General features: G+C 59.2%; 41 protein-coding genes (1 of these 41 only partly in view). 13 read left to right on the forward strand and 28 right to left on the reverse strand.

Going from position 1 to position 57,671, the window contains the following annotated elements; genetic code table 11:
• Positions 1 to 1,053, forward strand: partial view of a 4-aminobutyrate transaminase gene (puuE, locus tag ACOYA6_RS18075; protein WP_422655156.1) — the 3' portion only. Its footprint begins 213 nt before the window's first position; only the last 1,053 of its 1,266 coding nucleotides appear in the window; the start codon falls outside the window, past its left edge; its stop codon occupies positions 1,051 to 1,053.
• Positions 1,054 to 1,112: 59 nt separating this feature from the next.
• On the opposite strand, the gene ACOYA6_RS18080 is transcribed toward puuE, so the two are convergent.
• The 12 genes from ACOYA6_RS18080 to ACOYA6_RS18135 form a co-directional block, all read right to left on the reverse strand.
• Positions 1,113 to 1,565 carry a hypothetical protein gene (locus ACOYA6_RS18080; RefSeq protein ID WP_139563656.1) on the reverse strand — a complete coding sequence of 151 codons (453 nt, stop codon included), beginning with the start codon at positions 1,563 to 1,565 and terminating at the stop codon, positions 1,113 to 1,115.
• A gap of 336 nt (positions 1,566 to 1,901) precedes the next feature.
• Entirely contained in the window at positions 1,902 to 2,891 is a 990-nt protein-coding gene (locus tag ACOYA6_RS18085; protein WP_223074588.1) for a family 8 glycosyl hydrolase, read from the reverse strand.
• Between the two features lie 9 nt (positions 2,892 to 2,900).
• Complete coding sequence (bcsD, locus tag ACOYA6_RS18090; protein ID WP_039031732.1) at positions 2,901 to 3,368, reverse strand: cellulose biosynthesis protein BcsD; 468 nt, start codon at positions 3,366 to 3,368, stop codon at positions 2,901 to 2,903.
• Positions 3,368 to 7,240 (reverse strand): cellulose biosynthesis protein BcsC, encoded by a 3,873-nt coding sequence (locus tag ACOYA6_RS18095; protein ID WP_422655157.1) that lies wholly within the window; start codon positions 7,238 to 7,240, stop codon positions 3,368 to 3,370. The genes bcsD and ACOYA6_RS18095 overlap by 1 nt, the downstream gene beginning before the upstream one ends.
• 13 nt (positions 7,241 to 7,253) lie before the next feature.
• Positions 7,254 to 9,719, reverse strand: a complete 2,466-nt coding sequence (gene bcsB / locus ACOYA6_RS18100; RefSeq protein WP_422655158.1) for a cellulose biosynthesis cyclic di-GMP-binding regulatory protein BcsB — start codon at positions 9,717 to 9,719, stop codon at positions 7,254 to 7,256.
• Positions 9,716 to 11,836 (reverse strand): UDP-forming cellulose synthase catalytic subunit, encoded by a 2,121-nt coding sequence (gene bcsA / locus ACOYA6_RS18105; RefSeq protein ID WP_052246239.1) that lies wholly within the window; start codon positions 11,834 to 11,836, stop codon positions 9,716 to 9,718. Before bcsA ends, bcsB begins: the two co-directional genes overlap by 4 nt.
• 21 nt (positions 11,837 to 11,857) lie before the next feature.
• The gene (gene bcsQ / locus ACOYA6_RS18110; RefSeq protein ID WP_039031729.1) at positions 11,858 to 12,664 is read right to left on the reverse strand and encodes a cellulose biosynthesis protein BcsQ; all 807 of its coding nucleotides are present in this window, start codon (positions 12,662 to 12,664) and stop codon (positions 11,858 to 11,860) included.
• Positions 12,655 to 13,254, reverse strand: coding sequence for a cellulose biosynthesis protein BcsO (bcsO, locus tag ACOYA6_RS18115; protein ID WP_422655159.1), 600 nt, complete (start codon positions 13,252 to 13,254; stop codon positions 12,655 to 12,657). The genes bcsQ and bcsO overlap by 10 nt, the downstream gene beginning before the upstream one ends.
• Positions 13,255 to 13,715: 461 nt before the next feature.
• Positions 13,716 to 14,378: a DUF799 domain-containing protein gene (locus ACOYA6_RS18120; protein ID WP_422655160.1), complete on the reverse strand. Its 663-nt coding sequence runs from the start codon at positions 14,376 to 14,378 to the stop codon at positions 13,716 to 13,718.
• Positions 14,379 to 14,389: 11 nt separating this feature from the next.
• Positions 14,390 to 14,734, reverse strand: a complete 345-nt coding sequence (locus ACOYA6_RS18125) for a DUF4810 domain-containing protein (protein WP_139563661.1) — start codon at positions 14,732 to 14,734, stop codon at positions 14,390 to 14,392.
• Between the two features lie 12 nt (positions 14,735 to 14,746).
• Positions 14,747 to 15,424, reverse strand: a complete 678-nt coding sequence (locus ACOYA6_RS18130) for a CsgG/HfaB family protein (protein ID WP_422655161.1) — start codon at positions 15,422 to 15,424, stop codon at positions 14,747 to 14,749.
• 1,040 nt (positions 15,425 to 16,464) lie between these two features.
• The gene (locus ACOYA6_RS18135) at positions 16,465 to 16,848 is read right to left on the reverse strand and encodes a hypothetical protein (RefSeq protein ID WP_422655162.1); all 384 of its coding nucleotides are present in this window, start codon (positions 16,846 to 16,848) and stop codon (positions 16,465 to 16,467) included.
• 248 nt (positions 16,849 to 17,096) lie between these two features.
• Here ACOYA6_RS18135 and ACOYA6_RS18140 point away from each other — a divergent pair, with 248 nt between their 5' ends.
• A complete protein-coding gene (locus tag ACOYA6_RS18140) occupies positions 17,097 to 17,234 on the forward strand; it encodes a SymE family type I addiction module toxin (protein WP_422655163.1) in 138 nt (45 codons plus the stop codon).
• A gap of 44 nt (positions 17,235 to 17,278) precedes the next feature.
• Here ACOYA6_RS18140 and ACOYA6_RS18145 read toward each other — a convergent pair whose 3' ends face one another.
• Genes ACOYA6_RS18145 through ACOYA6_RS18155 form a run of 3 tightly spaced genes read right to left on the reverse strand, consistent with a single transcriptional unit; the run spans position 17,279 to position 28,128 of the window.
• Positions 17,279 to 17,515: a hypothetical protein gene (locus ACOYA6_RS18145; protein WP_422655164.1), complete on the reverse strand. Its 237-nt coding sequence runs from the start codon at positions 17,513 to 17,515 to the stop codon at positions 17,279 to 17,281.
• Positions 17,516 to 17,520: 5 nt separating this feature from the next.
• On the reverse strand, positions 17,521 to 26,448 hold the full coding sequence (locus ACOYA6_RS18150; protein WP_422655208.1) for a hemagglutinin repeat-containing protein: 8,928 nt from the start codon (positions 26,446 to 26,448) through the stop codon (positions 17,521 to 17,523).
• A gap of 12 nt (positions 26,449 to 26,460) precedes the next feature.
• On the reverse strand, positions 26,461 to 28,128 hold the full coding sequence (locus ACOYA6_RS18155; protein WP_422655165.1) for a ShlB/FhaC/HecB family hemolysin secretion/activation protein: 1,668 nt from the start codon (positions 28,126 to 28,128) through the stop codon (positions 26,461 to 26,463).
• A gap of 292 nt (positions 28,129 to 28,420) precedes the next feature.
• Here ACOYA6_RS18155 and ACOYA6_RS18160 point away from each other — a divergent pair, with 292 nt between their 5' ends.
• The gene (locus ACOYA6_RS18160; protein ID WP_422655166.1) at positions 28,421 to 29,590 is read left to right on the forward strand and encodes a coiled-coil domain-containing protein; all 1,170 of its coding nucleotides are present in this window, start codon (positions 28,421 to 28,423) and stop codon (positions 29,588 to 29,590) included.
• Here the strand turns inward: ACOYA6_RS18160 and ACOYA6_RS18165 are convergent, their stop codons facing one another.
• Complete coding sequence (locus ACOYA6_RS18165) at positions 29,591 to 30,355, reverse strand: siderophore-interacting protein (RefSeq protein WP_422655167.1); 765 nt, start codon at positions 30,353 to 30,355, stop codon at positions 29,591 to 29,593.
• Positions 30,356 to 30,591: 236 nt separating this feature from the next.
• Here ACOYA6_RS18165 and ACOYA6_RS18170 point away from each other — a divergent pair, with 236 nt between their 5' ends.
• The gene (locus ACOYA6_RS18170) at positions 30,592 to 31,137 is read left to right on the forward strand and encodes a PadR family transcriptional regulator (RefSeq protein WP_223074579.1); all 546 of its coding nucleotides are present in this window, start codon (positions 30,592 to 30,594) and stop codon (positions 31,135 to 31,137) included.
• Here ACOYA6_RS18170 and ACOYA6_RS18175 read toward each other — a convergent pair.
• Entirely contained in the window at positions 31,134 to 32,684 is a 1,551-nt protein-coding gene (locus tag ACOYA6_RS18175; RefSeq protein ID WP_422655168.1) for a methyl-accepting chemotaxis protein, read from the reverse strand. The genes ACOYA6_RS18170 and ACOYA6_RS18175 overlap by 4 nt on opposite strands.
• Positions 32,685 to 33,021: 337 nt before the next feature.
• Positions 33,022 to 34,542: a methyl-accepting chemotaxis protein gene (locus ACOYA6_RS18180; protein ID WP_039031718.1), complete on the reverse strand. Its 1,521-nt coding sequence runs from the start codon at positions 34,540 to 34,542 to the stop codon at positions 33,022 to 33,024.
• Between the two features lie 431 nt (positions 34,543 to 34,973).
• Between ACOYA6_RS18180 and ygjG the strand changes: the two genes are divergently transcribed.
• On the forward strand, positions 34,974 to 36,353 hold the full coding sequence (ygjG, locus tag ACOYA6_RS18185) for a putrescine aminotransferase (protein WP_223074578.1): 1,380 nt from the start codon (positions 34,974 to 34,976) through the stop codon (positions 36,351 to 36,353).
• Positions 36,354 to 36,500: 147 nt separating this feature from the next.
• On the opposite strand, the gene ACOYA6_RS18190 is transcribed toward ygjG, so the two are convergent.
• Positions 36,501 to 37,103 carry a helix-turn-helix domain-containing protein gene (locus ACOYA6_RS18190; protein WP_422655169.1) on the reverse strand — a complete coding sequence of 201 codons (603 nt, stop codon included), beginning with the start codon at positions 37,101 to 37,103 and terminating at the stop codon, positions 36,501 to 36,503.
• 42 nt (positions 37,104 to 37,145) lie between these two features.
• Between ACOYA6_RS18190 and ACOYA6_RS18195 the strand changes: the two genes are divergently transcribed.
• Positions 37,146 to 37,835, forward strand: coding sequence for a B3/B4 domain-containing protein (locus ACOYA6_RS18195; RefSeq protein ID WP_422655170.1), 690 nt, complete (start codon positions 37,146 to 37,148; stop codon positions 37,833 to 37,835).
• 145 nt (positions 37,836 to 37,980) lie between these two features.
• Here the strand turns inward: ACOYA6_RS18195 and lsrG are convergent, their stop codons facing one another.
• From lsrG to lsrA, 6 genes are read right to left on the reverse strand one after another with little or no spacing between them, the layout of a single operon-like run.
• The gene (lsrG, locus tag ACOYA6_RS18200) at positions 37,981 to 38,274 is read right to left on the reverse strand and encodes a (4S)-4-hydroxy-5-phosphonooxypentane-2,3-dione isomerase (protein ID WP_039031714.1); all 294 of its coding nucleotides are present in this window, start codon (positions 38,272 to 38,274) and stop codon (positions 37,981 to 37,983) included.
• Positions 38,271 to 39,158 carry a 3-hydroxy-5-phosphonooxypentane-2,4-dione thiolase gene (lsrF, locus tag ACOYA6_RS18205; protein ID WP_422655171.1) on the reverse strand — a complete coding sequence of 296 codons (888 nt, stop codon included), beginning with the start codon at positions 39,156 to 39,158 and terminating at the stop codon, positions 38,271 to 38,273. Before lsrF ends, lsrG begins: the two co-directional genes overlap by 4 nt.
• A gap of 11 nt (positions 39,159 to 39,169) precedes the next feature.
• Complete coding sequence (lsrB, locus tag ACOYA6_RS18210; protein WP_039031712.1) at positions 39,170 to 40,171, reverse strand: autoinducer 2 ABC transporter substrate-binding protein LsrB; 1,002 nt, start codon at positions 40,169 to 40,171, stop codon at positions 39,170 to 39,172.
• A gap of 1 nt (position 40,172) precedes the next feature.
• Complete coding sequence (lsrD, locus tag ACOYA6_RS18215) at positions 40,173 to 41,150, reverse strand: autoinducer 2 ABC transporter permease LsrD (RefSeq protein ID WP_039031711.1); 978 nt, start codon at positions 41,148 to 41,150, stop codon at positions 40,173 to 40,175.
• Positions 41,151 to 42,182 carry an autoinducer 2 ABC transporter permease LsrC gene (gene lsrC, locus ACOYA6_RS18220; RefSeq protein WP_039031710.1) on the reverse strand — a complete coding sequence of 344 codons (1,032 nt, stop codon included), beginning with the start codon at positions 42,180 to 42,182 and terminating at the stop codon, positions 41,151 to 41,153.
• The gene (gene lsrA, locus ACOYA6_RS18225; protein WP_138370277.1) at positions 42,179 to 43,666 is read right to left on the reverse strand and encodes an autoinducer 2 ABC transporter ATP-binding protein LsrA; all 1,488 of its coding nucleotides are present in this window, start codon (positions 43,664 to 43,666) and stop codon (positions 42,179 to 42,181) included. The genes lsrC and lsrA overlap by 4 nt, the downstream gene beginning before the upstream one ends.
• Before the next feature lie 214 nt (positions 43,667 to 43,880).
• Between lsrA and lsrR the strand changes: the two genes are divergently transcribed.
• From lsrR to ACOYA6_RS18240, 3 genes are all read left to right on the forward strand, one after another.
• The gene (gene lsrR / locus ACOYA6_RS18230) at positions 43,881 to 44,852 is read left to right on the forward strand and encodes a transcriptional regulator LsrR (RefSeq protein ID WP_039031708.1); all 972 of its coding nucleotides are present in this window, start codon (positions 43,881 to 43,883) and stop codon (positions 44,850 to 44,852) included.
• A 33-nt stretch (positions 44,853 to 44,885) separates the two neighbouring features.
• Positions 44,886 to 46,520, forward strand: coding sequence for an autoinducer-2 kinase (gene lsrK, locus ACOYA6_RS18235; RefSeq protein WP_223074572.1), 1,635 nt, complete (start codon positions 44,886 to 44,888; stop codon positions 46,518 to 46,520).
• A 370-nt stretch (positions 46,521 to 46,890) separates the two neighbouring features.
• A complete protein-coding gene (locus tag ACOYA6_RS18240; RefSeq protein ID WP_139563679.1) occupies positions 46,891 to 48,912 on the forward strand; it encodes an NADPH-dependent 2,4-dienoyl-CoA reductase in 2,022 nt (673 codons plus the stop codon).
• Between the two features lie 92 nt (positions 48,913 to 49,004).
• Here ACOYA6_RS18240 and rlmG read toward each other — a convergent pair whose 3' ends face one another.
• Entirely contained in the window at positions 49,005 to 50,141 is a 1,137-nt protein-coding gene (rlmG, locus tag ACOYA6_RS18245) for a 23S rRNA (guanine(1835)-N(2))-methyltransferase RlmG (RefSeq protein ID WP_422655172.1), read from the reverse strand.
• Between the two features lie 85 nt (positions 50,142 to 50,226).
• On the opposite strand from rlmG, the gene ACOYA6_RS18250 reads away from it, so the two are divergent.
• From ACOYA6_RS18250 to sstT, 4 genes are all read left to right on the forward strand, one after another.
• The gene (locus ACOYA6_RS18250; protein WP_138370282.1) at positions 50,227 to 50,730 is read left to right on the forward strand and encodes a YgjP-like metallopeptidase domain-containing protein; all 504 of its coding nucleotides are present in this window, start codon (positions 50,227 to 50,229) and stop codon (positions 50,728 to 50,730) included.
• 69 nt (positions 50,731 to 50,799) lie between these two features.
• Positions 50,800 to 51,798 carry a Gfo/Idh/MocA family protein gene (locus ACOYA6_RS18255; RefSeq protein WP_138370283.1) on the forward strand — a complete coding sequence of 333 codons (999 nt, stop codon included), beginning with the start codon at positions 50,800 to 50,802 and terminating at the stop codon, positions 51,796 to 51,798.
• Positions 51,799 to 52,071: 273 nt separating this feature from the next.
• The gene (locus tag ACOYA6_RS18260) at positions 52,072 to 53,040 is read left to right on the forward strand and encodes a TerC family protein (RefSeq protein ID WP_223074570.1); all 969 of its coding nucleotides are present in this window, start codon (positions 52,072 to 52,074) and stop codon (positions 53,038 to 53,040) included.
• Positions 53,041 to 53,324: 284 nt separating this feature from the next.
• Entirely contained in the window at positions 53,325 to 54,566 is a 1,242-nt protein-coding gene (gene sstT / locus ACOYA6_RS18265) for a serine/threonine transporter SstT (protein ID WP_422655173.1), read from the forward strand.
• Positions 54,567 to 54,704: 138 nt separating this feature from the next.
• Here sstT and ACOYA6_RS18270 read toward each other — a convergent pair whose 3' ends face one another.
• Together ACOYA6_RS18270 and uxaC are read right to left on the reverse strand one after the other, a co-directional pair.
• Positions 54,705 to 56,192 (reverse strand): UxaA family hydrolase, encoded by a 1,488-nt coding sequence (locus ACOYA6_RS18270; protein WP_039031701.1) that lies wholly within the window; start codon positions 56,190 to 56,192, stop codon positions 54,705 to 54,707.
• Between the two features lie 17 nt (positions 56,193 to 56,209).
• Positions 56,210 to 57,622: a glucuronate isomerase gene (gene uxaC, locus ACOYA6_RS18275; RefSeq protein WP_139563682.1), complete on the reverse strand. Its 1,413-nt coding sequence runs from the start codon at positions 57,620 to 57,622 to the stop codon at positions 56,210 to 56,212.
• Positions 57,623 to 57,671: the final 49 nt, after the last annotated feature.

A 57,671-nucleotide genomic window follows, 5' to 3' on the forward strand; every position in this document is an offset into this window, starting at 1 on the left:
TTCACCCACACGGCCTACCAGATCGTCCCTTACGAGAGCTACGTGACGCTGGCGGAGAAGCTGAACGAACTGGCCCCGGTACGCGGCCCGGCCAAAACGGCGTTCTTTACGACCGGCGCCGAAGCGGTTGAAAACGCGGTCAAAATCGCCCGCGCCCACACCGGTCGTCCCGGGGTTATCGCCTTCAGCGGCGGGTTCCATGGCCGTACCTACATGACCATGGCCCTGACCGGCAAAGTCGCCCCGTACAAAATCGGATTTGGTCCTTTCCCGGGCTCGGTCTATCACGTGCCTTACCCGTCAGCGCTGCATGGCATCACCACGCAGGATGCCGTCGCGGCCATCGAGCGTCTGTTTAAAGCGGATATCGAGGCGACGCAGGTAGCGGCTATTATTTTCGAACCGGTGCAGGGCGAAGGCGGGTTCAACGTCGCGCCACCTGAGCTGGTGGCGGCCATCCGCCGCATCTGCGATGAGCACGGTATCGTAATGATTGCCGATGAGGTGCAAAGCGGCTTTGCCCGCACCGGCAAGCTGTTCGCGATGGATCATTACGCTGACAAACCCGACCTGATGACCATGGCGAAAAGTCTGGCGGGCGGGATGCCGCTCTCCGGCGTGGTGGGTAACGCGCAGATCATGGATGCGCCAGCCCCGGGCGGACTGGGGGGAACCTACGCCGGTAATCCGCTGGCCGTGGCCGCCGCGCACGCGGTGCTGAAGATCATCGACAGTGAGGGGTTGTGCGCCCGTGCCCAGCAGCTGGGTGAACGCCTCGCCGCTACGCTCGAGGAGAGCAAAGCCTGGTGCCCTGGACTTGTGGCGGTACGCGGAGTGGGCTCGATGATCGCCGCGGAGTTCAACGATCCCGACAGCGGCCAGCCCTCTGCCGCACTGGCGCAAGCCATCCAGAAGAAAGCGCTGGAGCAGGGTCTGCTGCTGCTGACCTGCGGTCAATATGGCAACGTGATCCGCTTCCTCTATCCGCTGACCATCCCGGAGGCGCAGTTCAACCAGGCGCTGACGATTTTACAGCAGGTCACGCGCGGTTAAGCCATTGTGTGCCGACGTCATACGGACGTCGGCATTACCGCCAGCCTCCTTCCCTACGCTCAGTGCGTCCGGTACGGCTCTCTTACATAGTCCCGCAAGATATACACCATGTCGTGCAGCAGCCCGGTCAGGTCCTGCGCCACCTTATCCGGCAGCGTATTGCCCAGTAACGCCAGGTTCAGCGACTGGAGATACTCCACCATCAGGTAGGTTTCCTGCCAACAGAGCGGCATAGCGGAATCCACCACGTCATCGACGGTGAGCTGGGCGATAAGGTGCGAGGGCAAGTCTTCATCGCACAGGTGCGCCAGCCGGGTGAGCACGTGCGACAGCTGTCCGCATAACGCCAGACGCGGGGCAGTCTCTTTTGTTTCCAGCAGGACGGTCACCAGGGCGGCGCAACGATCCGTGACCTCAAACAGGTCAGCAGAGACGGGCAGCGGTGCGGTGAGCAGATGGTGGATAATGCTTTCGTCAGATTCAGGGTAAGACAGGGTTGGGATCGTAGCCATATGGCATCCTCCTTGTACGAAAAATGAGATCACTACCAGAGTTCCTACGCTCAGGGGGTGACGCTGACGGAGGTAGGAATGCCGACGTACAAGGGGATCGGCCAGCCTTTCGACTGCTCCGCCCGCGCCACCGTAATCATATCGGCATACGCGCTGGCAGCACACCGGATCGTAAATCCGGGTCACCTTATACTAAAGCGGGTTCCTACGCCCGGTTGCAGCTTCTACCGCAACGAGGAGGCTCTATGCCTTGTTTTGTCCCACAGAAAGAAAAAAGCGCCACCGCAAGTCATTCTTGCGAGGCGCTTTCCAGAATCCCACGATAAGAGGGGAAAATTATCTTGCCAGCGACACCAGCATCTTCAGACTCGCGGAGTAATAATCCTCCTGCGCCGTGATCTGCGGCTCGCCCGCCGGGAGTTGGCCCATCGCCAGGTCACGCACCGCCAGTAACCCGCCCGCCATCATATAGGGTGCCGGATCGCCTGTGGTGACGTTCACCCACGCAGGTGTCTGGGTCCGGGAGAATCGTCCCCAGTACGCGGTATACGGCGCCATCAGCGGGCTGGTTGGCTGATACCACTTCACGTACAGCGGCACGCGGATCGCGTCGTAGCTGAAGCGCGCAGGCCACTCTTTGGCCGGGGTGACGCGACCGTCGGCGGAGAGTGAAACCCAGTCCGCCGGGAGCTGGGTGTTGCCGAAGCGCATTTTCACCAGCAGCTTCTGCCCGTCGTTAATCAGGTCACGCCACACCGTCAGATGGCTGCGCTTCGCGAAATCTTCCCAGGCCGGGAAGATAAAGTACGACGGGTTCAGATTCACATGGCTGTTGAGGTTAAAGCCTTTCGCTCCAGGCAACATCACGCGATAGCCAGCAAAGCTGATGACGTTGCGGGCCACCAGCTCTTTGGTAATAGCGTCCGACGCATTCAGATAGCTGCTGTCGTTCCACTGGGTGCCCGCCTTTAACAGCGCCCAGGCGATAAAAGTATCGCCGTCGGTGGCGTTGTTTTTATCCATAACCGGATCGGCGGCCACCGGGTTAAAGCGCCAGTAGAACAGCCCCGTCTGCGGATTTTGCAGGTTCTTTTTGGTCCAGGTCCAGATTTTGTCAAAACCGGCGCGATCGTTGTTGCGCACCGCCATCATCATGGCGAAGCCCTGCCCCTCGGTGTGGCTCACGCTGTTGTTGCCGGTATCAATGATGCGACCGTCCGGCATCAAAAACCGCGCCTTGTAACTGTCCCATGCGCTTGTGGCAAAGACCTGCTGGCTGACTATCAGCCCCAGCGCCAGAACCACGATTTTAGCTCGCTGCCACATGGCCAATCCTTATTGATTATTTTGGTATCTGAAATGGATAACCGTAGCCGAGGGGGATGCCTCCCGCCACAGCGATACGTGTGATTTTCCGCCCTGCTCGCGCAGCCAGCGGGCGTAGAGCCCTTCCAGCACCGCGCTGAAGGCGTGGTTCCAGGCCATCTGCTTTGCCTCTTCCGGCGGCACCGGGAGCGCAGTGTGGCAGATGCGCAGCGCCGTGTCGCTGGCGTCGATATCAATATAGCCCCAGTTAAAGGCCGCGAGCCGGGCGTTGATCTGCCCTTCGAGCTCGCCCACCGTGTGCGCCAGCCCCAGCGGGAAGCGCTCGCCCAGCGAGTCGCCCATCTGCACGAGGAACGAGCGGCTCTGCGCCTCGCCGACGTTGGCCACCATACTCTCAATCATCACGTGGATCAGCGCAAACCAGCCCGACTGCGACTGTTGATGCTGGTAATACTGCAAAAGCTGTTGATCATTCATCACTTGTTCCCCAGAAGGTAGCGGAAGTAGATATTGGCGCTACTTTCGTTGTAATCACCGAAGGTGTCATACCCGATCTGCCCGCCGATGATCATATCTTTGTTCAGCTTGTAGTCCGTTGACGCGCGCAGGTTGTAGCCCAGACCGTTCTCGCTTTTGCCACTGTAAAACGCCTCTTTGGCAAAACCGCGTGAGACGTAATCTTCCAGCTGGCGCTGCATCGCGGAATCCGTCGGGAAGTACGGGCTCTCGTCCTGAGAGTAGGACTGATAACCAATCGACGCCCCTAACCCCAGCTTCCAGTTGTCGTATTTCTGGGTGTAATCCACCGGGAAGGAGACGCTGATGTAGTCCTGCGGGCTGAAGTAGCCCCCCTGCCCGTAGCTGAAGTAGCTCAGGTTTTTGTCGAAGTTCATGTAGTTCATGTTGATGCCAGCTTTCAGCTCGCGATCGGCGGCGTAGTAAGGGCGGAAATAGACCCCCGCTGAGCCGTTGACGCTGGTGTTGCTCGGCACGTTCTCCCCGACGTAGTCATACACGCCAACTCCGGCGTAGAAGCCCGCATCGGTATTGTCATAGCTCAACTGCGCGCTGCCGCCGTTTTTGGTGACCTGACCCCACTTCTTGCCGCTGTATTTGTCCTCAACGCCAACATAGGAGAGCAGGCTGTCCACCACCGCACGACGCTCGCCAGTAAGCACCAGCTTGAGGTAGTCCGTCAGCTGCGGCGACCACTGGATCCCACCGACAACGGTATTCAGATCCTGGCCCAGCGGCGTGGATCCGACATCAATTTTGTACTGATCTCCGGTGAGGGCCATCGCCACTTCCACACCCTGGGCGCTTTGCGACCCCTGGGACGGCACCTTGATCTTGTCGATATTCGGCAGCTCAGGCGGCGTGGTGGTGGAGGCGTTGTACAGCTCCTCGGCAACCCCACCCTGGATCAGCGCCCCGGTACCAAACCGGCGGCTGGATTCGTCGGACGAGGTGCCCGCATCGAGGCTGATCGGCGTGACGTTCACGTCCAGGCGGGAATCGCCGAATGGCACGGTGGACCACTGCAGCGGCGCCTTGATTTCGGTCAGCTTGCTGAGCCCCTCTTCACCGTCACGCGCGCGCAGGGCGGTTGAACCCCGGGCCCAGGTGGCGGTTTTATCCACCAGCATCTCCATCATGTTATCCACCTGGCGCAGCGTCCCGGCCTGAGCGGTTTCTACCGGCAGGTCGGTGCGCACGGTGCCCGGCGGCGCGGTCTGTGGATTACGCGCCAGCTGGGCCACCTGCCACGGCATCGCCTGGCCGTAGAGCGACGGGGAATCCGCCACCGCGCCGGTACTGGAGGTGCCGACAAACGGGTTGTCGGCTAAGGCCAGACCGCCCAGCATCGGGGCGGTTTCACCGCTGTTATCCTGCAGGCCGAGCAGCTTGCCGCGCGCGGTGCGCAGATAGCTCATCGCCTGCTGATGGTTGCCTTCGGCCTCGGAGACCCGGGCCAGCAGCAGCAGGCGTTCCGGCGTGCCGTCGTTGGTCAGCCCGGTGCTGAGCTGCTTCGCCTTATCGACGTTTTTGCTGGCAAGGGCCACGTCGATTGCCCCGGCGCGCGCATCCTGCTGCGGCGTATCGCGGGTCATCAGGTAGTCATAGACCACCCCCGCCTCTTTGTTCATCTTCCCGGACTGATAGACGCGCGCCATGGCAAACATCAGATCCGTGTTCTGCGGATCGTTCTGCATGGCGCGGATCAGCTTGTCGTAGGCCGCGGCGTAGTTGCCCTGGGTGCGCAGACGATCGGCCTCGTTGATCACGTAGCCGTTACGAATGCTCGCCAGCTGGGTTGGGGTACTGCGCGACTGCAGCTCCGGGTTGGCAAGCCAGGCCTGGGCTTCGCCGCCCAGTCCCGCCTGGTTGAGCACCGCCACCTGATCGGCATAATCCCCGGCGTTACCCTGCACGCCACGGCGCATGTTGTCGTGGACCACGCTCACCGCGGTGGTGACATCCCCGCTCTGGGCCAGCATCCGCGCCAGCTTGCCGGCATCCGCCGGGCTCTGCGGTGGACGCGCCGCCAGCGCTTTCAGGGTGTTGGCCGCCGCAGTGCGATCTCCCGACGCCAGATAGCGCTCGGCGACGTTCATCTGCAGGTTGTAGTTCACCCGCTGGGATAGCTCGCGCATATCGCTGTTCTGGCTGGAGGCCGGAATGCGCGACAGCAGCGTCTGCGACTGCTGCCAGGCGTTGTTTTCGCTGGCGAACAGCGCGGCGGCATAGAGTTCGCTGTTGCTGGCGTTCGGACGGAACGCCGGAGCCATGGCGTTGGCCGCCTCCGCGCTGCGTCCCTGCTTCTGCAGGAGACGGGCTAAATCCAGGCGCAGCCAGGGATCGGACGGATAGCGGGCCGTTCCCTGCTGCAACAGGGCGATGGCGCGCATCTGATCGCCGCTGGCCGCCGCCTGCTGAGCCTGACGACGCAGCGGATCGGTCGGATTGCCGCCGGAGACGCGCGGCTGGAGCCTCGCCTGCAGGCTGGCCGGCAGGGTCTGCAACATCGCCTGGGCTTCGGCGGTTTTATTCTGCTCGCGCAGGACGTAGTAGAGGTTTTCCCGGGCAGAGCCGTTGTTTGGCTGCTCGTTCAGCAGGCCGCGCAGGGTCTGTTCCGCCGAGGTGTAATCTTTGTTATGCCGCTGGACATCGGCGCGGAACAGCTTCGCCGCCGCCCCCTGCTCGCCGCTGCGCTGGGCCAGCGGTGCGCTCAGGGCCAGCGCCTGGCTGACGTTGCCCTGCTTGTAAGCCGCCTGCGCCTGCGCCAGCAGGCCGTAGAACTCGGCATCCTGCGCCTGCTGCTTGCGCTCCTCAGAGGCCGCGCCGCCGAGGCTTGCCGCACGGTTCAGGTACTGCGCCCCTGCGGCGTAGTCGCCCTTGCGCAGGGCAACGTAGCCCATCCCGGCCAGCGCGTCGGCATCTTCCGGGTTCGCTTTCAGCACCTGCTCAAACTGGCTGCGGGCGGTGTCGGTATTGCCGCTGTTCAGCGCCACATAGCCTTCGCCTTTTGCCGCTCCGCCGATGCTTTTACGGAAATAGTCCTGCACCGCGGTATCGGTGGGATGGCGTTGCAGATAGGTCTGGTAGTACGCTTCGTCGCCCGCCTGCGGCCCCAGCCACAGCAGGGCCTGACGCAAGGATTTATCCGCGTCCTGGCTGCCGCTCGCCAGATCCTGCAGGATGTTCATCCCTTCACGGCGGGTGTTCTCCTGATAGGTCAGCACTTTGCCCAGCGCAATTTTGACGTTGTTATCCTGCGGATACTGCACGCGCAGCTGACGCAGCTCGCTCACCGCCTGCGGATAGAGGGATTTGTCCCCGGCCATGGTCAGATAGTATTCCGGGGCCAGGCTCGGCGGCGGCTGGTTGCCGGTAAACAGGCTCTGCCAGGTTGCGAGCGCGGCAGGAATGTTGCCGCTGCGCGCCTGCTGACGGGCCAGCTCCAGCTGCCCGCGCGGCACCTGCTGCATCTGCTTTGCGTTATCCAGCGCCTGCAGATTTGCATCCTGCGGCGAGACCGCCGTTAAGCGCTCGCGCCACTGGGCCGCCCCCTTCACGTCACCGGCCTGCTGTGACCATAAGGCCATCAGGTACAGCGCCTGGGTGTTATTAGGGTCCACCATCAGCACTTTTTTCAGCGATTCCATCGCCAGGTTATCGTGAGACTTTTCGTGCCAGTAGTTCGCCTGGTCGAACAGGGCTTTCAGCGCCGGGTTATTGGCCGACTGCGCGGCATCCGCCGCCTGGGCACCCTGAATTCCCCCGAGCGCCAGCCCGCTGAACAGGCACAGCACAGGCAGATGTCTGGCGGTTTTGTTTTTATTTTCCATAGTGTTACCACCCTTACTCACGATCTGAATCCTGTGGGTTAAGACGTTTATGCGCGCGTTTTTTCAGTAACGAGTAGAGGCTCAGGCCAATAATCGTCGCAAACAGTAGGCCAAAGATTGCCAGCATGGCGGAGTGCTGCGTGGCATACCACACTACCATCATGTACCAGGGCATCTGGCCGCTCGGGAACTGCGGGCCGACGCGGAAGCTGCGCACGCCGTTTTCATCGGTGATGATCGCCGTGTCGCCCCTGATCCCGGCGTTAATGCGGGCGGAGTTCAGGTCGTTATGCAGACGTGAAAGCTGCTCGTCGTTGCTGCCAATCGCCATCACCACCAGCCGTTGCGGGTTCCACTGGGAGCGGAAGCTGACAAAGCCGCGCCAGGACTCGTTCGACGAGAAGTAGCGGTCGGCATCGACGGCGGTCGTGTTCCAGTTTCCTTCCAGCAGGTTCTGCACTCTGTCCAGCATCTTCGGCTCGCGCACGCCAAAGGTGTGCTCGTTGCTGATAAAGGGTGACTGGGCCAGCAGGGCGCGGTTGAAGGCGGTCTGATTCAGCGAAGAAACCGCCAGCACGTCGCTTTCACCGAGGCGCAGCAGGTTCGCTCCGCCAGACGGCAGACCGAACATCACGCGGTTGTTGTTCAGCGCGGTACCGGTGGCGTTACCGGAGCGGGCGGAGAGATCCAGCAGGGTGCTAATCTCGCTTTCGCTCGGGTTTTCCGGCAGAAGTAATACCGTCTGCGAGAAGTCCGCCAGGCGGGTAAACGGGAACGAAGCCCCCACGAAGTAAGAGAGATTCGGCAGCAGCGTGAAGTGGCGCGAATTGCTCAGATCGATGCTTGACTCTTCGTCGATACGGCTCTTGATGTTGTTATTGAGCAGTACGCTGCACGGCGCGTTCTCCTGGGTCTGGATGTTGAAATAGAGCTGCAGCTGGTTGTCGCCGTAAATCAGATACGGCTCCAGCGGCATAACAAAATTCTCCTGACGCGCATCGCCGCCGAGCTTGTGCCACAGCCCTTCCAGCAGCCCCTGTTTGTTGACCGGCAGGTTACGCAGGAAGGTGCCGTTGAAGGTCATCGACAGGTACGAGCGCTGCTCGTCGATCCAGCTTTCGGACGGGAAACGGTAGGCAATTTTCAGCGGAATGGTGTCGCCATCCCACATAAACAGATCCGGCGCGGCGCGGAACGCCAGGGTCAGCGGCTCGTGCCAGATGCCGGTCACCGTCAGGCTCTGATCTTTACGCATCAGCTCGCTCAGCAGCACCGGGCGGTCGGTGGCGATCCAGCGCGGCGCATCGTAAGGTTTGCTGACCGGGATGTTCTGGGCTTCCACCGGCAGGCTGGTGGTCTGGCCGTTGAACTGGCCGCGGGTCAGACGCCATGCCGCACTCCTGAGCTGTTGCTCGTTATTGCCTACTACCAGCAGCAGCTTGTAGATCGGATTGGCCGGGTTATCCACCACCTGCAGCATCGCTCCGTTCGAGGCGGGCAGGGTTAAGCCGCCAATCGACTCGCCCGGCTTGCCGAGCAGGATGCCGTTTTTCTCCGGCAGCTGGTCATGCAGGGCATCAAACGAAATCCCGCGATAGTCCGCTTCGATCCCCAGCCACGAGGCGATCAGCGCCGCCGCCCCCACCTGCTCCGGCAGGGTTTTGGCCGGGAAAGCGAAGGTCAGCGTGGTCGGCGTCATCTGCATTTCGTCGAGGAACGGACGCGGGAAATGGCTCAGATCCGCGCCAATGTTCAGCTGCTGCGCCTCCAGATCGAGCCGCGTGTTCGGCATGATGGTGACCTGGTAGCTGTCGGACAGATCCCGCTGGCACAGCAGCGCGTCGCCGTCGTTGATTTTGAAGCTGATGTTGTTGCGTGACACCACCATCGCCGCCGGAATGTCCAGCTGATAGTTGGACACGTTGCTGTCGGCTGAGCCCAGCGGCACCGTCCCCAGCGGCTGGCCGTTGAGCATCAGCTGCAGCGTGGTGTTGCGCGCCGCCATCGCCGGAGAGACCTTCAGGTTCAGCTCCAGCTGGGCGTTGGTGATCACCTGGTCCGCCGAGAGGGTAAAGTCGATCCCGCCCTGAAGCTGCCCACCGCTCAGCACCACGCCATTCGGCTGCCCCATCTGGGCGACGGTGATGCTGCTGGTAGTGCCGGGGGTGATCCCCATCGGCACCGGAGAAGCAGGCGCGGCATCGGGTGCCGGGGTCACAGGCACCGCATCCGGCATCGGGCTGGCAGGCTCTGCTGCCGCCTCAGCCGCAGACGGAGTCTGGAACGCGGGCAGCGTATCGGGAGCAGGCAGTGAAGCCGGCGCCGTGTCCGCAGCGGGCTGCGCCGCCTCCGTCACCGGGGGCGGGAGATCTGTCGGCAGCAGCGATTCCACGGTGGTCGGCTCTTCCGCCGTCACCGGCTGCGCCAGTACGCCAAACACAAAAAGCAACTGCAGGGCTTTGCGGGTCATCCCTTTCATACAGCGGTATCCTCGGTGGCGTTATTCCTGCGCCCTGCATCCTCATGGCGTTGACGACGCTTGTTACGACGGTCTTTCCAGGTCAGCCAGAACAGATCAAATACGCTGCGAATAATGATAAACAACGAGCGGAACGGGTTGTCCTGGCGTTTAGGCGGGTTGATCCACGCATCGGCGCGGGCCAGCACCACGCGCACCAGTTCGCGGCGGCGGTCCAGCGGGATCTCGTCAAACATCAGGCGAATGTACTGCTCATCGTGGGCAATCACATTCACCGGGATGCTGATCGCCCCCGACTGCAGCTGCAGCTCAATCTCTTCGATCTCGTCGGTAAGGTGGCGGTCATCCACCACCGCAATACGGCAGCCGCCCATGGATAAATCCAGGGTATGGCTGCGCGAGGAGATACCGCTGGCGTAGTGGATCACCACCGGCACGCTGGCATCAATACGGATGGTTTTACGCGTCTGGCGGGTTTCCCGCGCTACGGCGATGGCGGCCAGCAGGAAGATCAGGCTGTAGACGCCCCAGCCGACGTTAAGGGCGATAACCATCGGGTCGACGCTGAAGTAGTCATGGGCGACGGCGCGCACGATACCGGCGATCACCCCCGCCGCCAGCAGCACCGCGATAATCAGGTGCGGACGGACAATGCTGAAGTCGAAGTAGCCCACATCCAGCAGCGCGCCTTTATCGGTCACGTTGAACTTGCCGCGTTTCGGGAAGATCAGGGTGATTACCGTCGGCAGCACCAGGTGGAAGGCCAGCACCAGATCGTAAATCTCACCCCAGAAGCTGTAGCGGAAGCGCCCGTTGACCCGCGAGTTCACATAGATACAGAGGAACAGGTGCGGCAGCATATAGGCGAAAATCAGGCTCGCCGAGGAGTGGATAATGTTCAGGTTAAACAGCAGATAAGCCAGCGGCGCGGTAAGAAACGCCACGCGCGGCAGGGCAAACTGGAAAGACAGCATGGCGTTGAGATAGCACAGACGCTGCTGCCACTTCAGGCCCCGGCCCAGCAGCGGGTTATCGACGCGCAAAATCTGGGTCATGCCGCGCGCCCAGCGGGTACGCTGGATCACGTGCACCACCAGACGTTCCGTCGCCAGCCCTGCCGCCAGCGGAATATCCAGATAGGCCGACTTCCAGCCCAGGCGCTGCATCTTCAGCGCGGTGTGGGCATCTTCGGTGACGGTTTCTACCGCAAAGCCGCCAATCTCTTCCAGGGCGCTGCGGCGGATCACCGCGCAGGAGCCGCAGAAGAAGGTGGCGTTCCAGTTGTCGTTTCCGCGCTGGATCTGCCCGTAGAACAGCTGGCCTTCGTTAGGAATATCGCGGCCCGCAGAGAGGTTACGCTCGAACGGATCCGGCGAGTAGAAGTAGTGCGGCGTCTGCATCAGCGCCAGCTTCGGATCCTGCAGGAAGGCACCCACCGTCGCCTGCAGGAAGATACGCGTCGCCACGTGGTCGCAGTCAAAGACGCAGATCAGCTCGCCTTTGGTGAGCTTCATGGCGTGGTTGAGGTTGCCCGCTTTGGCGTGGGAGTTATCGTTACGCGTGATGTACCCTACCCCGACGTTGGCGGCAAACACCGCAAACTCGCTGCGCTTGCCGTCATCCAGCAGGTAGATCTTCAGTTTATCCGCCGGATAATCCAGGCACTGCGCCGCCAGCACGGTATCGCGCACCACGTCCAGGCTCTCGTTATACGACGGGATATAGATATCCACCGTCGGCCACTGGGCCATATCATCGGGCAGCGGGACAATCTTGCGCTGTAACGGAAAGAGGTTTTGCAGATAACTTAAAATAATGGTTATCCAGATATAGAGTTCGGCGAGAAATAACCCGATCCCCAGTATGGCCTCTATTTCGGAATTAAAATGCAGCGTCTGCGTGGCCCGAAACCAGATATATCGTGTGGACATTAACACCGCCACAATCATCATGATTACCGACACGCGGTGGTGTTTGCTAAAACCAAGCAGCATTAGCGCCCCGATGCTGATTAAGCCGAAGATATACTGCTTCTGGCTGTCCATCGGGGTAATAATAATAAGCACTGCAATAGGTGCTAAGACCAATAGCAGTAAATAAAACAGCGCCTTTTTCATAGGACGTCCTGGAAATTGTCGTCAGAAACTGGAGGTTCTCAGACTGGCGTGCACGGCGCCGTCACCGACCTGAATACCCAAAATAGCCGCGATACGCTTACTCACCAGCTCGATATCGAACGCCGCCGCCGAGGTGGCGCTGAAATCCAGTATCGACTGCTGTGAGGCATTGGCCTCAGGCACACTTTCATCCCGGTTGATCACACCAAGCAGGCGATCGCCGAGGCGTTGCTGTAAGAAGGCGGTGACGTCACGGCTGATATGGCGCCGGTTATCACTCTGGTTCACCAGGAAATAGTATCCGGCCTTGTTATCTGGCGGTGCGCCGCCGGTCAGCCGGTGGTTTTCAATGTGGGGCAGCAGCGACAGCGATGCGGTGTCGGCCAGCAGGGTCACGAGGTGCAAATCGGCCAGCGGGGAGATCGCCTTCAGCGCCGGGTTCGGCCCTGGCGGGAAGTCGGCCAGAATAACCAGCCCCGGGTAGCTCAGCAGAGAACTTAACCCGCGCGCGAGGAAATTGCTGTCGCTGGTGAGGTTGTGTTCAAAGATCAGGCGCTGCTCTTCCGTCACTTCGCCATAGGGCAGGACGAACATATTGTTGCCCGCCGTCAGCACCGACTGGCTCCAGTCTGCCGACTCATTGGCACGGGCAACGTAGCCGCGACCGTCGGACAACGGTACGCCAAAATGCAGACGCAGCGCGTTCTGTACATCGAAGTCAATGGCCAGAACTTTATTGCCGGAACGAGCCAGAGCATAAGCGAGGTTGGCCGTGACCGTGGTTTTCCCTACTCCGCCTTTTGGCGAGCAAATACACACTAACGGCATGAAGCGATTTTCTCCAGGAGCGGTTGTAACGGAAGATCTTTCACCGGATGGCTGGCGCGTTCGGACGTTTTGGTCGCGAACAACTGCTCAAAGCGCACCGGCTCCGCCGGTTTTGGCGCAGGGATGGCCTCAGCAATGGGCACCACGGGCGCAGGCGTTGCCCGCAGCTCAGCCTGCGGCACCAGGGTTGGCACCTCTTTCACCGGCGGTTGGCTTGCTGGCTCAGGCTTAAGCTGGTCAAAGAACGAAGGTGCAGCCGCGTTAAGCGGCGATTGCTCCCCTTTTTCTGCGCTAACGGCATTCATGCTTTGCATGATCGACGGCGCAGAACCCGCGGGCCCGGCCACAGGAGCTTTCGTCAGGCTGGCAAGGGCAACATCCAGTTCACCGGGTTTCACTGCCTGTGGAACAGGAACGGCGACGCTGCCGGCCTTCGCCAGCGCCGAATCATTATCCACACCTGCCAGCTGGTTGATGATCGCCCAGCCGCTGGCGGAAGCCTGCTTGTTTTGCGCAGACAAGTCCTTGAAATTGATGTCACCGGTGCGCGTTTTATCCTTGAAACGCTGCAAATCATCATAATTTTTCATGGCATTACTCGTGATTCACAAGTCAGTATTTTTTGTTTCCTGCATGACTTTGCCAGGGACAACAGTTTTATGGGAATACGAACATGTAAAGGGGATGAGTGATTAACAACCGTCATAAAGTACTTCCCTTTACGCGTGGTCATATTTGTTTAGTAAATGTTCTAATGCATATTACGTAGAGCTAATACTATGTACAAGCTTATCGACAGATCGCGTAATTTCTCCACTATCCGCCAGCAGAACCCATAACATAAAGATAAAATCTTGCTCTTCGTTATCCCTACAACAGATTAATCCAGCGAAAATATAACATGTGACGTTTAATATCGACAGGTAACTATAAACATGAGTTATGAAAAACAGGATATATCGGTGAGCGCTCCGGGTTAACCGGTGTTTGCGGGCAGGTTAAAAAGAGGGGCAATAAATTAATCCCGGCACAGGGCCCGGGATTGAAGAGGTTACTGAGCAGTCTGTCCGTATTTCGGCGAACGCGGGCCATATAACAAACCCCGCGGCCCTGGGCTAAACAGACGTGCGCTGGCGATGCGGGCAACGTCATAGGCTTTGTCCGTAGCCGAATGCGCAATCTGGGTAATCGCCGCGTTGATCACCATTCCCAGCAGGCCACCGTTGTTATTGGTCTGGCCTTCATTACTGGAAGCCGAGGCAGCGCCTGTCCACAGCTCTTTTCCGGTGCGCAAATCCACCAGACGCGCCGAGGCAATAACCCGCGTATCGCTGCTGATCACCTGGTAAGAGGTACCGTAGTCGGTGATGGTGATATACATCACCGCATCCGCGCCGAAGATATCGTGCAGCTTTTTCAGCGGGATCGCGCTGATGTCGTCAGGATGGGTCGCGCCGTTTTGTTTAAACGTCTCTTCCACCACTGCCACCGGGAACACATAGTAACCGGACTCGGCAAGCGGCTGGGTTACGTTGCTCAAAAAGCCGTGGTTCGCGTTGATGTCCGGCGACTTATTTACTGGCGGCAGCACCAGAATGCTGCGCGGTTTACTTTCTTTAAAAGCGGAATAATCGGCCGGGGGCGTCTTATTGGTTGTGCAACCCGTTACGACCAGCGTCAATGCCAGGGTCAGAAGAGCGGAGATTCCTTTCATTTTAGGTTCCGTTATTTTTTCGTGGTGAGGAAATCAATATAAGAAGCCGATTCCGGGTACTGTTTTTTCTCGGCGTTAAATTCGGCCATCGCCAGATCTCTGTTCCCGGTATTGCTGTAGAGCATCCCCAGTTGGGCATGCACGCCAGGCGGCACAGGTTTGCTGCTGGCCTGCGATGCCGTAATCAGTTTCTGCAGTGAGGCGATCTGCTCCTGCGGGCTGGTTTTACTGGTGTAGTAGTCATAAACAGTGTCCTGATAATCACCCCAGGTATAGATCTGCTGCGGTGATTTTGTTGCACACCCGGCCAGCAGCAGCATAGCTGCGCCGGAAAGCAGGCTTTTTATCTTTGCCATCATTAATTCCTTTTAATGTGTATTTGACGGGTCCCAGCTGCCGTTTTCAGTACCGGCAACCAGGTTATTTACCGCTTCGCGGATCGCGAGATCGAGAACTTTGCCGTTCAGCGTGGCGTCGTAGCTGGCCGTGCCGCCAAAGCCGAGCACTTCACGGTTAGACAGCGTGTATTCACCCGCTCCCTGGGATGAATAACCCACTTCGGAGGTGCTGACGTTAACCACGTTGAGAGCCACTTTCGCATACGCCACCTGCGACTTGCCGCGCCCCAGAATGCCAAACAGCGCCCTGTCGCCGGTCTCTTTGCGACCAAACTCCGTCACGTCGCCCGTGATGACGTACGACGCCCCTTTCAGCTGCTGACGCTTTCCGCTGATACCGGACTCGTTTTTGATCTCTTCCATATTTGCGCGATCCAGCACGTTGAAGCGGCCAGTTTGCTGCAAATGGGTGATCAAAATGGTTTTTGACTGATTACCCAGATGGTCGACGCCATCTGAAAAGATGCCATTCATGTAGCTGGAGCGGTTATCAAATTTCCCGACCGATATCGGGCTGCGCTGCCCCTGCCACGAGGTGTTATAAGTGGCAACTTTCGCCACTTCAACGGACCGGGAGGATTCCGTTGCGCAGCCTGTGAGTAATAACGCGCTTAGGCAGAGCGAAGTGGCAATAGATTTATTGACCATGATATTTAAATTTCCTTTTAGAAAAAATGGTGTTAGCACCATTCTCCTTATTGATATTATTCGAAGGTTTTTGGGATTTTTTAAGAGGTAATTAATTATAAATAAAACTTTGTTAAAACAGCATTAGCGATTCCATTATGACAGACAGCGATTCATTTTGTTCGTGTTTATATACTTTTCAGATTTTATCTTGCCTGCGTTTGATTAACGCAATAATCACCCTCCTGTCAGTAATCAAAAACCATCCAAATTACATATACAAATCTTACAAAAATGCACACCATGAATAATAAACATAAGATTTAAAAAAAATAAAAACAATCCTTATATACATTAGCGCGCTATGAAAAAAATTTACCCTATGTTAGGGTAATAATGTTAAGCTAATCGAAATGCCATATTTGATTTCTTTCAATAAACCTTGAGAATTAACCAATGAGCATCTGGCCTTTTTTAGAGGAAGAGTTAATACTTTACAGGGATACCTCTAACGCAATTAACGATTTGTTAGTTACCTATGAAGACGAATGTTTTAGCCTCATGCAACAAATCAAAGGTTCTTCATTTTTGGAAGCTCAAAGGCATTTTGACCGGCTTTATGAGATTAAGAATAAGCTATGTACCATTCAATATCAGTACGGGTTTAAGTTAAACGAAAAACTACAGAATTTGATACTTTATCTTAATTATGATGACATCGATTTTCGGCAGTTTATGTATATAAATATCTGCAATGGATTGTACTGGCCAGGTGTAAGCAAAATGGATACCTGACTTTCCCGGCTTTACAACGGTTATAAATCTTCAGGAGGCTATTTAAGCGCCCGACATTTTAGCTACCGCGCCTGTGTGTTTAATTATATTAGTGTTGTTAAAGAGCCTGTACCTGTATGACCAATTGCTATTCCCGCAGCCTGCGCCTGAACGACAACAGCCAGGCAGAAGCAACCGATACGTCGCTCATGGTCAGTCTGGGGCCAGGGAGACTGATGCTCCGGGCTGACGAGTAAAAAATCCCGACACAGTAGCCGGGATTATTGTTAATAATGGATTGATATTGAAGGACTAATAGATGCTAAAATATCTATAACATCGTCCGTAGTTGAGAACATATAATGAACGACTCCATCATGTATATTACCGTTTTGCTCATTAAACCATTCTAGATACTTAGATTTTTCAACGCGATAAAGTCCTGTAAGCATCATTCCTTTCTGCTCTTCCTGCATTTTCAATAGGTCACCTTCATCAGTCACTCGGAAGGAATAAATCCAATCGAACAGTACTTTAACTTTGCTGCCTTCAGCGTTATCCCCTGAAGACAAAATCAACTCAAGGGAACCTGAGGAATATCGCAAATCCTCTAGTTGACTATTATGAATAGAACCCTCAGCAAGCGGGATTTTAATCAATTTTTCAGACATATATGATTACTCATCATACCTAAATTTGATCCTATTCTTCCCTGATTGGATCTCCAATGTTGGACGCTCTTCGGCGCTACGCTCACGTACTATAACCGTTCACCCATCGGGTAGTTTACCGACCCTACCACTTGGTATGTCTTTAATTTTTGCTGGTGCCGACGGTGAAGCCGATGCAGCCGGTGCCCATCAGGCCGGACTTTTTGGTCTCTTTTTATCTCCAGTGCTGTTAAAGAGTCTGTACTTGCATGACCACCTGGTATTCCCACAGCCCCAGCCTGCGCCTGAACGGCAACTGCCTGGCAGAGGCGGGATTCTGCACCGACACGCCGGTCACGGCCAGCGTTACACAGGGAAGACTGGTGATCGAGCCGGCTAAGGGCTGACGCGTAAAAAGAAGATCCCGGCGCTAAGGCCGGGATCCTGACGACTATCCAATCAGTTCGTCTTTTGTTTGCATTAATATCTTTAAAAAATCGTCAACTGGGAATTTCATTTCTACAGTTTCGGGCAAGATTCGGCTATCTGAAAAAAATTCTATTTCGATAGAATCAACACCCTTATCTTTGTTCAACTGGCAAAGTATCTGTCCTCTATAGGATATTTCCGCAGTAAGTTCCTCGTAACGAGAATCACTAAAAAAGTCTACTTCAAATTCGTCACTCATTTACCCTACCTCCTTGGATCTAAAAAACCAGAAAACGAACCATCACCGTTGTAACGAATACCTTGACCACTTGGTAAACGATATTCAACCCCACCACGAGACAATTCCGTTTTAACTGTGCCCGGATGGCTCAAAACGTCGTTTACAAACTTACTTGCCGATTCATTTTTCTGAGCCACATTGCCTTTTAAAGGTTCAAAAGTTCCACCATCTCTGCCTGCATGCTTTTCCCAAGCCCTTGCAGCGGCAGACATACCTTGCCCATTTATCGGTTTATTTGCTGACGAAATTAGGTTGTCCTTCGCACTAGGGCTGACTTTGCCACCTTTAGCTATCCCACCGCCTGCGCCAAGAGGATCTCCATCCTCATCTATAATCCCCGGTTTCAGCCAGCCCGGACGGATATCAAGAATCGGAAACTTCTTGTCCTTATCATTTAGTGCATTATTCTCAACCGCATTCTTCCCGGCCCCCGCTCCCGCTGCCGCACCTGCCGTGCTGTCCCCTGCCAGACCACCCGCCATCCCCGCCGAAATCGTGGCCAGGGCACTGACCGTCTGCTTCTGCTCCTCGCTCAGCTTCGACAGGTCTTTCACGTCCGGATACAGCACACCCGCGATGGCCTTCGCGGCAAGCTCACCCGCTGCCGCGCCCGCAGCGCCTGCTGCGGCGCTGTTCCCCTGCAGGGCGGCAACTGCCCCGCCCAGAATGGCGTGGGCAATGGCTTTGCCCGCGACGTCATCCTCCCTGAGACCCGACCTGTGGCCGATGGCATACGCCAGCTCCGGGGCCGCTGCACCTGCCAGCGCCCCGGCCATATTCCCGCCCGCAAGACCCTGCAGCGCGGCCGTGGCCGCCTGGATACCCCGCTGGATAGTGCTGCCGGTGCCGTACTTCTCCATGGCCATTTTGTATTCGGACGTCTCACGCAGCGCCTTCTGATACTCCGCTTTTTGCTCTTTGCTGGCATCCGGCCCCGGCTCGTATTTGCCCTCTTTCGCCAGTTTGTCCCGGGCCGCATTCAGGCCGGTGATTTCCCCCTGGGTCCGGGCGATATCGGCCGCCTGCGCACCAATTTCAAGGATCAGCTGCGCTGCCTGCAGCCGCTTCTGCTCTTTCTCCTTGTCGAAAATCGGGCTGATGCTGCCGTTCGCATGCTCCGTGTCGCGGCTCAGGTCGGCCACGTCCTGCTGCTGGTTCGCCTGGTCGCGGACGGTGATAGTCCCCTCGCTGACCGCCGCCCGGGTGGTGCCTTCCGCATGGCCGCTGCTGCCCAGCCCGGCAATCAGGCCGTTCGCCATGTTCCCGGCAAACTGCTGCCCGATATTGCCCCCGGAGCTGATCCCCGCGCCCTGGTGTCCGGTCCTGAAGTCCGCCCGGTTGTGGATATCGCTGAAGCCCAGCGTGCCGGTGTCGAGGCGGTTTTTCTCCGCATCCGCCGTCGAGGCAATCACCCCGCCGTCAAGCTGGGTGTGGTTCCCCACCGTCACGTCAAAGCCGCCCTTCCCGGCGAAGATCCCGCTCTGCTCCTGCACCGAGTCGTAGTCGCTGGCGATTTTGTCCCGGCTGGCGCTGATGCTCCCCGAGAATCCGCCCGCCCCGAAGGTGTACCCCACCCCGCCGCTGACGCTGCCCTGCTTACTGTTGTAGTGGTCGCTGTCCTGCGTACTGGCAATGGTCAGGTCGCGCCCGATATCCGCCTTCACGGCTTCGCCGTTCACCTGCGCGCCGGCAAGCGTGGTATCGCGCCCGCTCTTAATCGTGAGCTGACGGCCCGCGTCCACCGTGGTCTCGTTCTGCCGGACCCCGTTGCCCTTCTCGTGCCCTTTGCTGCTGCTGGCGTTCGCCGAGATGCTGATGCCCGTCCCGCCGGAGCCCGCTCCCAGCCCGACGCCCAGGCTGCCGCCGCTGCTGCTGTTTTTACCCGTCGTCTGCTGCGTGTCCTGCGAGGCAAGCAGGTTCACGTCCCGCGCCGCATCAAGGGTCACGTCCTTACCGGCCTTAACCCTGCTGCCCGCCACGGTGATGTCGCTCCCGGTGGCCTTAATCGTGACGTTGCTGCCCGCGTTCAGGCTGCTGCCCGCCGATGTTTCGCTCCGCATGTGCGAGGAGGATTTTGACGACTGTGAGCCCAGCGAGGCGTTGATGCCCACTGTGTTGGTGTTGCCGCTGTCAGAGGCCCCCTTCGCCTGGTCCATCGCCACTGCCTGGTCGGACTGCACCAGGGACAACGCCGCCTTCGTCGCCTTCAGGGCCGCCAGCCGGTCGTCGCTCTCGTTTGCCGCATCCCGCGCCGTGGTGACCGCACTGTTCAGCGCGCTCCCCGCCGTACCGGACAGGGCCACCGTCAGGCCGCTGCTCTTCTGCTCGTACTTTTCATCCCGGGTGCGTCTGTCGTGGCCCGGCTCAATCACCACGCTGTCGCCCTGAACCGCAATATCCTTCCGGGCGATGATATCCGCCCCGGCGATATGCGCCTGCTTCCCTGCCGTGATGCTGACGTCCCCGCCCGTCGAGCCGACGGTGCTGAAGCTCCCGCTCTGGGTGGTGCCCTGCTCGCGCAGGTCGTGGGTGGATTTGCTGGTGCCGACGGTGAAGCCGATGCCGCCCGTTCCCATCAGGCCGGATTTTTTGGTCTCCTTGAAGCGCCAGGAGGTGTCGGTGTTGGTGGCCGCCACGATGTCGACGTTGTTCGCCGCCGACAATGCAACGTCGCCGTCGCCCGCCACCGCCGAGCCTAACACCCGCAAGTTGTTGCCCGCCTGCACCGTCACGTTATCGCCGCTCAGCAGGGAACCTTTCTCCCGCGTCGCGCTGTCTTCCTGAATGGTGTGGGTTTTCTTTTTACTCAGGAACCCGCTGCTGGTTTTGGTTTTCTCCCGGTAGCGATAGTCGCTCTCGGTGGCCGTGGTGAGACTGACATCGCGGCCCGCCGCCACGCCGATATCACCCTGCGCCGTCACCTCTGCCGCCTGCGCGTTCATGTCGCGCCCGGCGACGATCACCGTGTTGCCGCCGCTGGCGATCTCTGTTCCCTGCTGACGCACGGACTCATCGATAGCGGTTTTTTTCTTCGTTTTTCTGCTGGCGCTTTCGGTGCTGGCCTCTGCCAGCAGGTTCACATCGCGACCGGCCCGGATGCCCACATCCCCTTCGGCGGCGATCCCTGCGGCTCGCGCGTTGAGATCGTTGCCAGCGAGCAGAGTCAGATCGCCCCCTGCCGTCAGCGTGCTGCGCTGCTGCGTAACGGAAGCCGTCTCTGTCGTTGCGCTGTTGCGCTCATACCGGCTCTCGCTAATCTCATTCGCGGAGATATTAATATCGTTGCCCGCCGCCATGCCGAGGCCGCCACCCGCCGCCACGCTGGCGCCGGTGATATTGATATCCTGCCCGGCACGCATCGTCAGCCCGTCCGTTGCCGTAATGGAAGAGGTGACGCCCACATCCGTACCGCTTAAGCGCACGCGGCCCGCGTCCACATTCCACGTCTGTGCGCGGGTGATGTTGTTAATGCTGCCCGTCACACTCTCCAGCCCCAGGGTTTTACCGCTGATGGTGGAACTGATGTTGTTGATATCACCAAGCGCGCTCAGGTTCAGCCCGCCGCCTGCGCTGATAAGCCCGGCGTTGAGGTTGTTGATGCTGTTGCTGCTGTCGATGGACAGCCCCTTCTGCGCCAGCAGCGAGCTTCCGCTGTTGGTGACATTGCCGCCCGCCAGCTGCACGTTATTGCCGGAAATGACGCTGCCGCTCTGCACCCTGACGTCTTTAGGCGACAGGTACACCTTCGGGATCATCACGGTTTGGCCGTTAACGGTGGCGGATTCCCACCACAGAATACTGTGGTCGAGAGTGGCTATCTGGTCTGCCGTCAGCGCCACCCCGAACTTCAGCCCCAGCGAGGTTTGCGCTTCGGCGGCCTTATCCATCAGATAGCGCATCTGGTCGAGATCGGAGCCCAGACCGCTGATATAGCGTGTTCCGGTCTGGTTCAGCACGTAGTTACTGACGTACCGCGTATCAAAGGCGGCATCGCCAAGGAAGCGGTAATTTTTCTCCGGATCCAGCCCAAGGCGGTCGAGCATGTACGCGGAACCCAGGAACTGATTGCTGTCGGTATACTGGCTGCCCGTTTCACGCGGGGCGGCGCCTGGATTGACACCCAGCAGCTTCCACAGGTCGCCAAACAGGGAGGGATCGAGCTGCCCCAGCCCGTCGAGTTTCGGATTGACGGTGATGAGGTACGGGCTGTCAGGATCGGTAGAGGTGACAAAATAGCCGTTCTTACCGGAAGGCAGAGGATAATTGCCTTCAAGGCCGCCAGGTACGAGGTTTACGCCATCGGCAATTGCCTGACCCTCAACTGCGTTCTGCCAGTCCGGTGCGGTGATAGCCGTAGTGCTGACATCAGCCAGTGACTGCTGATTCGCGCCACCCGCGATGCTCTGTGTTGATGGGGTATTCAGGTCCGGCGCAACAAGGGTATTGCTGATGGTTCCCGCGTTTGACGTGGTGTTTGTGTTGCTGATGTCATTGTCGAACCTGGCGGTGACAATGCCGCCCGCCTGAATGACTGCGCGGTAAATGTCGCCGAGTTCAGTTTCAGTGGTTTTCCCGTCCAGCGTAAAACGAATTTTATCCGAAACAGGGTCGGGCAGAATGACTGTTCCAATATCAATATTACCTTCGACGTTGGAGGTAATGATGCTGTCAGGGTCTGCATAACCCACCTGTCCCCGGTAGACATATTTCCAGTATTCTGAGGTGGTTGAGTTCTGCCAGGACTGGCTGGAAAGTGTATTGCCCGTCAGGAAAATATCACCGGAGGCGAGGATCGCACTGGCATTATTCTCAAGACGACCGGCGTTAATGGACAGATCGTTGCCAGAGCGAATGCCAGCCACACCACCAGTAGCTGAAACGGCGGTCACCGTCTGGCTGAGGGCAAATTTTTGCTCGCTCTGATCGGCTCGCATACCCCAGGCGGTACTGCCTTTATTCACCGTACAGTGCGTGTTAGCGACCCCGGTACAGATTTCCGCGGGATACCTTGCGATATATTTCCCGTAGCTGCCGTCAGGCAGCTGAGAGAGGTCGATATCGATGGTCGCATTCCCCAACCCGGCAATAGATGAAGGATTTTGGGTGGTTGTGGTCGTGGCGGCCAGCCCATCGCGGGTATTCAGCAGATGCCCGGTTCTGAGCGTGATATCCCCCTTCGTGGTTTCGATATTGCCGGAGATATTGATGATTTCTGTATTCGCCGTCCCGGAGGCATCCTTCTGCATCACCAGGTCTTCGCCCGCCAGCATATCGCCCCGCAGGTTCGCAATACGATCCGCGAACAGCGACAGGTTATTTCCGGCATAGAGCAGCGCGGTATTGATCACCGACCCGGCGGCGGTGAGCGCCATATTTCCGGCGGTGCCGGTAAAGCCATCAAGCGTGATATCGCCCTGGCTGGAGAGGCTGACATCGCCGCCTGCCTGCAGCGAGCCGCTGCTGTTCATGGCAATCTCACTGCCGGAGAGCGAAGTCGTGCCGCCTCCTGCGGTAATCAGGCCATTATTGGTCACCTTGCCCGCGGCGTTCAGCGTGATGCCGTTGCCCTGCAGGGTGCTCTGGTTGCTGATGTCGCCCCGGCTGGTAATGGTCAGCTGGTCGTTGGCTGCCACCACGCCCTGCGCCGTCCAGCTGTTTACCAGCTTCAGCGTCAGGTTGCCGAGCGCCACAATCTGGCCCACGCCGCTGAGGGAGGCCGCTTCGGTAAGCAGATCGCCCCCGCTGAACAGGTTCCCGTTATCGTTGCTGATACTGTCACTGTTCAGCGTCAGGCTGCTGTTGCCGAGCAGCGTGCCGCTGTTGGTCAGCGTCTGCGCATTCACCACCAGCTGTGCCGCCTGCAGAGTACCGGCGTTAGTCAGGCTGTTGCCGGTATAGGTGGCGTGTTGCGTCGCCATCATCGTGCCGCTGTTAGCGAGCTTCGCCACATTCATCAGCAGGTTCGTCGCCTGCAGCCAGCCCGCGCCGTTGTAATCCGCCGTGGAGAGCGTCAGGTCGCCACCGGTGAGGATATTGCCGTTATTGCGGACCTGCGTGATGCTGGTGAGCGTGGAGTTTCCGTTCCCCTGAATCGTACCGTTATTGCTCACCACCGGGGCGGTCACGCTGAGGGCGTTCTGGCTGAGAAGGACGCCGTTGGTCTGGTTAGTCAACGTATCCAGCAGCGTAAGCGTCAGGCCGCTGTCGCCCTGTAAACGTCCGTCGTTGTTAAGCGTGCGGGCATCAAGCCGGGTGTTATCCCCCTGCATCTGGCCGCTGTTGCTGATGTCGCCCGCCCGGACGGTAAGGCCTGCCCCGCTCAGCATTTTCCCTGCCTGCATCAGGTCGCCTGTCAGGTGCAGATTAAGTCCGCTGACGCCGCTGATTTCCCCGCTGTTGCTGAGCGAGTCTCCGTCAATATTCAGGTTTTTCGCGCTCAACAGCCCCTGGTTGTCGAGGGCTTTTCCACTGATCCGGGCACTGTTCAGGGCGGTAATTTTGCTGCCGGTGACGGCGGCCATGTCGCCGCTTAACGTCAGCGCCAGATCCTGGGCACTCTGGATGGCACCGCTGTTGGTCAGATTTGTGCCTGCAAGGGAGAGATTCTGCCCCTGCAACCGGCCGCTGTTGGTGATGTCCCGGGCGTTCACCGTCAGGGCATGCTGGCTCAACAGATCTCCCCGGTTATTCAGGGCGCCGGTGGTCTCCAGCCCCAGTCCGTTCAGACCAATGACTGTTCCGGCATTTTCGATGCTGCCCTGCGTCAGGCTGAGGGTATTCCCCTGCAGCGTGGCGTTGTTGGTGAGCCGCACGCCCGTCAGCTGCATGTCGCCTGCGGCGAGCAAATTACCGTTGTTGGTCAGGTACGGTACGTGGAACCTCAGATTGCCCTGACTCATCAGGTCGCCGTTGTTCAGCAGCGAGCCGTTTAAGCGGGTATCAAACTGGCCTGCAGCAAGCGCGGAGCCATCATGCTGCCAGTCGCCAGCATTAACGCTGAGATCCTGCCCCTGAATGATGCCTGCGGTAGCGAGCTGTCCGGCGGTGATCGCCAGCGAGCCTGCGGTCAGCCAGCGTCCCGCCGCTCCCTGGGAAAGATTATCCCCGGAAAGGGTCAGCGCATCGACGCCCTGTAACAGCCCTTCGCCGCTGAGGGTGCTGCCCGCAACCGCCAGCGCACCGTCACTGGCGATCAGGCCGTGGTTAGTGATATTTGGGATAGCCAGGGTCAGATTCGCGGCGCTGTAAAGGGTGCCGTTGTGCTGGTTGTCCAGCGTCCCGGTATTCAGCAGCAGGGACGTGTCGCCCTGCAACAGCCCGGCGTTGATAAGCGTCTGCGACTGCGTATTAAGTACTGACGCGATGGCGACGCCGCTGTTTTCCAGCGTCGGCGCGCTCAGGGTCAGGGTATTCGCGCTGCTTTTGCCGCTGTGGGATAACGTCTCGCTGGCGTTAACGGTCAGGGCCTCTCTGGCGGCCTGCGTCCCCTTCAGATCTGCCTGTCTGGCGGTAATGCTCAGGTTACGGCCCTGAATTTGCGAGGCCCCGGTGGTGGCGATCTGCTGTCCGGACACGCTGAGATCGCCGGTGGCGTTCATCGCTCCGTTAAGCGTCTGGCTGGCGGCGCTGAGAGAGAGCGTATTCCCCGCCACCAGCTCGCCGTTATGCGTCAGGGTAGTGGCATTGAGCGACAGGTTTTGCCCGGCCGTCATGCGCCCGTTGAGGGTGGCGCTGTCGCGGGCAGTCACGCTGATATGCCGGGCGGCATCCGTTTCGCTGCGGGCGTCCTGGCTGAGGTGTTGCGCCGTGAGGGAGACATCCTGCCCGGCGGTCAGTTTTGCATTACCGTGCGACAGCGTACCCCTGGCGTCGAGCACGAGGTCACGGTCGCTGTTCAGCGAGCCATCCTGCAACGCCAGTTCGCTCTGGCTGTTCAGGGTAATGTTGCCCCCGGCTTTATGGTCGCCGGTCAGCGCCATACTTTCGCCCTTCGCGGTAATCCCGCCGCTGGCCAGGCTGTTATGCATCGTCAACCTGCCGCTGGCATCAAGGGTGATATCCCCTTCGCGGGCATTCAGGTTGCCGAGGTTAACGCCCACCCCTTTCTCGCTGGAGACCAGGCGAATACGGTTGGCGTACATCCCGCCCAGCGCCCCGGTATCCACCGCCACTTTTGGCGCAGGGCCTTCGCCCGGGATGGCGCTGATGCTGCCGTCGGCCGCAACCCGGTTCGCCCCTGCCACCACCGTCAGGGATTTGGCGTGCAGCTGGGCGTTGATGTCGGTGGCGCGGGAGATGATCGACACCGCATCGCTCTGGCTTGCGTCCAGGCCCTGGCCTTCAATCAGGATGCTGCCCTTGCTGACGTCCAGCGACTGCAGTTTGCCGCTGGCGTCGAGCACCGGTTTGCCGGTGGTCAGCGTCGCGTTAGGAGTGTTGATGAACCCGCAGCCGTTACAGGTGATGCCGTAGGGGTTGGCGACCATTACGTTAGCGGCTTTGCCCGCCACTTCGGTATAGCCCTGCAGCTGCGACCGGTTGGTGCCGGTGACTTCGTTGATAATGCCCGTCGCTTCCCTGCCCGCCGTCAGGTTGGGGTTGCCCTGAATCAGCCCGCCAAGCTGGGTCTGGTTCATCTTGCCGGTGGCATTGTTGAGGATCAGCCCCTCTTTGCCGACGTTGTAATCCTGATACTGGTTATGCGATATACCTGCGCCGTTCGGGGTGGCGATATTGACCACCGGCACGCCGTTAGCGGCCTTGTCCTGCTGAGTGTTGCCGGTTGGCGTCAGCGTTGCCGCCACGGCGGGCAGCATCGGCTGCGTGGCAAGCAGCACGCTCATTAAGGCGCTGAGTACGCGCCGGGGTAAACTCACCTGTTCCTTGTCCATCATCCCTGTCCCTTAAAACGCCACCGACACGCGGTAATAAATATTCAGACGATCCGGCCCCAGCCAGTCCGGATACGCAAGCGGTGTGCCCGCCGTTAACTGGCTCGAGAAGACGCGGTTCACGCTGTTCAACCCCACCGCCGCGCCCCACAGGGTGCCGGAGGCGTAGCGGTCGAAACCGTCTTTTTTCAGCCAGCCGCCGTCCAGCGCCGCCAGAGCGCCGATCTGCCCGAGCCACGGCAGGGTAAAGAGCGAATAGTTGATCTCATTTCGCCAGTAGCCGCCGTTATCGCCGGAAAGATACTGCTCCTTAAAGCCGCGAACCGAGGTCTCGCCGCCCAGGGTTAAGCGCTCGCTGCCGTAGAGCCGGTCGGGGGACCACTGAAAATAGGCGCTGGAGAGCCACCACAGCCGGTCGGCCAGCGGTTGCTGATAGCTGGCGTTCAGGCTCCATTTGCGAAACTCCGCTTTTGGCACATCGCCGTGCTTGTCGTTGTCATCCTCGGCCCCCAGCCACGGCACGCCCTGGGTGAAGGTCGGGTTAAAGGTCGCCACGCCGGTGGCGATTTTTTGCGTGTGGTTAATGCCCAGCGAAAAGCTCGAAAGCTTGCGGCTGCTGGTGGCGAGCAGGACATCGTCGAGGTAGTTATGGTTGATACGGTGGGTCAGGCCCACCGCGGCGCTGGTCTTAATATCGCCGTTACGGAACAGCACCCAGGAGCCGTTCAGCCGGTGAGTTTCGTTATCGCCGGTCGAGCGCCAGCGATAGCCATTGTTATCGATGGTGCTAAGGTAGTTGCTCCAGCTGTAGCTGTAATCGAGCAGGCCATAGCCGTAGGGCACGCTGACGCCTGCGGCAAAGTTCTGCGCATCCTTGCTGCTGGAAAAATCGCTGCTGCGCCCGCCGCTGATAAACCACTTATCGGCGATCCCCAGCAGGTTGTTGCCGGTGAGTGCGCCGCTGAGCTGGCCGGTGCCGGTGCTCTTTTGCCCGCTGTTATCGAAGCTTATCGAGCCGTTAAGCGGGAATTCCGGGTCGGCGGTGAGATTAACGATCGAGTATCCCTGGCGCTCGCCGGGCAGGATCTCTATCTGAACAGGGGTCTGACGCACCCGGTTCAGCTGCTCCATCCCCTGTTCGATATCGCGCAGGTTGAGGATCTTGCCCACCCGTCCCGGGAAGGTCATATCCAGCGTGCGTTCCGGCACGCCTTCCAGGCGGATCTGCTCGAGCTTGCCTTCCAGCACCGTGATATGCAGCGTGCCACGGCTCAGATCCTGCTCGGTCAGAAAGGCGCGGCTGGTGATGTACCCCCGGCTGATATACCAGTCGGAGACCGCGTGCGTCAGGGCGCTGAGGCCCGCCATATTCAGGCACTGGTTGCGCCAGGGCGCGGTAAGGCGGCGCTCGGCAACGTCCGGCATCGCAGTGGCACCGTCCAGCACGATCTGGTTGATAACAAAACAGGGGCCGCCAGCGGCAGGTTGTACGGGGGATGAAGAGGCCGCGGGCAGGACCGTGCTGCGTTCCAGCTCGTCGCGCTGGCGCTGGTTTTGATCCAGCAGCTGCTGTTGCTGCTGTTGAACGGCGCTGCGATCCGCTGGCGACAGCAACGCCGCGTAGGCACTGCCGAGTGGCCATAAAATGAGAGTGACAAAAAGCCCTGTTAATCTGGTCATCCTTACCTTCACTACATCCCTGCCTTGTGTCCGTTTTCAGACTGGCGTACAAAAAAGGAGCAAAATATGTCAAAAAGTAACCTGTGTAAATGCACGTAAAAGGTCGACAGGGTTTTTTTCAGACTTTTTTTGCTCTTTTAGGAATTTATTCAGGAAATGAATGCGAAATGCGCCCGCGCAAATTTAACGCACGTCGTCGTCGCGCCATTCATCAGACATGTGTATTATTCCCTGTTGTTTTCCTGACAACTATCCTTAACTCAAATACTTAAGCGCCAAAGCGAAAAGCATCATGAGCACACCGATCAAACGGCTGGAAATCATTAAAAACGCCATTGAGCTTGAAGATGACGACATCATCGAGAGCCAGCTGGCACGGTTAAAAAGCGAAGCCTTTGACGATGAGCTTCGGGCGATCGTCGTGGCGCTTGAGCAGAAAAACTACACCGCGGCGTTAACCGCTATCGCCAGCTGGTTACAGAGCCAGCGCGCCGTCGCCACGTGGCGCGACCCGCAGCTTGCCGCCAGCAAGCTGGAGCTGAAGGCGCTGGAGGAGCGCCTGCGCGATCTCATCGATCGCCGCAACGCCCGCGTCCAGCAGCTGGATGAATTTAACGACCTCTACCTCACCCGCCTCGGCCCGCTGATGAGCCAGATCCTCGCCCTGCGCAAAACGCTGGCAGAGCTCAATCTGCGCCGCCAGCAGGCGGAAACCCGCCGTCGGGAAGCGGACTATCGCCGCTGCCAGCAGTACGTTGCCCAGGCGGTGGAGGTGCTGACCACCCTGACCCAACACTGGCGCGATCTGCCCGCCGACTCGGTGCAGGCCGCCGCCGCGCGCAAGCATCTGCAGCAGCAAAGCAACCTGATTGCCAACCTGCTGGCCGAAGCCCAGGAGCTGGAAACCGGCTTAACCCGGGAAGAGGAGCCCGCCCGCCAGGCGCGGGACGAAGCCAACGACGAGTATGAAAAATACCGCGAGCAGCAGCACGAGGCGGAAATCCGCCTGCGCAAGGGCCGGGATCTCTCAGAAGAGGATCAGAACGAGTTAAAACGGCTCTGGCGTCAGGCGAGCAAGCTCTGTCATCCGGATCTGGTGGCGGATGAGCTGAAAGAAGAGGCGAACGCCATGATGGTGCAGCTGAACCAGGCGAAGCAGCGTGGCGACGTGAAGGCGATCCGCTCCCTGGTGGCCCGCCTGCATCAGGGGCTGGAGCCGCTGATGGCCAGCGACAGGCTGAACGATCTGACGCGTATCCGCAAAAAGATGGCCCAGGTGCGCGAACAGATCGACACCCTGGTGAGCGAACTGGCGGAGCTGGAAAAAGAGGAGTCCTGGCTGCTGGTCTCCTCGCTGAGCAATATGGAAACTTATTTTGCCCAGCAGGAGAAAGCCTTACGTGAGGTGCGCGCCTCGCTGGAACATCAGGTCAGCGAAGCGCAGCTCGACGACGTGGCCTGACTATTTGGCGTGCCAGTACGCGCTGGCACGCACCAGCTTCTGATCGATGGCGTCGGTTTCAAACAGGCGACTCAGGTTTTTCACCACCTTCCCTTCCCCGGTCAGCCAGATGAAGTAATCCTCCGCCGGCACGCTGAGGGCGGTCAGACGATCCGCCACCGCCTGCTCGTTATGCCCCACCACCCAGGTGATGTTGAACTCGCTCAGGTGCGCGAGATAGTCCTGACAGGCGGCATCCCCGACGGTGACCACGGCATGCACTTCCGGGCGCACCGGCAGGGCGCGCAGCGCCTCCAGACGGCGGCGCAGGGCGGGCATTCCCGACTCATCGCAGACGTAGAGCTGCCAGGCGTAATCTTCCGGCACCACCAGGGAACCGCGCGGGCCGCCGATGGAGAGTGTATCCCCCGGCTTTGCCTCTACCGCCCACTGGCTTGCCACTCCGCCGTCGTGGATAAAGAAGTCGAGCGCCAGCTCGTGACGGGCCGCGTCATACAGCGGGGTATAATCCCGCGCCTGCGGACGCACGCTGTCGCCCCAGTTAACGCCCTCGTCCGTCACCACCGGCGGCACAAAGGTCGTGCCCGGTTCCGGGAAAAAGACTTTGGAATGGTCGTCGAAGCCGCGGGAACTGAAGCCCTCCAGCGCCTCGCCGCCTAACACGATGCGCTGAAAACCGGCACTGACGCGCTCAACGCGAAGCACGTTCAGCTCGCGAAAACGCAGGTCGTTGCGGACACGTTGGGGGTAGCGGGTAGTGGTCATAATTTGCCTTCGTGATGTGAAAACGATATATCGAAAATGAAAGTTAAATGATAATGATTGCTAACAAAGCGGATTGCAAGAATTTTTTTGATATAGTCAGCGATCGCGAACGCAAATTTGAAAGAACAAATTAAAAATCATATAAATCAATATAATAAATTAAATATCAAACAGGGTGTTGCCAGTTTTAAAGTTTTAGATATAAATTAGATATATCAAAAATACGGAGAAAGACGATGCGACACTCACATGGCCACGACAATCGTGAGCACCACCACCGCGGACGCGGCGGCGAACACCATCACGGCGGCGGCCGCCGCCAGCGCTTCTTTGGTCACGGCGAATTACGTCTGGTGATCCTGGATATTCTGACCCGCAACGCCAGCCACGGCTACGAGCTGATTAAGGCGATTGAGACCCTGACCCAGGGCAACTACACCCCAAGCCCGGGCGTAATTTATCCGACGCTGGATTTCCTGCAGGATCAGCAGTTCATCACCCTCACCGAGGAGGAGAACGGGCGTAAAAAGATTGAGATTACCGTTGCCGGGCAGCAGTGGCTGGAGGAAAACATTGAACATCTGGAGCACATTCAGGAGCGCGTCAAAGCGCGCTGCGTGGGCTTCCAGCTGCGCAAAAACCCGCAGATGAAGCGGGCGCTGGATAACTTTAAAGCGGTACTGGATCTAAAGGTAAACCAGGAAGAGACCAGCGACGCGCAGATCAAACAGATTATCGGCGTAATTGACCGCGCGGCGCTGGAGATCTCCCAGCTCGATTAAGCGGTCGCCACGCGGAACACCTTCACCAGCTCTTTCAGGTTCATCGCCTGATCGTTAAGGGAGGATGCCGCCGCCACGGACTCTTCCACCAGCGCGGAGTTCTGCTGGGTGGTGGCATCAATCAGGCCAATGGCGCTGTTGATCTGCGAAATGCCTTCCGTCTGCTCATGGCTCGCCTGACGAATTTCGCGCAGGATGACGTCCATCTCCTGCACGTTCCCCACCATGCCATTGATCAGCCCGCTGGCTTTTTCCACCAGCGCCATCCCGTCCTGCGTCTGGCTGGTTGAGCTCTCAATCAGCTGGCGAATTTCGCTGGCCGAAGTAGCGCTTTTCTGCGCCAGCTGGCGAACCTCACCGGCCACCACCGCAAAGCCGCGACCGTGCTCACCCGCGCGGGCCGCTTCTACCGCCGCGTTCAGCGCCAGAATGTTGGTCTGGAAGGCAATGGAGTCGATCAGGTTGATGATGTCGGACATCCGGTTGGAGGTCTCGTTGATCAGGCGCATTTTGCTGGTGACCTGCAGCATCATCTCGCCGTTGTTTTTCACCACCCTGGCCGCATCGGCCGAGAGGGTCGTCGCTTCCCCGGTATGTGACGCGGTGTTTTTCACCGTCGCGGTGATCTGCTCCATCGACGCCGCCGTTTGTTCAACGGAGCTGGCCTGCTCTTCGGTTCGCGCAGCCAGATCCTGGTTGCCCGCCACAATCTGCGCCGCAGCGCTGGAGATACTCTCCGAGCCGGTCTGCACCTGCTGCACAATCTCCAGCAGACGAACTTTCATCTCCATCAGCGCCGTCAGCAGCTGGCCGGTTTCGTCTTTCCCGTGGGAGGCCATGCTGCGGGTCAGATCGCCCTCGGCAATGGCCTGGGCAAAATCCACCGCCTCGCCCAGCGGACGGGTAATCGAGCGCACGATAAACCACCCCATCAGGCTGCCCACCGCCACGCTGAACAGGGTGATGAGGATCAGCAGCAGGCGGTTGCTTTTGAAATCGCCGTCCACCTCCACGCCCGCGCGCTGCATCTCGGTGTCCTGGATCGCAATCAGCTCCTGCACCTTCGCCTTATAGGCCTGCTGCAGGCTGAGGGTGTTGGTCATCATCTCCTGAATCGCCCCGGCCCGATCGTTGCTCTGTACCGCCTGCAGGATGCGGTAGCGGGAGTCGAGATACTGCTGGCGGACCCCGCGGATATCGCTCAGCACCTGCTGGGATTTAGCATCCTGCAGGGCCGTGTTCAGCTCACCCAGGATCAGGGTGATACGCTCGCTGATCTCTTTCAGATGCTGCTCTGATTGCGCGGTGTACTTGCCCTGGTCGTCCAGCAGCATCAGCTGTTGAGTGCTAATAAATTCCTGGAAGTTTTCGATTAACTGGTTGGCTTTTACCGTGGTGGGATAATCGCTGGTGATGATGGATTGCATCCCGTTATTTGCCCGGTTAAGGCTCATCAGAGATAAACTCGCACTTATCCCCATCAGGACAATAAAGAATCCAAACGCCAGAAATAATTTCGTGCCGATTTTTACGTCATGTAAGAACATATTTACTCCATCGATGTGATTATTTCTCAGACGATCAGCGTTATCGGTAACTTCATCGCTAACTTTATGACTTTGATCGCTTTTTTATTTCATAACTACCTTAATAGATAGGCACTGGCTATTAATTCTGGCTCATCGATCGTTACGTAACCACCGGAACAGGCTTTTTTGACACAGCATTGGGGAAAACAGACTTAAGCAGAAAGAATAAACTGAGGCGATTTTTTTTAGTTATTTAATATTCAATTAACAACTAACGATAAAAAGAAATACAGCTCATAAATAAAAAGCCGTTTGCTCCTCGCAGAGCAAACGGCTTTTTTGGAACACGACTGACTCAGTGCAGGACGGTGACCGCATCTTCCAGACGTTTCGCCCGGTGCTTCACCATCGCCGACACCTGCGCGCTGGTTTCGACCAGCGCCGCGTTTTTCTGGGTAATCGAATCCAGTTCAGCGACCGCCCGGGTCAGCTCCGACAGGCCGGATGCCTGCTCGGAGGTGGACTGGCTGATCTCGGCGATCAGTCGGGTGACGTTCTGCACTTTCTCGACGATGTCGTCCATGGTGCGTCCAGCGGCATGAACCTGCTCGGAGCCCGACAGCACTTTGCTGGCGCTGGCGTCGATCAGCTTGCGGATATCGTTGGCGGCATTGGCGCTGCGGCTGGCCAGATGACGTACTTCTCCGGCCACCACCGCGAAGCCTTTGCCCTGCTCCCCTGCCCTGGCCGCTTCTACCGCCGCATTCAGCGCCAGAATATTGGTCTGGAAGGCGATGTCGTTAATCAGCTTGGTGATGGAGCCGATACGCTGGGTGCTGTCGGCAATCTCATCCATGGTTTTGACCACCGTCTGCATCGCGTGTCCGCCTTCGGTGGCGGCGTCGCTGGCGGCGATAGAGAGTTTATCGGCATCGACGGCGGTTCGGGTGTTGCTCTGCACGGTCATCGCCAGCTGGTTCATGGTCTCGACGGTCTGTTTCACGTTGGAGACGGTCTGGTGCGTGCGATCGTTGAGGTCGTCGTTGCCCCGCGCCAGCTGGTCGCTGCCGTCGCGCACGTTAACCACCTGGCTTGAGACGTCGTTGATCAGCCAGCGGCACATCAGGCCGAGCTGCCCGACCGCCCGCAGGGTCAGCCCCAGCTCGTCGCTGCGGTTAAGGTGCTCCACGCTGTTGCGCTCGCCCGTCGCCACCTTCAGCGCCTGGCGCGCCACGTTTTCAACCGGACGCACGATCTGCTGTTCAAACAGCAGGGTTCCCAGCAGCATCACCAGCGCGCTGGCGCCCAGTGCCGCCCAGCCCGCCCCGGTGGCGAACAGGGTCGCAGCCAGCACGGCAAACAGCGCCGTCATCACGCTACGCACCCGCCAGCGCAGCGGCATCGCCGGGAGTTTACCGGCCCAGCCTCTGGCAACCACCAGCCCCTTATGCACCCGCTTTTTGCTGCGCCCTTCGTTCAGGGCTTTATACAGCGGCTCCACGGCGGCAATCTCCTCCGGCGTGGCCTTCACGCGAATGGACATATACCCGGTGGTCTGGCCGTTGCGCACCATCGGCACCGCGTTGGCGCGCACCCAGTAGTGATCGCCATTTTTACGGCGGTTTTTGACGATGCCGCTCCAGGGCTCACCCTGTTGCAGGGTGGACCACATGTCGGCAAAGGCCGCTTTTGGCATGTCCGGGTGGCGAACGAGGTTGTGCGGCTGCCCGACGAGTTCGGCCAGCGTGTAGCCGCTCACCTGAACAAAGGTGTCATTGGCCTGGGTAATGTAGCTGTGCAGATCGGTTGTGGACATCAGGGTGGTGTCATCTTGCAGCGGATATTCACACTGCGTGACAAACGGTTGAGGCGACATAGGCATCCCTTGCAGGTTACTTGAATGTTATTTTTGTGGCGTAAATATTTTACGGCGGTAACGAACATATCTTTAGATGTTAAACATGCCTGAGATCGCAAAACGCAACTAAACCGCATTTTTTGTGTGTTTTTTTAATTTATTGATATCTAATGATTTCAATTCGCAACTACTCCTGAAGGAGGATCCCTGTCTGCCCCCAATACAGCCTATATCCGCCCTAAAACAGGGCAAATGCACTGCCAGCGGGCATCTCTGCATCTGAAAGTTCCATGTCGCAGCGGCCATGCTGCCGTTTTGCATGATTAAATATTGTGTAACATTATTTTAACCTGGCGTTTATCCCGATTTTTGTTAAGTCCCCGGATGTGGCGTAAAGCCTGCAATACTTAATCCAGTATCATGTGATACGCCATACCCGGGAGCATATTTTGAACAGGTTACCTTCCAGCGCGTCGGCCCTTGCCTGTACCGCGCACGCCCTGAATCTCATTGAGAAGCGAACGCTTGATCATGAGGAGATGAAACAACTTAACCGCGAGGTGATTGATTACTTCAAAGAGCATGTAAATCCCGGGTTTTTGGAATACAGAAAATCTGTTACTGCAGGCGGGGATTACGGAGCCGTAGAGTGGCAAGCAGGAAGTCTGAATACGCTTGTCGACACCCAGGGACAGGAGTTTATAGATTGCCTGGGTGGATTTGGTATTTTCAACGTGGGGCACCGTAATCCAGTAGTGGTTTCCGCCGTACAAAATCAGCTTGCAAAACAACCCCTTCATAGCCAGGAACTGCTTGACCCTTTACGGGCGATGCTGGCAAAAACGCTGGCGGCACTGACGCCGGGGAAACTGAAATACAGCTTCTTCTGTAACAGCGGCACGGAATCGGTCGAAGCGGCGATCAAACTCGCCAAAGCGTACCAGTCGCCGCGCGGGAAATTCACCTTTATCGCCACCAGCGGTGCTTTCCACGGCAAGTCGCTGGGGGCCCTCTCTGCCACGGCGAAATCCACCTTCCGCAAACCCTTTATGCCGCTGCTGCCGGGCTTCCGCCATGTGCCGTTCGGCGATATCAGCGCCATGCGCACCATGCTGAGCGAATGCCGTAAAACCGGCGATGACGTGGCGGCGGTGATCCTCGAGCCTATCCAGGGCGAAGGGGGCGTGATCCTGCCTCCGCAGGGCTACCTGCCCGCGGTGCGTCAGCTGTGCGATGAGTTTGGCGCGCTGCTGATCCTGGACGAAGTGCAGACCGGCATGGGCCGCACCGGCAAGATGTTCGCCTGCGAGCATGAGAACGTGCAGCCGGACATCCTGTGTCTCGCCAAAGCGCTGGGCGGCGGCGTGATGCCGATTGGCGCCACGGTCGCCACCGAAGAGGTGTTCTCGGTGCTGTTCGATAACCCTTTCCTGCACACCACCACCTTTGGCGGCAACCCGCTGGCCTGTGCCGCAGCGCTGGCGACCATCAACGTGCTGCTGGAGCAGAACCTGCCCGCCCAGGCGGAGCAGAAAGGCGACATGCTGCTGGACGGCTTCCGCCAGCTCGGGCGTGAGTACCCGGACCTGGTGCAGGATGCGCGCGGTAAAGGGATGCTGATGGCTATTGAGTTTGTCGATAACGAAACCGGCTACAGCTTCGCGAGCGAGATGTTCCGCCAGCGGGTGCTGGTTGCAGGCACGCTGAACAACTCGAAAACGATCCGCATCGAACCGCCGCTGACGCTGACCATTGAGCAGTGTGAGCTGGTGCTGAAAGCGGCCCGCAAGGCGCTGGCAGCGCTGCGGGTGAGCGTGACTGAAGCGTAAAATACGCCGGGCGGCGCGATGCTTGCCCGGCCTACGAGTCTGTGCCTGTTGTTGCCCGGTGGCGCTTCGCTTACCGGGCCTACAACTGCCACAACGACGTTGGTTTTTGTAGGCCGGGCAAGCGTAGCGCCCCCGGCATGTCAAATGTTACCGGTGAAATTCCGCCACGGTCATGGTAAACCGCAGCACGCTCTCCCCGTCGTTTACATAGCTATGCGCCGCGTCGGTTTTCGCCACCGCCGACGCACCGGCAATCACCTGATTAACGCTCTCCTCCACCTTCAGGGTTAATACGCCCGCCTCCACGTGAAGCAGTTCAAATGTCCCTGCCGGATGGCCTGGCGAGCTGAAGCTTTCTCCCGGCTGCATCTCCCATCGCCAGAGCTCAATCATGTCCGGGCCAGTGGTGCCCGCCAGCAGTCGGGCGCTACCGCCCTTCTCACCCTGCCAGAGCACCGGGATCGCCGCTTCCTCGATAATGTGCACCTGCGGCTCGCTGGCGACGTTGACGATGTCCGCCACCGATATGCCCAGCGCCGCCGCCAGTTTGCAGAGGATCGCAATGCTGGGGTTAGCCGCCCCTTTCTCGATCTCCACCAGCATCCCTTTGCTGACGCAGGCCCGGCGCGACAGCTCATCCAGCGACAGCTTTTTCTCTTTCCGCCAGTTGCGGATACGGTTTGCCACCGCCAGGCTTACCTGGGCGACATCGGCACCCGTTGCAGTCATTATATTGACTTTATCAGTCATTGGTCATTACCATGGTATAAAACAGTCAATACAGGATTATTTATGTCCCTTCTCACGCCGTCAATAGACCCGCGCCTTGCCGGGATCGCGCCGGGGTTCCGCGCACTGAGCATTGTGGTTGAAGCTGCGCCGATTACCGCGCCGGAGGTTGCGCCAGCGGTGTTAGCCCAGGCCTGCCAGCAGGTATTAAACGATGACGTGGCCTGGGCTGATGCCCATCTCGCCGCCTGGGATGAGGTGTTCAAGGCCTTTGGCGCTAAACCGAAACGCACGCCCTGCTCCGCCAGCGCCCTGCGCAAGCGGGTCCTGAAAGACGGCACATTGCCGCCGCTCGATCCGGTGGTAGATATCTACAATGCCATCAGCATCCGCTACGCCATTCCGGTGGGCGGGGAGAATCTCGCCGCGTATACCGGGGCCCCGCGCCTGACCCTGGCCGACGGCAGCGAACCTTTTGATACCTTCAAAGAGGGGCAGCCGAGCGTGGAACATCCCGATGCGGGAGAGGTTATCTGGCGCGATGACCTGGGGGTGACCTGCCGCCGCTGGAACTGGCGACAAGGGGTGCGTACCCGCCTGGATAGCAAGGCGCAGACCATGTGGTTTATTCTTGAAAGCCTGCCCGAGATGCCGTTAACGGCGCTGGAGGCGGCGGGGGATGAGCTGGTCAGCCATCTGCAAAAATTGATGCCGGGGGCAACGGCGCAGCTGCAGCTGCTGGAGCTGGCCTGAAAAACGCCGGGCGGCGCTGCGCTTGCCCGGCCTACGATATTCGTTGCTTTTGTAGGCCCGGTAAGCGCAGCGCCACCGGGCAACAGACCGCACCATCCCACAGGCCCGGTAGCGCAGCGCCACCGGGCAACAAACCGCACAACCCTTACTCTGGCATCAACCCAACGAAACACCGTTTTTTACGCGGCTCCGACATCAAATCCTCAAGCTGTTCCACGCATGCCAGATAGTGCGGGGTCTTTTTATGCGCCGCCACCGCCTCTTCATCCTTATAGGCTTCGTAGATAAAGAACCGGGTTTTCACCCGCGGATCCTGCAGCACGTCGAAGCGCAAATTGCCCGGCTCCTGGATCGCTCCTTCGTGGTTGGCGCGAAACACCTGCAAAAACTCATCCACCTTATCCGGCTTAATGTTGATCTCCACTAACGTCACGTTCATTGCCCTTCTCCCTGTTTTTCTTCCTGCCAGAACTGATACGCCTCGCGGGCGCTCATCTTCTCGTGTACCACTTTCTTCACCGCCTTCAGCATCGCCAGCGGCGCGCTGGACTGGAAGATATTGCGTCCCATGTCGACGCCCGACGCGCCCTGGTCGATGGCGCGGAAGCACATCTCCAGCGCCTCCTGCTCCGGCAGCTTTTTCCCGCCGGCGATCACAATCGGCACCGGGCAGCTGGCGGTCACTTTTTCGAATCCCTCTTCCACAAAATAGGTTTTGACGAACTGGGCCCCCATCTCGGCGGCGATACGGCTGGCGAGGGAGAAGTAGCGCGCATCCCGGGCCATCTCTTTGCCCACCCCGGTCACCGCCAGGGTCGGCATGCCGTAGCGACTGCCTGCATCCACCAGCTTGATGATGTTGTTGATCGACTGATGCTCATACTCGCTGCCGATATAGACCTGCGCCGCCACCGCGCAGACGTTGAGGCGCAGGGCATCCTCCATCGCCACCGCCACGCACTCATTGGAGAGCTCGCCGAGCATCGAGTTGCCCCCGGAGGCGCGCAGCACCACCGGTTTATTGGTGGCGGGCGGCACGGTGCTCCTGAGGATCCCGCGGGTACACATCAGCACGTCGGTTTCACCGAACAGCGGCGCGATGGAGAGATCGATACGCTCAAGCCCGGTGGTCGGCCCCTGGAAATAGCCGTGATCGAAGGCCAGCATCACCGTGCGGTTGCTGTTGGGGTTGAAGATCCGCGCCATGCGGGACTGCATCCCCCAGTCCAGCGCCCCGCACCCTTTCAGGGTGAAAGGCACGTTCTGCTGCGGTCGGTCGATGCCAAAGTTCTTACCCTCTTTGATGTCGTCTAAATCAGCCATGTTCTCTCCCGTCAGAAGTCGTAGTTGTTGATGTTCTCTTTGGTGAACACCACCCGCTCCGGCAGCAGCACGATGCCGTTGCCTTTCGCTTCATACTGATAGCCCTGCACGCTGTTCGGCTCGACCTTCAGGGCGCCGATATCTTTGATCTCCACGCTGTCGCCCACGTTAAGATCGCCTTTTTTCAGCAAACGATCGGCGACATTGACCGCAATTTTGCCCTGCTGTACCACGTCCCACAGGCCAAAGGCTTTTACCGTCCCGCGCTCCACGTACGGACGCATCACGTTTGGCGTGCTGAAGCCGACAATCGCTACCCCTTCACGCTTCAGGTTTTCTGCCGCCTGGGCGGCCGCTGGCAGGGCGTTGGCGTCCGGGGCGATGATCGCATCCAGATCCGGATAGGCTTTTAAGATCCCTTCGGCGGTCTGCAGGGATTTGGTGGCATCGTTATAGCCAAACTGGGTGGTGACGATCTGCCACTGGGGATGATCTTTGGCGATTTTGGCTTTCGCCTCTTTCACCCACTGGTTCTGATCGGTGACGGTGGGGCTGGAGTAGAAGAACGCCACTTTGGCATCCGGTTTGGTCACCTGCTTCGAGGCCATCTCCACCAGCAGGCCGCCGAGCTGTTCCGGGGTGCCCTGGTTGATGTAGATGCTGCGGCACTCCGGTTTGGTGTCGGAGTCCCAGGTCAGCACTTTCACCCCGCGCTGCATGGCGCGCTTCAGCGCCGGGCAGAGCCCGTCCGGCGACACCGCCGAGACGATAATGGCGTTGTAGCCCTGGTTGACGAAGTTATTGATCAGCTGCACCTGCCCGGAGACGCTCGGCTCGGTCGGGCCATCGTAGGTGACGTCCGTTCCCAGCGCTTTACCCGCCTCTTTCGCGCCGTTGCCACCGCTGGTAAAGAAGCCGACGCCCACCAGTTTCGGGATAAACGCGATGCGATCCGCCGCCTGGGCCGTTGCCACGCTTAACGCCACTGCCAGCACCATCAGTTTTATTTTCATCTTACGCTCCGGGTAGTTTTGTGAAGAGAGATCGCACCCATTCACGGTGCAGACTCAGTGAACGTCCCATCACCACCACAACCAACAGCGCCCCTGACAGCGCGCTCGACACCTGGTTGGGGATGCCGACCATCTGTAACCCCTGTTGCAGATACCCCACCAGCAATGCCGCCAGCGCAGTACCTAATACCGAACCTGAACCGCCATAAATATTCGCCCCACCCAGCACCGCGGCGGTGAGCGCCGGCATCAGCAGATCGCGCCCTAAATCGGAGCGCGCCGAGCCGAAATAGGAGACCATCACCAGCGCGGCAATCGCCGAGGCTATCCCCACCAGGCCATACAGGGCGTAGGGCATGCCGTTGACCGACAGCGCCGCATAGCGCGCCGCGCGCGGGTTCTGCCCAATCAGAAACAGATGTCGGCCAAAGCGCCCGCGATGGGTAATAAGCCAGAAGAAGAAGGTAATCACCGCGAACAGCACCAGCGGGATGGGCAGCCCCAGCACGGTGAGGTTAGCAAAGGCCGTGAAGCTCTCCGGGAAGCCGCCAATGCCTTCATACCCGGTGGCCCCGGCCATGCCCGAGAGCAGCAGCGCCCCGCCGCCGTACAGGTAGAGCGTACCGAGGGTGATCACCAGCGGGCTGATCCCGGTGTAGTGAATCAACGCCGCGTTAAACAGCCCGCACAGCAGCCCGAGCAGCAGGGTGAGCGGGATCGCCGCCACCATCGGCACGCCGGACTGCATCATCACCCCCAGCGCGATGGCGCACAGGCCAATGGTGGAGCCGAGCGAGATGTCGATCCCGCCGCTGATGATCACTAATGTCAGCGGCAGAGCCACGATGCCGATACAGATAAAGTCGCTGGTGCTGAACAGCAGCATGTTGATGTCGAGCATCCGCGGATTGAGGGTGCCGAACAGCAGGATCTCCAGCACCAGTAAAAGCAGCAGCGCCCACTCCCAGTTAAGCTTCATTTACGCCACCTCTTTTTTGCGTTTGGGAAACGGGGTGACGTGCTTTCCCCCTTTGTTTCCCGGCTGGAATCGGCTGTACTTCAGCGCCCGCTGATGACGCGCCAGCGCCTGGCGCAGCCGTCCGTCGAGCACCAACACCCCCAGCAGCACCAGCCCGGCGATAAAGTCGTTCCACCAGGCCGGTAGGCGGAACAGCACCAGCACGGTGTCGATCTGGGTCAGGAAGAAGGCCCCCAGCAGGGCGCCGATTAAGGTGCCGGTGCCGCCGAGCAGGGAGATGCCCCCCAGCACGCAGGCGGCGATGGCTTTCATCTCCAGCCCGCTGCCGGTCTGGTTCGGCACGAAGCCGATCTGCGCGGCAAAGACGATCCCGGCGCAGGCCGCCAGCACGCCGTTAAGGGTAAAGGCCGCCATCCGGGTGCGGTTGACCGCCACGCCCAGCTGGCGGGCGGCGGCGAGGTTATCCCCGACGGCGTAAAAATCCCGGCCAAAGGCGGTGCGCGACAGCGTCCAGGCCCCAACGGCGGCAAAGGCCAGCACCACCATCCCCAGCGGGGATATCCCGAGCGCCACCGGCTCCGACAGGGATTTCAGGCTCACCGGCAGGCCTTCGATCCACTTCCCGTCGGTCCAGAGCAGCATCGCCCCGCGATAGAGTCCCAGCGTGCCGAGGGTGGCGACAATCGCCGGAATACGCAGCCCCACCACCAGCAGGCCGTTGAAGGCCCCCGCCAGCGCGCCGATAGCCAGCGCAAACAGGATCGCCACCGCCAGGCCGTAGCCATTATTCAGCGCCACGCCCACGGCAATGGCGCACAGCCCGACAATGGAACCGACCGACACGTCGATATTGCGGGTAAGCATCACCAGCCCCGCCCCGAGAGCCAGCAGGATCAGAATTTGCGAGCTGGCGAAGATCATCCCCAGGGTCTGCAAACTGAGGTAGGCCGGGTTGAGCGCCACCAGCACCACAAACAGGGCGAGGATCGCCAGCAGCGCGCTGAGCTCGCGGTTTTTCAGGAGTGTTTTCATGCCTGCCCTCCAAAGGCCAGGGCCATCATGCGATCGAGGCTGACGGCGTGGCGCGGCAGTTCCCCGCTGAGCACCCCCTGATGCATCACCAGCACCCGATCCGCGAGACCCGGGAACTCGTCCATGTCGCTGGAGATCATCAGCACCGCCACGTTTTGCGCCGCCACGCTTTTAATCAACTGGTAGATATCGGCCCGGGCGGAGACGTCCACCCCGCGGGTCGGTTCATCGACGATCAGCAGCAGCGGATTGGCTTCCAGACAGCGCGCCAGCAGCACCTTCTGCTGATTGCCTCCCGACAGGGTGCGCACGGTCTGATCGGGACTATTGAGTTTGATCCCCAGCGCCCGGTGATAGCGCTCCACCACCGCCGCCTCGCGTTTGCGCTGCTGCCAGAGGGAGGGCTCGTTCAGCGCCACCGTGTTCCAGCGAACCGGCGCATCCAGGAACAGGCCGGACACCTGCCGGTCTTCCGGGAGATAGACCAGCCCTTTCTCCAGCCGGGCGCTGACCGGATCCTTATCGATCTGCTGGTTCTCAAGCCAGATCTTCCCGCCACGGGGCGGGCGCAGGCCGTAGAGCGTTTCGGCGAACTCGGTGCGCCCGGAGCCCACCAATCCGGCGAGGCCGACAATCTCCCCGGCGTAAATCTCCAGGCTCAGGTCGATAAACCCCTCCCCGGTGAGCGCCTCCACCCGCAGTACCGGAAAATCCTGGGCCTGAGTGCGGCGATTGCCCGGCAGTGCCAGCCACAGCTTTTGCGTGTCGCTTAAGCTTCTGTCGCGGCTGACCGGAGTCATGGCGGCGATCAGGGCGTTATCGTCGTAGTCTGCGGTTTCGCCGCTCAGCACGATGGCTCCGTCGCGCATCACCGAGACGTGGCTGGCGAGCTGGCGGATCTCGGGCAGCTTGTGGGAGATAAAGACAATCCCGACGCCCGTCCCCTGTAGCGCGCGGATCTGGCGGAACAGGCGCTCCGTCTCCCCCGGCGTCAGCGAGGCGGTGGGTTCATCGAGGATCAATATCTTCGCCTCGCGCATCAGCCCGCGCAGGATCTCCACCATCTGCTGATCCGCCACCTCCAGGGTGCTGGCGGCGGCATCCAGGTTGAGCTGGCACTGGAGCTGCGCCAGCTTCTCGGCCAGACGCTGGGCGGTGGCCTGGCCGCGCGGCAGGCGGAAGAGAATGTTCTCGCGCACGCTGAGATTGGGAAACAGCATCGGCTCCTGCGGCACCAGATAGATGCCAAGCGCATGCGCCTGACCCGGTTTGAGACGAGCAAAAGGACGGCCGGCAATAGAAAGTTCACCGCTGTCGGGTGTTTCGACCCCGGCGACAATCTTCATCAGCGTGGATTTCCCGGCCCCGTTGCCGCCCATCAGGGCGTGCACCTGACCTGCAAGCAGAGTGAAATCAATGTTTTTCAATACTGGAACGCCGGAGAACTGCTTCTGGATCCCGCGCGCCTCGATAAGTGCTGTCATTACCGCTCCGCTATTGAACAAATGATTTTTGAAATTAATAATGTTCAAAAGCGTAGACGGTGAACTATATTTACAACCGTGCAGGGATCACAGTTTTATCGATAGGATCCCGATAAAGCTGAAACATTCCGGAATATCCGTTTTGCCGTGTGGCTCACAGATTCAAGCCGCGGCAAAGCGAACATATGATCTAAATTTTGATAAGAGTTCAAATATGGGCGAGAAACGCGTTGCCGAAGAGGGACGATTTGCCGGACTGGCGCTATCGGAAGAAGAACTGGTGGCGCGCGTGGCGTGGTGCTACTACCACGACGGCCTGACGCAGAATGATATTGGCGAGCGGCTGGGTTTGCCGCGGCTCAAGATTTCGCGTCTGCTGGAGAAGGGCCGACAGTCCGGGGTGATCCGGGTGCAGATTAACTCCCGCTACGAAGGATGCCTGGGGCTGGAGACCGAGCTTCAGCAGCGTTTTGGCCTGAAGCTGGTCCGCGTGCTGCCTGCGCTGAATACCCCGGCGATGAGCGTGCGCTTAGGCATTGGCGCCGCGCAGTCGTTAATGGGCGTGCTGGAACCCGGCCAGCTGCTGGCAGTGGGATTTGGTGAAACCACCATGAGCTGTATTCAGCACTTAAGCGGCTTTATCAGCTCCCAGCAGGTGCGGTTGGTGACCCTTTCCGGCGGCGTCGGGCCCTATATGACCGGCATCGGCCAGCTGGATGCCGCCTGCAGCGTCAGCATGATCCCCGCCCCGCTGCGGGTGTCGTCTGCAGAAGTGGCCGGGATTTTGAAGCGGGAAACCAGCGTGCGGGATGTGATCCTCGCCGCCACCGCCGCCGATGCAGCGGTCGTCGGGATTGGCGCCGTGAACCAGCGCCGGGATGCCACCATATTGCGCTCCGGCTATATCAGCGAAGGGGAACAGCTGATGTTTGCCCGCCGGGGGGCGGTGGGCGACATTCTGGGCTATTTCCTCAATGCCGAGGGCGAACGGGTCCCTGAACTGGAGATCCACCGTGAATTACTGGGCGTCACCCTCGATGAACTGGCGCAGCTGCCCACCATCGTTGGCGTCGCCGGAGGAGAAGAGAAAGCCGATGCGATTTATGCCGCACTGAAGGGTCGCCGTATCAATGGCCTGGTGACGGAAGAGACGACAGCCCGCGCGGTGCTGGCTCTGGCGAGTTAAGGCCCGGCCCTGCGCTAACATTGAGGCAAGCTCATGAGTTACCTTTTAGCGTTAGATGCAGGGACAGGCAGCGTTCGCGCCGTAATTTTCGATCTGCAGGGCAACCAGATAGCCGTCGGCCAGGCCGAGTGGAAGCACCTGAGCGTGGAGAACGTCCCCGGCTCGATGGAGTTCGACCTCGACACCAACTGGCGGCTGGCCTGCCAGTGTATCCATCAGGCGCTGGAGCGGGCGCACCTTGGCGCAGCGGATATTCAGTCCGTCGCCTGCTGCTCAATGCGCGAGGGGATTGTCCTGTACGACCGCAACGGCGAAGCCATCTGGGCCTGCGCCAACGTCGATGCCCGCGCCAGCCGCGAAGTGGCTGAACTCAAAGAGATCCACGACTACCGCTTTGAATCCGAAGTCTATGACGTCTCCGGCCAGACCCTGGCCCTGAGCGCCATGCCCCGCCTGCTGTGGCTGGCGCACCATCGCCCGGACATCTACCGCAAAGCCGCAACCATCACCATGATCAGCGACTGGCTGGCGGCGAAGCTCTCCGGCGAGCTTGCCGTTGACCCTTCCAACGCGGGCACCACCGGCATGTTAGATCTGTTCTCCCGCGACTGGCGTCCGGCACTGCTGGATATGGCCGGGCTAAGGGCCGATATTCTCTCCCCGGTAAAAGAGACCGGCACCCTGCTCGGCGCTGTCACCCACGAAGCCGCGCAACAGTCGGGCCTGCGGGAGGGCACCCCGGTGGTGATGGGCGGCGGCGACGTGCAGCTGGGCTGTCTGGGGCTGGGCGTGGTGCGCGCCGGGCAAACCGCGGTGCTGGGGGGCACCTTCTGGCAGCAGGTGGTTAACCTGCCGCAGGTGCGCACCGATCCGCAGATGAACATCCGCGTGAACCCGCACGTGATCCCGGGGATGGCGCAGGCGGAGTCGATCAGCTTCTTTACCGGGCTGACCATGCGCTGGTTCCGCGACGCCTTCTGCGCCGAAGAGAAACTGATTGCCGAGCGGATGGGGATGGACACTTACGCCCTGATGGAGGAGATGGCCAGCCGGGTGCCGGCGGGCTCTCACGGGGTGATGCCAATCTTCTCCGACGCCATGCACTTTAAGCAGTGGTATCACGCTGCGCCGTCGTTTATTAACCTCTCCATCGACCCGGAAAAATGCAACAAGGCCACCCTGTTCCGCGCCCTGGAGGAGAACGCGGCGATTGTCTCCGCCTGCAACCTGGCGCAGATTTCGCAGTTCTCCGGCGTGGTCTTTGACGGTCTGGTGTTTGCCGGCGGTGGTGCGAAAGGGACGCTGTGGAGCCAGATCTTAAGCGATGTCACCGGCCTGCCGGTGCGCGTGCCGGAAGTGAAAGAGGCTACCGCGCTCGGCTGCGCCATTGCCGCCGGAACCGGCGCCGGGCTGTATAGCGATATGGCCGCCACCGGGGAGAAGCTGGTGAAATGGAGCCGGGAGTTCACCCCGAATCCGGCGCACCGGGAGCTGTACGACGGCATGATGCAGAAATGGCAGGCGGTGTACGCCGATCAGCTCGGGCTAGTGGACAGCGGGCTGACCACTTCGATGTGGCAGGCGCCGGGACTGGTGCGGACATCCCCCTCACCACGGCCCTCTCCCCAAAGGGGCGAGGGAGAAATGCCGACCGAGCCCACTCTGTAAGACCGCACCCGACTGTCAGAGGGAGAAATACCGACCGGGCCCACTCTGTAAGACCGCACCCGACTGTCAGAGGGAGAAATACCGACCGAGCCCATTCTGTAAGACCGCACCCGACTGTCAGAGGGAGAAATGCCGACCGAGCCCACTCTGTAAGACCGCACCCGACTGTCAGAGGGAGAAATACCGACCGGGCCCACTCTGTAAGACCGCACCCGCCTGTTCCCTCTCCCCTATGGGGAGAGGGCTAGGGTGAGGGGTAATCTTTGAATCCCATCACAATCACCGCATTCCCCTTTTCCCTTTTACTCCGTGCTGGCTAAATTACTAACTCATCCGACCACATAACAATAATTTTACACTGGAAGAGACTATGAGCCGCTACCCGTCGTTATTCGCCCCCCTCGATCTGGGGTTCACCACGCTCAAAAACCGCGTGTTAATGGGCTCGATGCATACCGGGCTGGAGGAGCGGCCGGACGGCGCACAGCGGCTGGCCGCGTTCTACGCCGAGCGCGCCCGTCACGGCGTGGCGCTGATCGTCACCGGCGGCGTGGCCCCTGCCCCCTCCGGCGTCGGGATGGAGGGCGGCGCGGTGCTGAACGATGCGGCGCAGTTGCCCCACCACCGGATCGTCACCGATGCCGTCCACCAGCAGGGCGGCAAAATCGCCCTGCAAATTCTGCATACCGGGCGCTACAGCTATCAGCCTGACCCGGTGGCCCCGTCGGCGATCCAGGCTCCGATCAACCGTTTTAAGCCCCACGCCCTGACTCACGATGAGATCCTGACCCTGATCGACGACTTTGCCCGCTGCGCGGCCCTGGCGCGGGAAGCGGGCTACGACGGCGTGGAGGTGATGGGCTCCGAAGGCTATCTGATAAACGAATTCCTCGCCGCCCGCACCAACCAGCGCGACGACGAATGGGGCGGCGACTACGCTCGTCGGATGCGCTTCGCCGTCGAAGTGGTGCGTGCCGTGCGCGAGCGCGCCGGGAGCGATTTTATTATTATCTTCCGCCTGTCGATGCTCGACCTGGTGGAGGGCGGCGGCACCTTCGACGAAACCGTCCAGCTGGCGCAGGCCATTGAGGCGGCCGGGGCAACCATCATCAACACCGGGATCGGCTGGCACGAGGCGCGCATCCCGACCATCGCCACCCCGGTGCCGCGCGCGGCGTTCAGCTGGGTCACCCGCAGGCTGAAGGGCAAGGTGTCGATCCCGCTGGTGACCACCAACCGCATTAACGATCCTCAGGTGGCAGACGATGTGATCTCACGCGGCGATGCCGATATGGTGTCGATGGCGCGGCCATTCCTTGCCGACGCCGAGCTGCTGTCGAAAGCGCAGAGCGGTCGGGCGGATGAGATCAACACCTGTATTGGCTGCAACCAGGCCTGCCTGGATCAGATTTTCGTCGGCAAAGTCACCTCCTGCCTGGTCAACCCGCGCGCCTGTCACGAAACCCGCATGCCGATCGTGCCTGCTGTGAATAAAAAGCGGCTGGCGGTGGTGGGCGCAGGCCCGGCGGGGCTGGCGTTTGCGGTGAATGCCGCGTCGCGCGGCCACAGCGTGACGCTGTTTGACGCGCTCCCTGAGATCGGCGGGCAGTTTAATATCGCCAAGCAGATCCCCGGCAAAGAGGAGTTCTACGAGACGCTGCGCTACTACCGGCGGATGATCGACATTACCGGCGTGGATCTGCGGCTCAACCAGTGGGTGGGCGCGGAAGATCTGCTCGACTTTGACGAGACGATCCTCGCCAGCGGGATCGCCCCGCGAACGCCTGAGATCGAGGGCGTCTCACACCCGAAAGTGCTGAGCTATCTCGACGTGCTGCGCGACAAGGCGCCGGTGGGAGATCGCGTAGCGATTATCGGCTGCGGCGGGATCGGCTTTGATACCGCCATGTACCTGAGCCAGGCGGGCGAGGCCACCAGCCAGAATATCGCGGAGTTCTGCGCGGAATGGGGCATCGACACCAGCCTGAACCAGGTGGGCGGTTTGCGCCCGGAAGGACCGCAACTGCCGAAAAGCCCGCGCCAGATCGTGATGCTGCAGCGCAAGGCCAGCAAGCCGGGCGAAGGGCTGGGTAAAACTACCGGCTGGATCCACCGCGCCACCCTTCTCGCCCGCGGCGTGAAGATGATCCCGGCGGTGAGTTACCAGAAGATCGACGACGAAGGATTGCATGTGCTGATCGGCGGTGAACCGCAGCTGTTGCGCGTGGATAATGTGATTTTGTGTGCCGGTCAGGAGCCGAAGCGCGATCTGGCGGAGCCGCTGCGCGAGGCGGGCAAAACGGTGCATTTGATTGGCGGGTGCGACGTGGCGATGGAGCTCGATGCCCGGCGGGCGATTGCCCAGGGGACGAAATTAGCGTTGGAGATCTAGAACATTGCCGGGCGGCGCTGCGCTTGCACCGGCCTACAAGACCGTAGGCCCGGTAAGCGAAGCGCCACCGGGCATCAGACCGCACAACAATCTTAACGACGGCGACCCAGCTTAACCGCCTTCAACACCACGAACTTGTTGTTGGTCGCCACGGTGGTGCAGTTACCGAAGATCTTCTTCAGCTTGTGGAAGTAGTCCAGATGACGGTTAGCCACGATATACAGCTCACCGTTGATTTTCAGGCAGCGGCGCGCGTGGTGGAACATCTCCCAGGCGACGTTATCCGTCAGGGCGTGTTTCTGGTGGAACGGCGGGTTGCACAGCACCGCGTTAAAGCGGAACGGCTCAACGCCCGACAGCGCGTTGTTGATCATAAACTCGCAGCGATCCAGCGCTTCCGGCATGTTGGTTTCCACGTTGAGACGGCTGGAGGCCACCGCCATCGGCGACTCATCGCTGAAGACCACGCTGGCTTCCGGGTTCTTCGCCAGCAGCGTCAGACCGATCACCCCGTTACCACAGCCGAGATCGACGATCTCCCCTTCCAGATTTTCCGGCAGATGCTCGATAAAGAAGCGCGCGCCGATATCCAGCCCGGTACGGGAGAAGACGTTGGCGTGGTTATGGATGGTCCAGTCGGTGCCTTCCAGCTTCCAGCTCAGGGTCTCCGGCGCGTCGGCCAGTTCGGGTGCTGTGAAGGTACAGTTGATCAGACGGGCTTTTTTCCACGCCAGCGTGGTGGTGGTTGGCCCCAGCACTTTCTCGAACAGTTCCAGCGTGGAGGTATGGATATCACGCGCTTTGGCCCCGGCGATAATGCGTGTCTCTGGCGTCACCACCTTGCGCAGCGCGCGGAGCTGCTGCTCCAGCAGGGCCATTGTTTTTGGCACTTTGATCAGCACCACGCCCGGCGCCTGCGGGTAATCCGCGGTACTGTCGAGGAACTTGACGCTGGACTCTTCAATTTCGTTGTGACGCAGGTTCTCGCGCGTCGCCAGCTCGCTCAGGTATGAATCCCCGATGCTGTAAGGGGTGTGTTCGGCCAGTGCGCAACCCAATGCGCCGAAAGCATCATTCAGGATCAGAACCGGGCCGCTGATTTCAGTGTCATCCAACTGCTGCAGCAGATATTCATCCGCCGCTTCCCACGCCTGAAGCGGGTTAACGTCGTCCGTTTCCGGGAAACGTTTTAAGTCGAGTGAACGGAAACCGTTGTCTAAGTGGCTCATCGGCCCTCCTGAGTGGTAAAATTTCGGCGTTATCCCTGAAAAGGGTGCGTGAGTATACCCGTTTTCAAATTATTTTGGGGTTTTGATGAACCAGCTGACTTACCTCCAGGGCTACCCGGAGCATCTGCTTTCCCAGGTCCGCACCTTAATTGCCGAGCAAAAACTGGGGGCGGTACTGGAAAAACGCTATCCGGGCACCCACGATTTCGCCACCGATAAAGCCCTCTGGCAGTATACGCAGGATATGAAAAACCGGTATTTACGCAGCGCGCCGCCCATCAATAAGGTGATGTACGACAACAAGATCCACGTCCTGAAGAACGCGCTCGGCCTGCACACTGCCATCTCCCGCGTGCAGGGCGGCAAGCTCAAGGCCAAGGCCGAGATCCGCGTGGCAACCGTGTTTCGCAACGCGCCGGAAGCCTTCCTGCGCATGATCGTGGTGCATGAGCTGGCGCACCTGAAAGAGAAAGAGCACGACAAAGCGTTCTACTCCCTGTGCTGCCATATGGAGCCGCAGTACCACCAGCTGGAGTTTGATACCCGGCTGTGGCTGACGCATTTATCGTTAAAGAGTAATGAGAATTAGCGCACTCGATTTGTCATCATGACATGCTACAGTGGCATCAGGTTCCCTTAACGGAGTTCGTGAACGTTTATGATACGTTTCGCAGTCATTGGGACGAACTGGATCACCCGTCAGTTCGTCGATGCCGCCCATGAGACCGGCAAATATAAACTTACCGCAGTCTATTCCCGCAGCCTTGAACAGGCGCAGACCTTTGCGAACGACTACCTCGTCGAACATCTGTTTACCTCGCTGGAGGAGATGGCGCAGAGCGATGCCATTGACGCGGTTTATATTGCCAGCCCCAACTCCCTGCACTTCCCGCAAACGAAGCTGTTCCTCAGCCATAAAAAGCATGTGATCTGCGAGAAGCCGCTGGCCTCGAATATCGATGAGGTCGAAGCCGCCATTGCCCTTGCGCGGGAAAACCAGGTGGTGCTGTTCGAAGCGTTCAAAACCGCCAGCCTGCCGAATTTCCTGCTGCTGCAGCAATCGCTGTCGAAAGTGGGCCGCGTCCGCAAAGCCTTCATCAACTACTGTCAGTATTCGTCACGCTACCAGCGCTATCTGGACGGCGAGAACCCAAACACCTTTAATCCGCAGTTCTCTAACGGCTCGATTATGGATATCGGTTTCTACTGCCTGGCCTCGGCGGTGGCGCTGTGGGGCGAGCCGCACCGGGTTCAGGCAACCGCCAGCCTGCTGGAGAGCGGCGTCGATGCCCACGGTCTGGTGGTGCTGGATTACGGCGATTTCAGCGTGACGCTGCAGCACTCTAAAGTCAGTGACTCGGTGCTGCCGAGCGAAATCCAGGGTGAGAACGGCGCGCTGGTTATCGAGAAGATCTCCGAGTGCCAGAAGCTGAGCTTCGTGCCGCGCGGCGGCAAGCCTCAGGAGCTGACGCAGCCTCAGCATATCAACACTATGCTTTATGAGGCAGAGGTGTTCGCGCGTCTGGTCGAAACCCAGGAAGTTAACCATCCGGGCCTTGCGGTGAGCCGTACCACGGCGAAGCTGCAAACCGAAATCCGTCGCCAGACGGGGGTGGTTTTCCCGGCGGACGGCCTTAACGCAGAAGTTACCGCGTAAAGCTGTGTAATGAATCAGTGCAGGTCATTGACGAAACCAATGACCTGACATATTTTGTTACCTGCAAAGGGGAGTAACTTCCTGGTCGGTGGATCGTCATTACGATGCGTGTAATACCGCATCCGGTCGCCGGGCAACGAAAAAGGAATACGATGAGCGTATTCCTTTCTTGTTGTAAGTGAGACCTTGCCGGAAGGCGAGGTCTATGCACAAAAAACGCAACGACTATCGTCTTCTGACGTTAGTCGTTTTTTTTTGTGGAAGGAAAATTGTATGAATACTGTCGGTACTCCGCTGCTGTGGGGTGGATTCGCAGTCGTGGTGGTCATCATGCTGGCGATTGACCTCTTCCTGCAGGGTCGACGCGGCGCACATGGCATGACCATGAAGCAGGCGGCCGCCTGGTCGCTGGTGTGGGTCACCCTCTCCCTGCTCTTCTGTGCCGCCTTCTGGTGGTATCTCTCCGTTACGCAAGGCCGCGCGGTGGCCGATCCCCAGGCGCTGGCGTTCCTGACGGGCTATCTGATCGAAAAAGCCCTGGCGGTGGATAACGTCTTCGTCTGGCTGATGCTGTTCAGCTATTTTGCGGTGCCTGCGGCGTTGCAGCGTCGGGTGCTGGTGTATGGCGTGCTGGGCGCGATCGTGCTGCGTACCATCATGATCTTCGCCGGTAGCTGGCTGATTACCCAGTTCGAATGGCTGTTGTACGTCTTCGGTGCCTTCCTGCTCTTTACCGGCGTGAAGATGGCGCTGGCGAAAGAAGATGAAACCGGTATTGGCGAAAAGCCGCTGGTGCGCTGGCTGCGCGGTCATCTGCGCATGACCGACACCATCGAAAACGAGCACTTCTTCGTACGTAAGAACGGCCTGCTGTTCGCCACGCCGCTGCTGCTGGTGCTGATCATGGTGGAACTGAGCGACGTGATCTTTGCGGTCGACAGTATTCCGGCGATTTTCGCGGTGACCACCGACCCGTTCATCGTCCTGACCTCAAACCTGTTTGCGATCCTCGGCCTGCGTGCCATGTACTTCCTGCTGGCGGGCGTGGCGGAGCGCTTCTCAATGCTGAAGTACGGTCTGTCGGTGATCCTGGTGTTTATCGGTATCAAGATGATGATTGTCGATTTCTACCATATCCCGATCGCCATCTCGCTGGGCGTGGTGTTTGGTATCCTGGTTCTGACTCTGGTCATCAACGCCTGGGTGAATCACCAGAACGATAAGAAACGGCAGATCGGGTAACAATCGCCCGGCGGCGCTATGCTTGCCGGGCCTACGGTTTTGTAGGCCGGGTAAGCGTAGCGCCACCCGGCACTACCTTGCGCAGAGGGGTTTAAGCGAACCACTCAGCAAAAATGTAAACGCACAGTTAAAAAATATGACGCAACACGTAAATTCCAGCATTTTGCTCTTCCCAGGCTTCGCGCATTCAATATACTCATCCTGACAAACACACACCTCTAACCGGAATATAAGTGCCTCAGAGCATCTCCGGGACGGAACGCAATCTCACTGAAGGAATTTTTATGACCATGCAATCCCCTGGTCTGCTCGCGCGCCTGGCGCAGGGCAGCCTCGTTAAACAAATACTGGTAGGTCTGGTGCTGGGTATTTTACTGGCTCTGGTCTCTAAACCGGCTGCTATCGCCACCGGCCTGCTCGGCACCCTGTTCGTTGGCGCGTTAAAGGCCGTCGCACCGGTCCTGGTGCTGATGCTGGTGATGGCCTCCATTGCCAACCACCAACACGGACAAAAAACCAACATTCGTCCGATTTTGTTCCTTTATCTGCTGGGCACCTTCTCTGCCGCGCTGACGGCGGTAGTGTTTAGCTTCCTGTTCCCGTCCACGCTGCATCTCACCTCTGCCGCGGGCGATATCACTCCGCCATCGGGCATCGTGGAAGTGCTTCGCGGCCTGCTGATGAGCATGGTCTCTAACCCGATTGACGCCCTGCTGAACGCCAACTATATCGGCATTCTGGTGTGGGCTGTTGGTCTGGGCTTTGCCCTGCGCCACGGTAACGACACTACCAAAAATCTGGTGAATGACGTATCCAACGCCGTCACCTTTATGGTGAAAGTGGTTATTCGCTTTGCGCCGATCGGTATCTTCGGTCTGGTCTCCTCCACCCTGGCGACCACCGGGTTTGAAACCCTGTGGGGCTATGCCCAGCTGCTGGTGGTGCTGGTGGGCTGTATGCTGCTGGTGGCGCTGGTGATCAACCCGCTGCTGGTGTTCTGGCAGATCCGCCGTAACCCCTATCCGCTGGTGCTGACCTGCCTGCGTGAGAGCGGCGTCTACGCCTTCTTCACCCGCAGCTCCGCAGCGAACATTCCGGTGAACATGGCCCTGGCCGAGAAGCTGAACCTGGATCGTGATACCTATTCCGTCTCCATCCCGCTGGGTGCGACGGTGAACATGGCGGGCGCGGCGATCACCATCACCGTGCTGACCCTGGCCGCCGTACATACTCTGGGTGTGCCGGTCGATCTGCCAACCGCGCTGCTGCTGAGCGTCGTGGCCTCGCTGTGTGCCTGTGGCGCATCGGGTGTGGCGGGGGGTTCTCTGCTGCTGATCCCGCTGGCCTGTAATATGTTCGGCATCCCGAACGAAGTGGCGATGCAGGTTGTGGCGGTGGGCTTCATCATTGGCGTGCTGCAGGACTCCTGCGAAACCGCGCTAAACTCCTCCACCGACGTGCTGTTTACCGCTGCGGCCTGTCAGGCTGAAGACGCGCGTCTGGCGAAAAACGCTCTGCGCAGTTAATAAAAAAGCCCGGTGGCGGCTACGCCTTACCGGGCCTACAGGATAAAAGCAAAACGGCAACCCTGAGGTTGCCGTTTTTAGTGTTTGTACCCTCTCCCCGTGGGAGAGGGTCAGGGTGAGGGCATCAGGCCGCACCGCTTACAGCGTCACACCACTCTTAAAGATCGCCAGCTCGCGGAAGTCGTTTTTCTCGTTGCAGGCCTGCTTGCCGTTGGCGATATCCACAATTACATCCACGAATTCCGTTAACAGCTGCGGCATCGCTTTGCCGTGGATCAGCTGACCGGCATCGAAATCAATCCAGTGCTTTTTCTTCGCCGCCAGCTCGCTGTTGGTGGCGATTTTCACCGTTGGCACAAAGCCGCCGTACGGCGTACCGCGACCAGTGCTGAACAGCACCATATGGCAGCCCGCACCCGCCAGGGCGCTGGTGGCGACGGCGTCGTTGCCCGGCGCGCTTAACAGGTTCAGACCCGGCGTGTTCAACCGCTCGCCGTAGCGCAGAACATCCACCACCTGGCTGGCACCCGCTTTCTGGGTACAGCCGAGGGATTTCTCTTCCAGCGTGGTGATCCCACCCGCCTTGTTGCCCGGGGATGGGTTCTCGTAAATCGGCTGGTTGTGGGCGATAAAGTACTGCTTGAAGTCGTTCACCATGGTGACGGTTTTTTCAAAGGTCGCTTCATCGCGGCAGTGGCTCATCAGAATGCGCTCGGCACCGAACATCTCCGGCACTTCGGTCAGCACGGTAGTGCCGCCGTTGCCGATGACGTAATCGGAGAACTGGCCCAGCATCGGGTTCGCGGTGATGCCGGACAGGCCGTCCGAACCGCCGCACTCCAGACCAAACTTCAGCTCGCTCAGCTTGCCCGCTTCGCGCTGGTCGTGGCGCATCACCTCATACAGCTGATGCAGGTGTTCCAGACCGGCTTCCACTTCGTCGTCCTGATGCTGGCACACCATAAAGTGAACGCGGGAAGGATCGAAATCGCCCAGCGTTTCACGGAAGGCATCCACCTGGTTGTTCTCACAGCCGAGGCCGATCACCAGCACCGCCCCGGCGTTCGGGTGGCGGACCATGTTTTGCAGCATGGTACGGGTGTTGATGTGGTCGTCACCCAGCTGGGAACAGCCGTAGGTGTGGCTGAAGAGGAACACGCCGTCGGTGCCTTCTGCTTCATTGGTCTCTTTCAGGAAACGGCTCTGGATCTGACGGGCGATGCCGTTAACGCAGCCGACGGTGGGCAGGATCCACAGTTCATTGCGAATCCCCACCTCACCGCTGGCGCGGCGGTAGATCTGGACGTCACGATCTGCCGCCTGGCTGCTCTCAGCCTGCAACTCAGGTTGATAGCTGTACTCATCCAGATCGCTCAGATTGGTGCGGGTATTGTGGGAGTGAATGAATTCACCCGCCGCGATATCCGCCAGCGCATGGCCAATAGGCAGACCGTATTTAACAACGTTCTCCCCTTTGGCAATGGGCTGCAGGGCAAATTTGTGCCCGCGCGCCATGTCCTGGCGCAGCGTGACGGTCTGGTTACCAAACGTCACGTCCAGCCCTTCGCTCAGGTCGGCCAGCGCGACCGCAACGTTGTCCAGCGAATGGATTTTGATGTATTGCATATCAACCTCAGACGGCCTTAGTTCAGTTCAATAGCGAAGTAGTCGCGCGCGTTGTTAAAGCAGATGTTTCTCACCATTTCGCCCAGCAGTTGAATATCGGCCGGCGCTTCGCCCGCGGTGACCCAGCGGCCAATCATCTGGCACAGAATGCGGCGGAAGTATTCATGGCGAGTATAAGAAAGGAAGCTGCGGCTGTCGGTCAGCATCCCGACAAAGCGGCTCAGCAGACCAAGCTGCGCCAGCTGTGTCATCTGACGCTCCATGCCGTCTTTCTGATCGTTGAACCACCAGCCGGAACCGAACTGCATCTTGCCCGGCATCCCTTCGCCCTGGAAGTTGCCGATCATGGTGCCCAGCACTTCGTTATCGCGCGGGTTCAGGCAGTAAAGAATGGTTTTTGGCAGCAGGTTCTCTTCGTTCTGTTTGCTCAGCAGTTTGGACAGCTCTTCCGCCAGCGGACGGTCGTTGATGGAGTCGAAACCGACGTCGGCGCCCAGCAGTTTGAACTGACGCAGGTTGTTATTGCGCAGCGCGCCGATGTGGTATTGCTGCACCCAGCCGCGACGGGCATATTCGGCCGCCAGCCAGACCAGTACCGCAGTTTTAAACTGCGCCACTTCGTGCTCGCTCAGGCTTTCACCCGCCAGACGACGCGCCAGAATGCTGTCCAGCTCGCCTTCGTTGGCGTCGGCAAACAGCACTACGTCCAGCGCATGGTCAGAAACCTTACAGCCGTGAGCCGCAAAGTGGTCCAGACGTTTGGTCAGCGCAGCCTGCAGATCGCTGAAGCGGCGGATGTCGGTGTCGGAGACTTCGGCCAGTTTCGCCATGTAGTCGGCAAAGGTCGCCTGCTCAATGTTGAAGGCTTTATCCGGGCGCCAGCTTGGCAGCACTTTGACGTCAAAAGAGGCGTCTTTGGCGACAACGGCGTGATGCTCCAGGGAGTCAATCGGATCGTCGGTGGTGCCGACCATCTTCACATTCATCTGCTTCATGATGCCGCGGGCAGAGAATTTGTCCTGGGCCAGCAGCTCGTTGCATTCGTTCCAGATCTCATCCGCCGTTGACGGCGAGAGCAGCTTGCCGGTGATGCCAAACGGACGGCGCAGCTCCAGGTGGGTCCAGTGGTACAGCGGGTTACCGATGGTGTGCGGCACGGTCGCGGCCCAGGCGTCGAATTTTTCACGGTCGGACGCGTCGCCAGTACACAGGCGTTCCGCTACGCCGTTGGTGCGCATGGCGCGCCACTTATAGTGGTCACCTTTCAGCCAGATGTCATACAGGTTTTTGAAACGGTAATTTTCGGCAACCTGCTGCGGCGGAAGGTGGCAGTGGTAGTCGAAAATCGGCTGGTCTTTCGCGTAATCATGGTACAGGCGGCGGGCGAATTCAGTATCTAACAGGAAATCTTCAGTCATAAACGGAGTCATGTCGTTATCCTCTTAACGGGCACGTCAGAAAGCAATGTTCAGATGCTGC

The sequence above is a fragment of the Leclercia barmai genome, from assembly GCF_049312895.1.
Lineage (GTDB): Bacteria > Pseudomonadota > Gammaproteobacteria > Enterobacterales > Enterobacteriaceae > Enterobacter > Enterobacter barmai.

Coding starts and splice junctions, on each gene's coding strand:
- ACOYA6_RS18080 (WP_139563656.1), bottom strand. CDS start 1,565: ATGGCTACGATCCCAACCCTGTCTTACCCTGAATCTGACGAAAGCATT.
- ACOYA6_RS18085 (WP_223074588.1), bottom strand. CDS start 2,891: ATGTGGCAGCGAGCTAAAATCGTGGTTCTGGCGCTGGGGCTGATAGTC.
- bcsD (WP_039031732.1), bottom strand. CDS start 3,368: ATGAATGATCAACAGCTTTTGCAGTATTACCAGCATCAACAGTCGCAG.
- ACOYA6_RS18095 (WP_422655157.1), bottom strand. CDS start 7,240: ATGGAAAATAAAAACAAAACCGCCAGACATCTGCCTGTGCTGTGCCTG.
- bcsB (WP_422655158.1), bottom strand. CDS start 9,719: ATGAAAGGGATGACCCGCAAAGCCCTGCAGTTGCTTTTTGTGTTTGGC.
- bcsA (WP_052246239.1), bottom strand. CDS start 11,836: ATGAAAAAGGCGCTGTTTTATTTACTGCTATTGGTCTTAGCACCTATT.
- bcsQ (WP_039031729.1), bottom strand. CDS start 12,664: ATGCCGTTAGTGTGTATTTGCTCGCCAAAAGGCGGAGTAGGGAAAACC.
- bcsO (WP_422655159.1), bottom strand. CDS start 13,254: ATGAAAAATTATGATGATTTGCAGCGTTTCAAGGATAAAACGCGCACC.
- ACOYA6_RS18120 (WP_422655160.1), bottom strand. CDS start 14,378: ATGAAAGGAATCTCCGCTCTTCTGACCCTGGCATTGACGCTGGTCGTA.
- ACOYA6_RS18125 (WP_139563661.1), bottom strand. CDS start 14,734: ATGGCAAAGATAAAAAGCCTGCTTTCCGGCGCAGCTATGCTGCTGCTG.
- ACOYA6_RS18130 (WP_422655161.1), bottom strand. CDS start 15,424: ATGGTCAATAAATCTATTGCCACTTCGCTCTGCCTAAGCGCGTTATTA.
- ACOYA6_RS18135 (WP_422655162.1), bottom strand. CDS start 16,848: ATGTCTGAAAAATTGATTAAAATCCCGCTTGCTGAGGGTTCTATTCAT.
- ACOYA6_RS18140 (WP_422655163.1), top strand. CDS start 17,097: ATGACCACCTGGTATTCCCACAGCCCCAGCCTGCGCCTGAACGGCAAC.
- ACOYA6_RS18145 (WP_422655164.1), bottom strand. CDS start 17,515: ATGAGTGACGAATTTGAAGTAGACTTTTTTAGTGATTCTCGTTACGAG.
- ACOYA6_RS18150 (WP_422655208.1), bottom strand. CDS start 26,448: ATGGACAAGGAACAGGTGAGTTTACCCCGGCGCGTACTCAGCGCCTTA.
- ACOYA6_RS18155 (WP_422655165.1), bottom strand. CDS start 28,128: ATGACCAGATTAACAGGGCTTTTTGTCACTCTCATTTTATGGCCACTC.
- ACOYA6_RS18160 (WP_422655166.1), top strand. CDS start 28,421: ATGAGCACACCGATCAAACGGCTGGAAATCATTAAAAACGCCATTGAG.
- ACOYA6_RS18165 (WP_422655167.1), bottom strand. CDS start 30,355: ATGACCACTACCCGCTACCCCCAACGTGTCCGCAACGACCTGCGTTTT.
- ACOYA6_RS18170 (WP_223074579.1), top strand. CDS start 30,592: ATGCGACACTCACATGGCCACGACAATCGTGAGCACCACCACCGCGGA.
- ACOYA6_RS18175 (WP_422655168.1), bottom strand. CDS start 32,684: ATGTTCTTACATGACGTAAAAATCGGCACGAAATTATTTCTGGCGTTT.
- ACOYA6_RS18180 (WP_039031718.1), bottom strand. CDS start 34,542: ATGTCGCCTCAACCGTTTGTCACGCAGTGTGAATATCCGCTGCAAGAT.
- ACOYA6_RS18190 (WP_422655169.1), bottom strand. CDS start 37,103: ATGACTGATAAAGTCAATATAATGACTGCAACGGGTGCCGATGTCGCC.
- ACOYA6_RS18195 (WP_422655170.1), top strand. CDS start 37,146: ATGTCCCTTCTCACGCCGTCAATAGACCCGCGCCTTGCCGGGATCGCG.
- lsrG (WP_039031714.1), bottom strand. CDS start 38,274: ATGAACGTGACGTTAGTGGAGATCAACATTAAGCCGGATAAGGTGGAT.
- lsrF (WP_422655171.1), bottom strand. CDS start 39,158: ATGGCTGATTTAGACGACATCAAAGAGGGTAAGAACTTTGGCATCGAC.
- lsrB (WP_039031712.1), bottom strand. CDS start 40,171: ATGAAAATAAAACTGATGGTGCTGGCAGTGGCGTTAAGCGTGGCAACG.
- lsrD (WP_039031711.1), bottom strand. CDS start 41,150: ATGAAGCTTAACTGGGAGTGGGCGCTGCTGCTTTTACTGGTGCTGGAG.
- lsrC (WP_039031710.1), bottom strand. CDS start 42,182: ATGAAAACACTCCTGAAAAACCGCGAGCTCAGCGCGCTGCTGGCGATC.
- lsrA (WP_138370277.1), bottom strand. CDS start 43,666: ATGACAGCACTTATCGAGGCGCGCGGGATCCAGAAGCAGTTCTCCGGC.
- lsrR (WP_039031708.1), top strand. CDS start 43,881: ATGGGCGAGAAACGCGTTGCCGAAGAGGGACGATTTGCCGGACTGGCG.
- lsrK (WP_223074572.1), top strand. CDS start 44,886: ATGAGTTACCTTTTAGCGTTAGATGCAGGGACAGGCAGCGTTCGCGCC.
- ACOYA6_RS18240 (WP_139563679.1), top strand. CDS start 46,891: ATGAGCCGCTACCCGTCGTTATTCGCCCCCCTCGATCTGGGGTTCACC.
- rlmG (WP_422655172.1), bottom strand. CDS start 50,141: ATGAGCCACTTAGACAACGGTTTCCGTTCACTCGACTTAAAACGTTTC.
- ACOYA6_RS18250 (WP_138370282.1), top strand. CDS start 50,227: ATGAACCAGCTGACTTACCTCCAGGGCTACCCGGAGCATCTGCTTTCC.
- ACOYA6_RS18255 (WP_138370283.1), top strand. CDS start 50,800: ATGATACGTTTCGCAGTCATTGGGACGAACTGGATCACCCGTCAGTTC.
- ACOYA6_RS18260 (WP_223074570.1), top strand. CDS start 52,072: ATGAATACTGTCGGTACTCCGCTGCTGTGGGGTGGATTCGCAGTCGTG.
- sstT (WP_422655173.1), top strand. CDS start 53,325: ATGACCATGCAATCCCCTGGTCTGCTCGCGCGCCTGGCGCAGGGCAGC.
- ACOYA6_RS18270 (WP_039031701.1), bottom strand. CDS start 56,192: ATGCAATACATCAAAATCCATTCGCTGGACAACGTTGCGGTCGCGCTG.
- uxaC (WP_139563682.1), bottom strand. CDS start 57,622: ATGACTCCGTTTATGACTGAAGATTTCCTGTTAGATACTGAATTCGCC.